Source organism: Methylobacterium sp. Leaf118 (assembly GCF_920984675.1).
Taxonomy (GTDB): Bacteria; Pseudomonadota; Alphaproteobacteria; order Rhizobiales; family Beijerinckiaceae; genus Methylobacterium.
On record NZ_CAKLBV010000013.1, the window covers coordinates 56,583 to 97,152 of the forward strand.

The window sequence follows — 40,570 nt, forward strand, 5'->3', positions numbered from 1 at the left end:
GCTCGGCGGCAAGGCGTTCGGCTCGGTCGCGATCGACGCGGAGACGATCCGGGCCGGCACCGCGGTGCCGGACATGCGCCTCGCCAAGACGGCGGCGGAAGCCAGCCTCGACGGCCTCGCCTTCTTCCGCGGCATCCCGGGCTCCGTCGGCGGGGCGCTGCGCATGAATGCGGGGGCGCATGGCGGTGAGACCACCGACGTGCTCACCGAGGCCCGCGGCATCGACCGCACGGGCGCGCTGCGCACCTTTACCCATGCCGAGATGGGGTTTCGCTATCGCCACTCCTCCGCGCCCGAGGACGTGATCTTCACGAGTGCGACCTTCCGGGGCCGGCCGGGCGACCGCGACATGATCGAGGCGGAGATGGAGCGGGTCACCGCCGCCCGCGAGGCCGCTCAGCCGATCCGCGAGCGCACCGGCGGCTCGACCTTCAAGAACCCGGAGGGCGGAAAGGCCTGGCAGCTCATCGACGCCGCCGGTTGCCGCGGATTGACCCGAGGCGGGGCCCAGGTCTCCGAGATGCACTGCAACTTCCTGATCAACCGCGGCGGCGCCACGGCGGCCGACATCGAGGGGCTCGGCGAGGAGGTCCGCCGCCGGGTTCGTGACCATGCGGGCGTCGACCTGCACTGGGAGATCAAGCGGATCGGCATCGCGGCGTCGTCCGCCTGACCGATCCCGCGCTGGAGACCGGAGGAAGGACCATCGATGGCCACGACCGATCCCTCCGCCCTCGCGGCCGAACTCGGACGGCTCGTTGACGCGGTCGCCGCGGATGCCGACGTGGCGCGCACGGGCGGCGACAGCCTGCGCCTGCGGGCCCGGCTCGACCGCGCGTGGGATGGGGCGAAGCCCGGCGCCCCCCTCGATCCGGAGACCTCCGCGGCCCTGCGGCAGCGTCGCGAGGCCGTGCATGACCGCCTCACCGCGCGCTTCGTCGTCCTGAGGGACCGGATCCCGGAGCCGGAGCCCCTCGTTCTCATCGATCCCGACGGCCCGACCCTCGCCTCGTTCTTCACGGCGCCTGCGGCGGCGGACGGGACGGCCGAGGCGGAAGCGGCGATCCAAGCGGCCGAAACCCGCCTCGGGGTGACGCTGCCCGCAACGCTGAAGGACCTCTACCGGCGCCGGAACGACGGGGCGACGAACTTCGTCCTCGCCACGGAGTCCGCGGACGCACCCCTCCGGTTCGAGGGGGACGATGCCGTGCGCGCGGCCGACGCGCTCTGGCAGACGGTGCTGCCGGGCTTCGGCCTCGTCGCCCAGGAGCGGCTGGAGACCCTCGGCGCGATCCGTGACGGGATCGACTTCGGCGGCGACGAAGACAAATCCTGGCGCGCGGTCTTGCCCGGGATCGACCGCCTGATCCCGATCAGCGCTCACGGCTCCGACCTCTTTCTCTGCCTGAACGATGTCGCTCCGTCCGCCGGGCCGTCGGTGGTGCTGTTCGACGCGACGGCGACGGATGGCGGCCCCGGCCGCATCACCTTCCGCTGCCCCGATTTCGCGTGCTTCTGCGCGGGGCTTCGGCGGCCCGGCATCACCGTCGAGGACGGCGTCGCCCTGCGCGGCAGCCGGCTCCTCGGCGACGAGGCCTGACTTCTCTTAATCCCGCACCATCGGGCGCCCGAGGCGCCTGCCCCCCCTGAAAGGCTCGAATCCGATGTCCAAGCATGTCGCCGTCCTGATGGGCGGATGGTCCTCCGAGCGGGAGATCTCGCTGCGCTCCGGCAATGCCTGCGCCCGGGCGCTGGAAGGGGAGGGGTACCGGGTCACCCCCGTCGATGTGGGGTCCGACATCGCCACCGTGCTGACGGCGCTGGCGCCCGACGTGGCGCTGAACGCGCTGCACGGTCCAGCCGGCGAGGACGGGACGATCCAGGGCCTGCTCGAAATCCTGAAGATTCCCTACACCCATTCCGGCGTGCTGGCCTCGGCGCTGGCCATGCACAAGGAGCGTGCCAAAACGGTCATGCGGGCGGCGGGGGTCTCGGTGCCGGACGGCCGCGTCGTTAACCGACATGATGCAGCGAAGTCACACCCGTTAACCACGCCCTATGTCGTGAAGCCCATCGCCGAGGGCTCCTCCATGGGGGTCATCATCGTGCGCGATGGGCGCTCGCACCCGCCCCAGATCCTCGCCTCCGACGAATGGGTCTACGGGGAAGAAGTCCTTGCAGAGACTTACGTTGCCGGCCGCGAACTGACCTGCGCCGTGCTGGGCGATCGGGCGCTCGGGGTGACCGAGATCAAGCCCGTTTCAGGGGAGTGGTACGACTTCGACGCGAAGTACGCCGGAGGGGGGTCGATCCATGTGCTTCCGGCCGATCTTAAACCAAATCTTTACCAGCGTGTCCAAGAGTTGGCGTTAACGGCGCATCAAGCACTGGGATGCCGTGGCGTCAGCCGTGCCGACCTTCGTTACGACGACACGCCGGGGGGAACCGGCGCCCTCGTCGTCCTGGAGGTCAACACGCAGCCAGGGATGACCCAGACGAGCCTTGTGCCGGAGATCGCGGCCCACGCAGGCCTGAGTTTCGGTGAACTCGTCCGATGGATGGTGGAGGACGCTTCTCTCAACCGCTGAACGCTTCCGGCTCGGCCGGCGGCGGCGGGATCCTCGCGGGCCTTCGGCTCCCGCGGGTCCTGCGGCGGTTCTCGTCGGCCCGCCGTCTGCGGCCGGCGGTTCCGATTCAGGCGCGGGTTCCGCGTCTGGCCGGCACCGCCCTGGTCGCGGGGCTCGCCGGCAGCATCGCGCTCGCCGGGTTCGTGGCGAGCGGGCGCTACGACGCCTTCACCGCCGAGAACGGGCGGCCCCTCGACATCCTGGCCCGGCTCGCGGGCTTCGGCGTCGACCGGGTGACCATCTCGGGCATCTCGCGGATGTATGAACGCGAGGTCCTGGGAGCGGCCGGAATCGACTGGCGCTCCTCCGTGCCGTTCCTCGACGTCGAGGCGACCCGGGCGCGCCTGCTCGCCGAACCGCTGATCGCCAGCGTCTCGGTGCGCAAGCTCTATCCCAACGAGATCGTGATCACGCAGGTCGAGCGGGAGCCCGCCGCGCTGTGGCAGCGCAACGGGGAGATCCAGGTCATCGCCGCCGACGGCACCGTCATCGATGAGATGCGCGACGAGCGCTACGTCACCCTGCCTCTGGTCGTCGGCGAGGGCGCCAACGCTCGCCTGACCGAATACCTCGCGCTGATCGAAGCGGCCGGCCCCCTGGGCGCCCGCATCAAGGCCGGCACCTTCGTTTCCGGCCGGCGCTGGACGCTCAAGCTCGACGGCGTCGACGTGCGCCTGCCCGAGAGCGGCGCGGCCGAGGCTCTGGCCCGCCTGGTGCGGATCGAGCGCGAGAGCCGCATCCTCGAGAAGGACATCATCGCCGTGGACCTGCGCATGGCCGACCGCGTCGTGGTGCGCCTCACGGAGGAGGCCGCCGCCGCCCGCGCCGAGAGCCGCAAGAAGCCGAAGAAGGGGACGCCCACATGAGCGCCCCCCGTTCAGACTCCCTCGCCGTGTCCCTCCGTGCAGCTGCCGAGTAGCGTCCGATGCAGACCCCCCACTGCCTCACGCCGCGCCTGAAGCCGCTCTCCGCCCGCCGGAGCGCGACGCTCTCGGTGCTCGACATCGGCACCAGCAAGGTCGTGTGCCTCATCGCCGAGCTGCAGCCGGCCGAGCAGCTCTCCACCCTGCGCGGACGCACCCATCTCGCCCGCATCATCGGCATCGGCCACCAGCGCTCCCTGGGGCTGAAGGGCGGCGCCATCGTCGATCTCGAAGCCGCTGAGGGCGCGATCCGGCAGGCGGTCCACGCCGCCGAGCGGATGGCGAAGGCCGAGGTGCAGTCGGTCATCGTCAACATCTCCGGCGGGCGGGTCGCCTCCCAGCATTTCGAGGCCCGCGTCGCCGTCCGCTCCGGCACCGTGACCGGCGCCGACGTGGAGCGCGTGCTCGAGACGGCGAGCGCCCACGGCGTCAGCCCGGGCCGGGCCGTGCTCCACGCCCTGCCGATCGGTTACGCGCTCGACGGCCAGGGTGCGGTGATCGACCCCTCCGGCATGATCGGCGAGGCCCTCGGCGTCGACCTTCACGTCGTCACCGCGGAGGCGGCGGCCGCCCGCAACCTCATGCTCGCGGTGGAGCATTGCCATCTTGGCGTCGATGCCGTGATCGCCACGCCCTACGCCGCGGGCCTCTCGGCCCTGGTCGACGACGAGGCGGAACTCGGCTGCGCCGTGGTCGACATGGGCGGCGGCACCACCAGCGTCGGCGTGTTCACCGGCGGCCACCTCGTCCATTGCGACGCGGTCGCGGTCGGCGGCCACCACGTCACCATGGACATCGCCCGCGGGCTCTCCACCCGGGTCTCCGTCGCCGAGCGGCTGAAGACGCTCTACGGCTCGGCCATCGCCACCCCCTCCGACGAGCGCGACATGATCGCCGTCCACGGCGTCGGCGAGGACGAGGGCGAGGCCCCCTCCCACGTGCCGCGCTCGCAGCTCGTGCGCATCGTCAAGCCGCGGGTCGAGGAGGTGCTCGAGCTCGTGCGCGACCGCCTCAACGGGGCGGGCTTCGGCGCCCAGGCCGGGCGCCGGGTGATCCTCACCGGTGGGGCGAGCCAGCTCGTCGGCCTGCCGGAGACGGCCCGCCGCATCCTCCAGGGTCAGGTCCGGATCGGGCGTCCGCTCGGCATCCGCGGCCTGCCGGACGCCGCCAAGGGCCCGGCCTTCTCGGCCGCGGTCGGCCTGCTGGTCTACCCGCAGGTCGCCCATGCGGAGCATTTCGAGCCACGGGGGCAGGGCGCCTTCGCCGGCACGGGAACGGACGGATACTTCTCGCGGGTCGGTCGCTGGATCCGCGAAAGCTTCTGAGAACAGCCGCGCCGCCGCAAGGCCAAGCGCGGGACAAGAAGAACAGGGCAGGCGTCCCCAGGGCGTCGCACAGGCAATCGTTCAAAAAGTCACGAAGGGCACGACCACATGGCCATCTCTCTTCAGGCTCCGGACATCCGGGAACTCAAGCCCCGCATCACCGTCTTCGGTGTCGGCGGCGCGGGCGGCAACGCCGTCAACAACATGATCGAGTCGGGCCTGCTGGGCTGCGAGTTCGTCGTGGCCAACACCGACGCCCAGGCGCTCACCTCCTCGAAGGCCGAGCGGGTGATCCAGATGGGCATCGGCGTGACCCAGGGCCTCGGCGCCGGCTCGCATCCGGAAGTCGGCTCGGCGGCGGCCGAGGAGGTGATCGACGAGATCCGCGATCAGCTCTCGGGCGCCCACATGGCCTTCATCACCGCCGGCATGGGCGGCGGCACCGGCACGGGCGCGGCTCCGGTCATCGCCCGGGCGGCGCGGGACATGGGCATCCTGACGGTCGGCGTCGTGACGAAGCCCTTCCAGTTCGAGGGCATGCGCCGGATGCGCACGGCCGAGGCCGGCATCCAGGAGCTTCAGGCGGCGGTCGACACCCTGATCGTGATCCCGAACCAGAACCTGTTCCGGGTCGCCAACGAGAAGACCACCTTCGCCGACGCCTTCGCGATGGCCGACCAGGTGCTCTATTCGGGCGTGGCCTGCATCACCGACCTCATGGTCAAGGAAGGCCTGATCAACCTCGACTTCGCCGACGTGCGCGCGATCATGCGCGGCATGGGCAAGGCGATGATGGGCACCGGCGAGGCCTCCGGTGAGAACCGCGCCAACCGCGCGGCCGAAGCCGCCATCGCCAACCCCCTCCTCGACGACGTGTCGATGAAGGGCGCGCGCGGCCTGTTGATCTCGATCACGGGCGGTTCCGACCTCACCCTCTACGAGCTCGACGAGGCCGCCACCCGCATCCGCGAGGAGGTCGATCAGGACGCCAACATCATCCTGGGCGCCACCTTCGACGAGAGCCTCGACGGCATCATCCGCGTGTCGGTGGTCGCCACCGGGATCGAGCCGGCGCTGATCTCGGCCGATTCCCCGAACAACCCGGAGATCGCCCAGACTGAGCAGCGTATCGCCGAGGTCGCCGAGCGTCTGCGGGCCGAGGCCCGTGCTCGCGCCTCCGCCGCGCTCTCGCCCGCGAGCCAGACCGCCGCGCCGCTCCACGTCCAGCGCCCGGCGCCCGAGCCGCAGCATGCCCCGGCGCCCGCGCCGCGGCCGGCCATGCCCGAGGCGGTCGCCCCCGAGCCCGTGCGGGCCGAGCCCCTGCGGGCCGAACCCGCCCCGATGATGCACCACCACGACGTGGTGCTGACTCAGGCGCCCGCCCGCGCCGCGGTGCCGGCCTATGAGCCGCCGGCCCCGCACCTCCCGGCGCCGGAAGTCGCCCCGCTCGCCGCCGGCCCCTACGTGCCGCCGCGCCCGCAGCTCGCCCGTCCGCCCCGGATGCCGCAGATCTCGGACCTGCCGCCCCACACCCAGGCGCAGATCCTCCGGAGCCGCGGCGACGAGGCGCCCGCCGAGCCCGCCCAGGACTCGAAGCGCATGACCCTGCTGCGCCGCCTCGCCACCGTCGGGTTCGGCGGTCGCCGGGACGAGGTCGAGGCCGCGCCGCTGCCGCCGGTTCGCGCCCAGGCCCCGGCGCCGACCATGCCGGCGCCCCGCGTCGAACACGCGGTCCGCGCGCCCGCCCCGCAAGCGCCGCAATACCGCCCGGCCCAGGGCAACCTCGACGCCCAGGGCCGCGCCCTGCCGCCGCGGATGATGGAAGACGACCAGCTCGAAATCCCCGCCTTCCTCCGCCGCCAGGCGAACTGATGACGGGCTGACGCTGCGCGTCAGCCGTCACTGGGGTATTTCGGCCACAGGCCCGGGACCGAAAGGTCCCGGGTTTTGCTGCTTGTTAACCCGTTGCTGATAAAAGGCGTTTCAGAAATCGTGGCGAAACCGTGGCTGTAACAGATCGTAAGAATCCGTGATTTGGCCGGTCTGTGCACCGCAGCTATACACACCTTCGGAACGACAGAAGGCGTGTCGGCCACTCGGCCGGTCGCGCTCGCAGAGGCTCCAAGCAGCGGACGGACTTCCACCAACGCGCCCCTGAAACGGGGCAGCGCGTGCAGGATCCTGGCCGAGGGCTAAGGTATGCGGACGAACCAACAAACAACGATCAAGACGTCCGTGACCCTCACGGGAATCGGCGTCCACTCCGGGAACCCGGCGGAGATCACTCTCCATCCCGCGCCCGCCAATCATGGCATCAGCTTCCTCCGGACCGGGACGCCCACCGGGAACGACCGGATCATCAGGGCCCACTACGCCTGCGTCTCCGCGACGGAACTCTGCACCGTCGTCGGCGACAACGAGACCGGCGCCGTCGCCACCATCGAGCACCTGATGTCCGCCCTCTACGGATTGGGCGTCGACAACGTGCTGGTCGAGATCGATGGGCCCGAGATGCCGATCCTCGACGGCAGCGCCCGCCCCTTCGTCCAGGCCATCGACGGCGTCGGCCTCAGCCCCTGCGGTGCCCCGCGCCGCTGGATCAAGGTCCTCCAGCCGGTCCGCATCGAGACCGGCCGCGCCTTCGCCGAACTCCGCCCGATCGACCGCGGCTTCCGCCTGGACGTGGAGATCGACTTCGAATCCCCGGTGATCGGCCGCTCGCGCAAGGCAATGGACCTGACGCCTGCCGCCTATCGCCGCGAGATCGCCGGCGCCCGCACCTTCGGCATGATGAAGGACGTGGAGCGCTACTGGAAGGCCGGCTTCGCCCTCGGCGCCTCCCTCGACAACACGGTCGCCGTCGGCGAGACCGCCGTCGTCAATCCGGAAGGCCTGCGCTACGCGGACGAGTTCGTCCGCCACAAGTTCCTCGACGCCGTCGGCGACCTCGCGCTCGCCGGCCTGCCGATCCAGGGCGCCTACCGCTCCTATTGCGGCGGCCACCGCATGAATGTCGGCATCCTCCAGGCCCTCTTCGCCGACCGCGCGAACTACGCCATCGTCGAGGGCACCGGCGCCCGCCGCGAGCCCGCCCGGACCGAGTTCGGCGCCGGCCTCGGCCTCGCGGCTTTCGCGGCCGAGCTGTAACCTTTCTGTAACTTCTCCGCCACACCGCTCCGCCGTCGCGCGTACCATCGCAGGACGATCGAAACCCTGCCGCTTTCGCGCCCGAATCGGCCTGCACGACGGACGCTGCGCGAAGGACGCGAGCCGCGACGAAAAAGCGGCCGGCCTGACAGGGATTTGACCGCGATGCCTCTGACCCTTCCGACCCGTGGCGCGATGGCGGCCGTGCTCCTGAGCCTCGGCCTCGGGCTCGGCGGCTGCGACGCCCTCGATCCGACCGGCCTGTTCTCCGAGAAGTACAAGCCCGAGGTAGTCGCCGACACGCCGGCGGACAAGCTCTACAGCCAGGGCTTGGCCAAGATGGAAGACCGGGACTACGACGCGGCGGCCAAGTCCTTCGACCAGCTCGACAAGCAGTACACCTACTCGGACTGGTCCCGTAAGGCGCTCCTGATGACCGCCTACGCGAATTACGAGGGCGCGAAGTACGACGACGCGATCACCGCCTCGAAGCGCTATCTCCAGCGCCATCCGGCCAGCAAGGACGCGGCCTACGCCCAGTACCTGATGGCGATGTCGCAGTACAAGCAGATCCCGGACGTGACCCGCGATCAGGAACGCTCGGAGCGGGCGCTCGTCGCGCTGCAGGAGCTCGTCCAAAAGTATCCGACCTCCGAATACGCCAACGACGCCAAGTCGAAGATCCAGATCACCCGCGATCAGCTGGCGGCCAAGGAGATGGAGGTCGGCCGCTTCTACCTGGAGAAGCGCTCCTTCCCGGCCGCGATCAACCGCTTCCGCGACGTGATCTCGCGGTATCAGACCACCCGCCACACCGAGGAGGCGCTGGAGCGCCTCGTCGAGGCCTACCTGGCGCTCGGCATCACCGCCGAGGCGCAGAACGCCGCCGCTGTGCTCGGCCACAACTTCCCGGACAGCCCCTGGTACAAGGACGCCTACGCGCTCCTGCGCACCGGTGGCCTGGAGCCGCGCGAGGAGAAGTCCTCCTGGCTGAGCAAGGCCTTCCGCGGTTTCACCGGACAGAAGACCGCCTCGGCGGAGTAACATCCTCCCGGACCATCGGGCCGGCCGCCGCCTTTTCGGGCGGGGCCGGCTTTGTCATGAGCGCGGCCTTTCCTCGGGCGCGGCCGTCCGGCCGGGGCCCGCGACCCGGCGGCCTTCACTTTCCGGGTGAAGTCCCGGCCGCTTGCGGCTAAACCGGCGCGCAATCCCGCCCATGGGCGCCGGCGCCGCTTCATGCTCGTCCAGCTCGCGATCCGCGACATCGTTCTGATCGACAAGCTCGAGCTGACCTTCTCGGCGGGGCTGACCGTCCTGACCGGCGAGACCGGCGCCGGCAAGTCGATCCTCCTCGACGCCTTCGCCCTGGCGCTGGGCGGGCGCGGCGATGGCGGGCTCGTGCGCCACGGCGAGGCCCAAGGCGGCGTCACCGCGGTGTTCGACGTGGCCGCCGACCATCCCGCCCGCGCCATCGCTGCCGCCGCCGAGATCGACACGGACGGCGATCTGATTCTGCGCCGCAGCCAATTCGCCGACGGGCGCACCCGGGCCTTCGTCAACGACCAGCCCATCGGCGTCCAGACCATGCGGGCGATCGGGGCCGCACTCGTCGAGATCCACGGGCAGCACGACGACCGGGCGCTCGCCGACTCCACCACCCACCGGGCGATTCTCGACGCGTTCGGCGGGCTGCAGGGGCCGCTGGCGGCAGTGGCCGCGGCGGCCAAGCGGGTCCGTTCCGCCCGCTCGGTCCTGTCCGAGCAGCGCGCCCGGGTCGAGGCAGCGCGCAAGGAGGCCGATTTCCTGCGCCACGCGGTGGAGGAACTCGCCACCCTCGATCCGCTGGCCGGCGAGGAGGCGACGCTGGCCGAGCGCCGCACGCTGATGCAGCAGGGCGAGAAGGTCGCCCGCGAGCTGAACGAGGCCCTCGACCTCGTCGGCGGCACGAGCTCGGTGGTGCCGCATCTCTCCGCCGCGGTGCGCCGCCTGGAGCGTCGGGCCGCGCAGGTGCCCTCGCTGGTGGAGCCGAGCATCGCGGCCCTCGACGCGGCGCTCACCGCCCTGGACGAGGCGCGCAGCGCCCTCGACGCGGCGGTGCTCGCTGCCGAGTTCGACCCGCGGGAACTGGAGCGGGTGGAGGAGCGGCTGTTCGCCCTGCGCGCGGCCTCGCGAAAATACTCCGTGCCGGCCGACGACCTCGCCGCCCTCCGGGCCCGCTACGAGGCGGATGTCGCCGCCCTCGATGCGGGCGAGCAGGCGCTCTCCGGTCTCGAGGCCGAGCAGGCCGCGGCCGAGGTCGCCTATGGCGCGGCGGCCAAAAAGCTCGGCGACGGGCGCCGCCGCGCCGCCAAAGCGCTCGACGCCGCGGTGCAGGCCGAGCTGCCGCCGTTGAAACTCGACGGCGCCCGCTTCATCACGCAGCTCAGCGTGGACGAGACTTCCCGCGACGCCGCCGGCACCGAGCGGGTGGAGTTCTGGGCCCAGACCAATCCGGGCACCCGCGCCGGCCCGATGATGAAGGTCGCCTCCGGCGGCGAGCTGTCCCGGTTCATGCTGGCGCTCAAGGTGGTGCTCGCCGGCAAGGGCTCGGCGCCGACGCTCATCTTCGACGAGATCGACACCGGCCTCGGCGGCGCCGTCGCCGACGCCATCGGGGCCCGGCTCGGACGGCTGGCCGCGCAGGTCCAGGTCGTGGCGGTGACGCACGCGCCCCAGGTCGCCGCCCGGGCGGGCACGCATTTCCGCATCGCCAAGGACAGCGTGCGGGGCGAGGCGGGGTCCGAGAAGAGGGCGGCCAAGGGTGCCGCGAAGGGGGAGGAGCGCGTCACCACCCGCGTGGTCGGTCTCGCCGCAGAGGCGCGCCGGGAGGAGATCGCCCGGATGCTCGCCGGCGCCACGATCACCGACGAGGCCCGTGCCGCCGCGGCGCGGCTGCTCCTCGGGGCGGAGGGCTGACGCGGGGCCGGGCGGGGTTCTCCTTCTCCCCCCAAGCGGGGCGAGGGGATGCGCACGCCACCCCATCGATCCGCCGGTCGCCGTCAAATCCTTCGCGGCATCCGGAACGGCAGCATCAGCCGCACCAGCGGATTGCGGAACCGGTCGAGCGACAGGCTCTCGTGCACCGGCCGCACCGCCTCGCCGTCCAGCGTCGAGGCCAGCAGCGAGCGGGCGTAGAACGGCGTGTCCTCGAAGGTCTTCACCACCTGCGCCTGGCCGTCGTTGCTGCGGGTCGTGCGGGGCATCCGCCACAGCCCGGTCGGCGGCAGGCTCGCCGCGAGCGGCGGGCGCATCTCCCGGTGGGTGCCGTCCGCGTCGAAGCGCAGCGTCAGGTTCTGGCCGGAGCCGTCGCGGCGGCGCACGTCGTAGAGGATCGCCGAGCCGCGCGTCAGCGAGGCCCGGCACCATGTCCAGTCCGAGAATGAATCCTCCAGCCGTCCGTCGCCGTCGTTGGTGTCGAGATAGCCGCTGCCGCGCCAGGCGAGGTCGGGATCGGCGAAGGTGGCCTCCACGTCGCAATGGGGCGCCATCGGCCACCAGCGATGCAGGCCGTGGCTGTCCAGGGTGAAGGGCTGGGCGGTCAGCGCCCGGGGCCGGACCCGCACGGTGCCGCGCAGGGCCCGGGGGACCGGCGCCGAGCGCTCGTCGAGGCGAATCGTCAGCACGCTGCCGTCCCAGTCGAGCGACGAGGGCCCAAGGGCGAGAGAGGTCGCGTCGCGGGAGAGGGCGCGGGCGTTCCGCTCGGTCATGGCGAAGCGCGCCCGGGGGCCGTAGAGCACGACGTTGACGGCGCAATGGTTGAACGGGTCCTGCCCGGCGTCCCAGACGTAATAGGGCGAGAACACGCTGCCGATGAAGGCGATGATGGTGAGCCCATGGGTGCCGTCCGCGCTCAGCGCGTCGACGTACCACCAGACGTAACCGCCCCGCGCCACGGCCGGGTCGAACCGAGGTCCGCGATCAGTGCCGCCGCCGCGAGCCGGCCGGATTGCGCCGCCATCGGCACCCCCGGCCCCGGATGGACGCTCCCTCCCGCGAGGTACAGCCCCGGCACCTTCGTCCGCGCCCCCGACCGCTTGAAGGTCGCCGTCCAGCCATGCGACGCCCGGCCGTAGAGGGCGCCCCCCGTCCCCGGGAACAGGCCCGCGAAGTCTCCCGGCGTCGTCACCGTGGCCGGACCCTCCGGGGCCAGGGTCAGTCCGCAGGCGGCGAGCCTGCGCGTCCAACTCGTCTCGCATGCGGCGATCTCCTGGGGCGTGAGGGGGCGCTCGCCGTCGGCCGGGGCGTTGACGAGGACGAGCAGACGCTCGGGGCCGTCCGGGGCGGTCGCGGCGTCGCCGCGATCCTGGGCGCAGACATAGACCGTCGGGTCCGTCGGCAGGCGGCGCGCGCGCAGGATCGCGTCGAATTCGGCCCGGTAGTCGGACGAGAAGAACACCGTGTGGTGCGCGAGGTCGAATCCGCTCGCCCGCGCCCGCAGGCAGACCGTCACCGCCGAGAGCGAGCGCTCCCGGGGCGGCACGAGATCGCCCGCCGGCGCGACCTCCGCCCCGAACAGGCCCGCGCCGAGGGCGGCGACGTCGGCGCTGGCGATCACCGCGTCGGCGGCGATCCGTTCGCCGCCCTCGAGCTCGACCCCGGCGACCCGGCCGCGCTCGACCACGATGCGGGCGACGGGAGCGCCGGTGCGCAGGCGCGCCCCGCACCGCTCGGCGAGGCCGGCAGTCGCCCGGGCGAGGCCGCTCAGGCCCCCCTCGACGGTCCAGACGCCGGCCTGCTCGACATGGGCCACCAGCATCAGCGTGGCTGGGGCCTCGAAGGGCGAGGCGCCGCAATAGGTGCTGTAGCGTCCGAACAGCTGGCGCAGCCGCCGATCCTGGAAATACTCGCCGAGCGCCGACCACAGGGTCGCGAAGGGCTGGATGCGCCACAGCCCGCCGATGCCCGACAGGCCGACGCGGCGGCCGAGATCGACCGGGCTCGGCCGGTCCGCGCGGATGAACGGCCCCTCCAGCGTGCGATAGACCTCGGCGGCGCGGGCGCAGAAGCGGCGGTAGCCGTCCGCCTCGCGGGCGCCGGCGAAGCGCCCGATCGCGTCCGCCGAGGCGCCGATGTCGGCGAAGAGGTCGAGCCGCTCGCGCGCGTTCCAGGCGTGACGGGCGAGCAGTGCGGTGGGCCGTGGCCGCACCGCCGCGTCGAGGCTTGTGCCGGCCTCGGCGAACAATTCGTCGAACACCCAGCGCATGGTGAAGACCGTCGGGCCCGCCTCCACCGGCACGCCGCCGACCGGGAGGCTGCGCATCTTGCCGCCGACCGTGTCGGCGCGCTCCAGCACGGTCACGTCGAGGCCGCGCGCGGCGAGTGACAGGGCCGCCGCGAGCCCGCCGATGCCGGCGCCGATCACGATGACGCGCTTGTCCCCCACGAAACCTCCCGGGCCCCACCGCAGCAGGCCCCACCGCAGCGGGCCGTGTGGCAGCGGGCCTTGTGGCAGGCCGATCGCCCGATGCGACCGCCCTCATAACCGTCTGGTCTCAGGCGCCGGCGCCTGCCCGCCGAAGACACCCGCGCCGCGCCGGGCCGGGCCCAACCCGGATTCGCGCGATTGCACCCGGCCATCGCCGATGGAGCGTTGATCCCGAAGGCGGAAAGTGTCAACATTGAATGACACATGAAAAAGACAACATGACTTGACGGAAGGAACGCGCCATGGATGTCGGCAGGCGGATCGAAACGGTTCTTGACGCCGCGGTCTCGCATGCGGAGGCGCCCGGCGCGCCGCCGATGCTCGCGGAGGCCATCCGCTACGCGGTGTTTCCCGGCGGTCACCGCATCCGCCCGCGGCTGTGCCTCGCGGTGGCGCTCGCCTGCGGCGACGACGACCCGGCCGCCGCCGACGCCGCGGCGGCGGCGATCGAGCTTCTGCACTGCGCGAGCCTCGTCCACGACGACCTGCCCTGCTTCGACGACGCGGAGACCCGCCGCCAGAAGCCCTCGGTCCACGCCGCCTTCGGCGTGCCGCTTGCCGTGCTGACGGGCGACGCGCTGATCGTGTCCGCCTTCGAGACCCTGGCCCGCGGCGCGGCGCGCTCGCCGCAGCGGCTCGCCGCCCTGGTCGGCCTCGTCGCCCGGGCCGCCGGCGCCCCCGCCGGGATCGTCGCCGGACAGGCCTGGGAATCCGAGCCCCATGTCGATCTGGTCGAGTACCAGCAGGCCAAGACCGGGGCGCTGTTCGCCGCCGCGACCGTGGCGGGCGCCGCCGCGGCCGGGGCCGCTCCGCTGCCCTGGCGCCTGCTCGGCGAATGTCTCGGCGAGGCCTACCAGGTCGCCGACGACCTGCGTGACGTGGCCTGCCGCCAGGAAGAGATCGGCAAGCCCGCCGGCCGCGACGCCACCCTCGGGCGGCCCAACGCCGCCGCCCTGCTCGGCATGGGGGGCGCCCTGGATCGCCTGGCCCGGCTCACCCGCGAGGCCGTGGAGGTGATACCGGACTGTCCCGGCGTGGACCGCATCCGGGCGGAGATCCAGGCGCAGACCCGTCTGTTCCTGCCCGCCTCCCTGCGCCTGGCCATGGCCTGAGGGCGCCCGTGCCCCTCGCGGTCACGGAGCCTCCACCGGCGGCCGGCCGCCCAGGCTGGCGCGAGCGCTGGCTCGCCTTCCGCAACGGCGCGGTGGCGAGCCCGGCCTTCCAGCGATGGGCGGCCGGATTCCCGTTCACCCGCTCCATCGCCCGGCGCAACACCCGGGCGCTGTTCGATCTCTGCGCCGGCTTCGTCTACGCCCAGGTCCTGTTCGCCTGCGTGCGCCTCGACCTGTTCCAGCTGCTCCGGGACAGGCCGCTCGCCCCCGAGGCCATCGCCTGCCGGCTCGATCTTCCCCCCGAGCGCGCCCGGACGCTGCTCAAGGCCGCCGCCTCCCTCGACCTGATCGCGCGCCTGCCGGACGGGCGTTTCGCGCTCGCCGATCTCGGTGCGGCGATGCTCGGCAATCCGTCCGTCGCGCTGATGGTCGAGCACCACGCCATGCTCTACGCCGACCTCGCCGACCCGGTCGCCCTGTTGAAGGGCGAGGGCGGCCGGACCCGGCTCTCGGCCTATTGGCCCTACGCGGAGGGCGATGCCGCGGAGGCGACCCAGCCCGACGCGGTCGCGGCCTATAGCGGGTTGATGGCCCGCTCGCAGGCGCTGATCGCGGCCGACGTGCTCGACGCCCTGCCGCTCGGCGACCGCACCCGCCTCATGGATCTGGGCGGAGGGGAGGGGGTGTTCCTCGGCGAGGCCGCCCGCCGCCATCCCGCCCTCGGCCTGCGCCTCCTCGACTTGCCGCCGGTCGCCGAACGGGCGCGGGCGCGACTCGAATCCGAGGGGCTCGGCGGCCGCGTCGAATGTCTCGGCGGCAGCTTCGTCGACGCGCCCCTTCCGCGAGGCGCGGACGCGATCTCGCTCGTGCGCGTCGTCCACGACCACGACGACGTGGTGGTCGCCGACCTGCTGCGGGCCGTCCACGCGGCCCTGCCGCCCGGCGGCCTCGTCGCCATCGCCGAGCCGATGGCCGGCACGCCCGGGGCCGAACCGGTCGGCGACGCGTATTTCGGCTTCTACCTCCTCGCCATGGGCTCCGGGCGCCCGCGCACCGCCGCCGAACTCTCGGCCCGGCTCGCCGCGGCCGGCTTCGCCGACATCCGCGAGCGGCCGACCCGCCGGCCGTTGCTGGCGCGCTTGATCACGGCAAAGCGTGCGCCCTGACGTAAACAACGCTTGACGAAGAAAAGTGTCTAGTTAGATTGACACTCGACGGCGCCGCAGACCGACGGAGTCGCATCAACAGGGCGGAGACAGGGACATGGAGGCTTTGGCCGTCGTCCTTGAACGACCGGAGCACTTGGCGCTCAGCCGCCTCGCGCTCACCCCTGCCACCGAGGGCGACGCGGTTGTCGCCGTGGCCTGGAGCGGCATCAGCACCGGCACCGAGCGTCTGCTGTGGACCGGCCGGATGCCCGCCTTCCCGGGCATGGGTTACCCCCTGGTCCCCGGTTATGAGTCCGTCGGCACCGTCATCGAGGCCGGCGCCGAGACCCGCCTCACCATCGGCCAGACCGTCTTCGTCCCCGGCGCCCGCTGTTTCGGCGACGTGCGCGGCCTGTTCGGGGGCGCCGCCTCCCACCTCGTCGTCCCGGCCGCCCGGCTCGTTCCGGTCGAGGCCGCCCTCGGCGACCAGGCCTGCCTGATCGCCCTGGCCGCGACCGCCTATCACGCCCTCTCCGGTGTCACGCCGGGGGCCCGCAGCCTCATCGTCGGCCATGGCGTGCTCGGCCGGCTGCTCGCCCGCCTCACGGTCCTGGCGGGGGGCGAGCCGGTGGTGTGGGAGCGCGAGCCCGTCCGGCGCGAGGGCGCCTTCGGCTACGCAGTGCTCCACCCCGACGCGGACGGGGCCCGCGACTACGCCACCATCACCGATGTCAGCGGCAGCGCCGACCTTCTCGACACCCTGATCGGCCGGCTCGCGCCCCGGGGCGAGATCGTGCTGGCGGGCTTCTACGAGGCGCCGCTCGCCTTCGCCTTCCCGCCCGCCTTCCTGCGCGAGGCCCGCATCCGGGTCTCGGCGGAGTGGCGGCCCGACGACCTCGCCGCGGTGAGTGCCCTGATCCAGGGCGGCGGCCTGTCGCTCGACGGGCTCATCACCCACCGCGTTCCCGCAAGCCAGGCCGAGGAGGCCTATCGCACCGCCTTCACCGACCCGGCCTGCCTCAAGATGATCCTCGATTGGAGGGCCTGCGCATGAACGTCCAGCTCAACAAGGCCGCTCTGAGCGCCGCCGCGCAACTCCGGGACGAGGCCGCGATCGAGCCCGATCCCGTCTCCACCGCCCCGGTGAAGAAGGAGACGCAGATCATCGCGATCTACGGCAAGGGCGGCATCGGCAAGTCGTTCACCCTGGCCAACCTCAGCTACATGATGGCCCAGCAGGGCAAGAAGGTCCTGCTGATCGGCTGCGATCCGAAGAGCGACACCACCTCGCTCCTGTTCGGCGGGCGCGCCTGCCCGACCATCATCGAGACCTCCACGCGCAAGAAGCTCGCTGGCGAGGCGGTCGCCATCGGCGATGTCTGCTTCAAGCGCGACGGCGTCTACGCGATGGAGCTCGGCGGGCCGGAGGTCGGGCGCGGCTGCGGGGGCCGGGGCATCATCCACGGCTTCGAGCTTCTGGAAAAGCTCGGCTTCCACGAATGGGGCTTCGACTTCGTCCTGCTCGACTTCCTCGGCGACGTGGTCTGCGGCGGCTTCGGCCTGCCGATCGCCCGCGACATGTGCCAGAAGGTCATCGTTGTCGGCTCGAATGATCTTCAATCGCTCTACGTTGCCAACAACGTCTGCTCGGCGGTCGAATACTTCCGCAAGATGGGCGGCAACGTCGGCGTCGGCGGCCTCGTCATCAACAAGGACGACGGGACCGGCGAGGCGCAGGCCTTCGCGGACGCCGCCGGCATCCCGGTCCTGGCCTCGATCCCGGCCAACGAGGACATCCGCCGCAAGAGCGCGAACTACGAGATCATCGGCAAGCCCGACGGGCGCTGGGGCTCGCTCTTCTCGGACCTCGCGAAGAACGTCGCCGAGGCCGCGCCGCACCGGCCGACCCCGCTCACGCAGGATGGCCTGCTCGGCCTGTTCTCCAGCGAAGCGACCGGCCGCGACGTGGTGCTGGAGCCTGCCACGATCGAGGACATGTGCGGCGTGACAAGTCTCGCCAAGCCGTCCCTCGAAGTCGTCTACGACGAGGTTTGAGGCATGGCTGTCTCCCTCGACATCGCCGACCTTCGCGCCCGCCGCCCGGCGGAACCCGTCAACCTCGAAGCCACCCAGGGCGACGGCCTCGGCTGTCATGCCGGCAAGGACGCGATGCGGGCGGCCGCCGAGGCCGCCGGCATGTCCGAGACCCTGGACCAGCTCAAGCGGGATTACCCGGCCGGTCCCCACGATCAGCCGCAGAGCATGTGCCCGGCCTTCGGCTCCCTGCGCGTCGGCCTGCGGATGCGGCGCACCGCGACGATCCTCTCGGGTTCGGCCTGCTGCGTCTACGGGCTGACCTTCACCTCGCATTTCTACGGAGCGCGCCGCAGCGTCGGCTACGTGCCGTTCAATTCCGAGACGCTGGTCACCGGCAAGCTGTTCGAGGACATCCGCGACGCGGTCCACGCCTCGGCCAAGCCTGAGGATTACGACGCCGTCGTCGTCATCAACCTCTGCGTGCCCACCGCCTCGGGCGTGCCTTTGCGCCTCCTGCCGAAGGAGATCGACGGGGTGCGGATCATCGGCATCGACGTGCCGGGCTTCGGCGTCCCGACCCATGCCGAGGCCAAGGACGTCCTGGCCGGGGCGATGCTCAAGTTCGCCCGGGGCGAGGCCGAGAACGGCCCGGTCCAGGCGCCCCGCGGCGGTCGCTCGGAGCGGCCGAGTGTCGCCCTGCTCGGCGAGATGTTTCCGGCCGATCCGGTGGTGATCGGCGGCCTGCTCGAACCCCTCGGTCTCAGTGCCGGCCCCGTCGTGCCGACGCGGGAGTGGCGCGAACTCTACGGCGCGCTCGACGCCGCGGCGGTGGCGGCGATCCACCCGTTCTACACGGCGAGCATCCGCGAATTCGAGGCGGCCGGCCGGCCGGTCGTCGGCTCCGCCCCCGTAGGCCATGACGGCACGGCCGACTGGCTCGCGGCCATCGGCCATGCCTGCGACGTCGCCCCGGCCACGATCGCGGCGGCCCAGAACCGGCTTCTTCCCGCGATCCGCGGCGCGCTTTCAGGCCAGCCCATCAAGGGCCGCATCACGCTCTCGGGCTACGAGGGCTCCGAGCTTCTGGTCGCCCGCCTCCTCGTCGAGAGCGGCGCCGAGGTGCCCTATGTCGGCACCGCCTGCCCGCGCACGCCCTGGTCCGAGCCGGATCGGGCCTGGCTGGAGGAGCGCGGCGTCACGATCCGCTACCGCGCCTCGCTGGAAGACGATCTCGCGGCGTTCCACGAGTTCCGGCCGGACCTCGCCATCGGCACGACCCCGGTGGTGCAGCACGCCAAGGAGCGCGGCACGCCGGCCCTCTACTTCACCAACCTGATCTCGGCCCGCCCGCTCATGGGGGCGGCGGGGGCCGGCTCGCTGGCCCGGGTGATCAACGCCGCGCTCGCCAACAAGCCGCGCTTCGACGCCATGCGCGATTTCTTCGAGGGTGTCGGCACCGGCCATGCCGCGGGCATCTGGCAGGAGATTCCCACGATCAAGGCCGCGCCGAAGGCGGCGGCCCCTCTGAAGCCGATCGGGGAGATGGCCTGATGCTCGTCCTCGATCACGACCGCGCCGGCGGCTACTGGGGCGCCGTCTACGTCTTCACGGCGATCAAGGGTCTGCAGGTCGTCATCGACGGTCCCGTGGGCTGCGAGAACCTCCCCGTGACCTCGGTGCTGCACTACACCGACGCGCTGCCGCCGCACGAATTGCCGATCGTCGTCACCGGGCTCGCCGAGGAGGAACTCGGCCGCCACGGAACGGAAGGCGCGATGAAGCGGGCCCATGCCACGCTCGATCCGGGCCAGCCGAGCGTCGTCGTCACGGGCTCCATCGCCGAGATGATCGGCGGCGGCGTCACCCCCGAGGGCACCGGCCTCCAGCGCTTCCTGCCCCGCACCATCGACGAGGACCAGTGGCAGGCGGCCGACCGGGCCATGTCCTGGCTCTGGCAGGAATACGGCGCCAAGCGCTTCGCCAAGAAGGGCATCCCGGCCCGACCCGAGCGCAAGCCCGGCGAGAAGCCGCGGGTCAACATCCTCGGTCCGGCCTACGGCACCTTCAACATGGCCTCGGACCTGGCCGAGATCCGCCGCCTCGTCGAGGGCATCGGCGCGGAGGTGAACCTCACCTTCCCGCTTGGCTCGCACCTCGCCGACGTGCCGAAGCTCGTCAACGCCGACGCCAATATCTGCCTCTACCGGGAGTTCGGACGGCTGCTCTGCGAGAGCCTGGAGCGGCCCTATCTCCAGGCGCCGATCGGCCTGCTCTCGACCACGAAGTTCCTGCGCTCGCTCGGCGCGATCCTGGGCCTCGATCCGGAGCCGTTCATCGAGCGCGAGCGCCACACCACGATCAAGCCGGTCTGGGACCTGTGGCGCTCGGTGACCCAGGACTTTTTTGGGACTGCGAGCTTCGGCATCGTCGCGACCGAGACCTATGCCCGCGGCGTGCGGCACTTCCTCGAGGACGAGATGGGGCTGCCCTGCCACTTCGCCTTCAGCCGCACCGCCGGCACCAAGCCCGACAACGCCGCCGTGCGCGACGCCATCAAGGCGAACCCGCCGCTCGTGCTGTTCGGCTCGTTCAACGAGCGGATGTACCTCGCCGAGGCCGGCTGGCGGGCGGTCTACGTCCCGGCCTCCTTCCCGGGTGCGATCATCCGGCGGCACACCGGCACGCCCTTCATGGGCTACGCCGGCGCGACCTACCTCGTTCAGGAAGTCTGCAACGCCCTGTTCGACATGCTCTTCCACATCCTGCCGCTCGCCCGCGACATGGATGCGGTCGAGGCCACGCCCGCGCGCAGCCATCGCGAGCTGCCCTGGGACGAGGCCGCCCGGGCCCGACTCGACAGCCTGGTCGAGGCCCATCCGGTGCTGACCCGCATTTCGGCGGCCAAGCGCCTGCGCGACGCCGCCGAGCGCGCCGCCCGCCGCGCCGCCACCGACCGGGTCACGCCTGACCACGTCGAGCGCGCGCGCTGCGACCTCCTGGCCGGAGCCGCCGCATGAGCGCGACGGCGACCCATTCCCTTCATCGTCCCGCCCCGGAAGGCGCTGGACCCACTGCGGAGAGACACGTCATGCGCAGAACCGTGCCCTCGATGCCGACCTCGCGCCTGCACAGCGAGGCGATCCAGTTCCGGATCATCCTGGCGGCGACCTACCCGTTCTTCCTGGCCGCCGCCCTGGTGCAGCGTCTCGTGCCCGGCCACACCGCCCCCCGGCGCGGCCTGCCCGCCGTGCGCCGCTCGGTCTTCGGCGAGGCCCGGGCCATGGCGGTGTCGGCCATCCCCTTTGCCTTCATGGGCTAGAGCCGCCTTCGGCCCGCTCGCTTCGGGCCGGCGACTCCTGCTCCTTGTCCTGACGCGCCTTCGTCCGACGAACCGTCCGACCGGAATGCGCCTCAGCGGTCGCCTCGCGCGACAAAGAACTTCCGTGCGGTGTCACGGGGGACCCTGCGCCGCGATGTCATCGAGTCGCGGCGACACCCGCCCGCCCCGTCAAGGGGTGCGGCCTAACCAGCGGAGGTTCATTCGATGGCCAATGGTGTCACCGAGAGACCGAGCAGCCTGTCCGGGCTGACGGAACCTGAAGCCAAGGAATTTCACGCGATCTTCCTGACGAGCTTCATCATCTTCACGGCAATTGCCGTGGTCGCCCACATCCTGGTCTGGCTGTGGCGTCCCTGGCTCCCGGGGCCCAAGGGCTACGCCCTGCTCGACGGCGTGACCCACGCCGCCGGCAGCCTCGTTTCGATGATCGGCTGAGGAGGCGAGCATGCATAAAGTCTGGCTTCTATTCGATCCGCGCAGAACGCTGGTCGCACTCTTCACCTTCCTGTTTATCCTGGCGCTGCTGATCCACTTCATCTTGCTCAGCACCGACCGGTTCAACTGGCTGGAAGGCCCGAAGGACGCGAAGGCGGCTGCCGCCTACAGCCTCGTCCTCCCGACGATGCCGGGCTGACCGGCCCACCCACGCCGCGGACGGGCACCCCGAGTTCCCGCCCGCGGCCTTCTCCCGCTCCGACCATTCCGGGAGGTCTCCGCCATGGCGATGCTGAGCTTCGAGCGAAAATACCGGGTCCGCGGCGGCACTTTGCTCGGCGGCGACCTGTTCGACTTCTGGGTGGGGCCGTTCTACGTCGGCTTCTTCGGGGTCACGACGTTGTTCTTCTCGGTGCTCGGCACCGCGTTGATCATCTACGGGGCCGCGATCGGCCCAACCTGGAACATCTGGCAGATCAATATCGCGCCACCCGACCTCAAATACGGGCTGGCGCTGGCTCCCCTGAAGGAGGGGGGGCTCTGGCAGATCATCACCTTCTGCGCGGTCGGCGCGTTCTCGTCCTGGGCCCTGCGCGAGGTCGAGATCTGCCGGAAGCTGGGCATCGGCTACCACGTGCCGTTCGCCTTTTCGGTGGCGATCTTCGCCTATGTCACCCTGGTGGTGGTGCGCCCGTTGCTGATGGGCGCCTGGGGCTACGGCTTCCCCTACGGGATCCTGAGCCACCTCGATTGGGTCTCGAACACCGGTTACCAATACCTGCACTTCCACTACAATCCGGCACACATGCTGGCGGTGTCGTTCTTCTTCACGACGACGTTTGCGCTGGCGCTGCACGGCTCCCTGATCCTCTCCTCGACCAATCCGGCCAAGGGCGAGACGGTCAAGACGCCGGAGCACGAGGACACCTACTTCCGCGATACGATCGGTTACTCGATCGGCACGCTCGGCATCCACCGGCTGGGCCTGTTCCTGGCGCTCTCTGCGGGCTTCTGGAGCGCGGTCTGCATCGTCATCTCCGGCCCGTTCTGGACACAGGGATGGCCCGAATGGTGGGGCTGGTGGCTCAACCTGCCCGTGTGGCGCTGAAGCGATCCCAACGGCCGGCGCCCGCGCCGGCCGGACCAACCGAACGCATGATCGACGGGCGCGAGGGTCTCCTCGGGCGACCGTAGGTCCAGGGAGGGAGAATCCGTGGCCTACTACCAGAACATTTTTACCGCGGTGCAGGTGCGCCCGCGCGAGCCGGAGCACGGCATTCCGGTCTCGGTCGATAACCGCGTCGGCCGGCCCTTCAACAGCTACCTGTTCGGACTGTTGGGCAATTCGCAGGTGGGGCCGATCTATGGCGGCTATCTCGGGGCCCTGTCCCTGACCTGCGGCCTGATCGCCTTCGAGATCATCGGCCTCAACATGCTGGCCTCGGTGAACTGGGACCCGGTGCAGTTCGTGCGCCAGCTGCCCTGGCTCGCACTGGAACCGCCGCTGCCCAAATACGGTCTCAAGGTGCTGCCGCCGCTGGCCGAGGGCGGATGGTGGCTGATCGCCGGCTTCTTCCTCACCGCCTCGATCCTGCTGTGGTGGGTGCGCATGTACCGCCGCGCCCGGGCGCTGGGACTCGGCTCGCACACCGCCTGGGCCTTCGCCGCGGCGATCTGGCTCTACCTCGTGCTCGGTTTCATCCGGCCCCTGATGATGGGCTCCTGGAGCGAGGCGGTGCCGTTCGGCATCTTCCCGCACCTCGATTGGACCGCCGCCTTCTCGCTGCGCTACGGCAACCTGTTCTACAACCCGTTCCACATGCTCTCGATCGCGTTCCTGTACGGATCGACGCTGCTCTTCGCCATGCACGGCGCCACCATCCTGGCGACCAGTCGCTACGGCTCGGAGCGTGAGATCGACCAGATCGTCGATCGCGGCACGGCGACGGAACGCGCCGCCCTGTTCTGGCGCTGGACCATGGGCTTCAACGCCACCATGGAATCGGTCCACCGCTGGGCGTGGTGGTTCGCGGTGCTCACCACGATCACCGGCGGCATCGGCATCCTCCTCACCGGCACGGTCGTCGACAACTGGTATCTCTGGGCGGTCAAGCACGGTGTTGCGCCGGCCTATCCCCAGGTTTACGGGCCGATCACCGATCCGCTCAGCGCACCGGGAGGGACGCCATGAAGACATTGCTCCTTGTTGCGGGCGCGGTCGTCGCCGCCTTCCTCACCATCGCCCAGTTCGGCACCGCCGGCTGGACCCGGCCCCCGATCGTCGCCCAGCAGCACGGCTTCCGCGGCACGGGCATGGACCAGATCCAGACCAAGGCGGGCGCGGCGGCCCTCAAGGCCGCCAACGTCGCCCCGGATCCGGCCGAGCCGGTCGAGCAGGGCACCGAGAAGGCCGGTGCCGTCTACCAGAACGTCCAGGTCCTCAAGGACGTGAGCGTCGAGGAATTCAACCGCCTGATGACCTCGATGACGGAGTGGGTCAGCCCGGAGCAGGGCTGCACCTACTGTCACAACACCGAGAACATGGCCGACGACAGCCTCTATCAGAAGAAGGTTGCCCGGCGGATGATCCAGATGGTGCAGCACATCAACACCACCTGGAAGGAGAAGCATGTCGGCGAGGCGGGCGTGACCTGCTACACCTGCCACCGCGGACAGCCCGTGCCCAAGCACGTCTGGTTCCAGAACCCGGGCCCGAACTACAAGTCCGGCTTCACGCCCCGCAACAACGGGCAGAACATGGCCTCCCCCTCGGTCGGCCTCGCCTCGCTCCCCTACGACACCCTGACCGAATACTTCGGCAAGAAGGATGCCGACGAGAACCTGATCCGCGTCAACGCCACGACCGCCCTGCCCGAGAGCAAGGGCAAACCGATCCAGGCGGCGGAGAAGACCTACGGCCTCATGATGCACATGTCGTCGGCGCTCGGCGTCAACTGCACCTACTGCCACAACACCCGGGCGATCTCGAACTGGCAGCAGAGCACGCCGCAGCGCACGCTTGCCTGGCACGCGATCCGGATGGTGCGGGACCTCAACGGCGACTACATCGAGCCGCTGACGCCGACCTTCCCGGCCAACCGCCTCGGACCGACCGGCGACGCGCCGAAGCTGAACTGCGCCACCTGCCACAACGGCCAGAACAAGCCCCTCGCCGGCGCCCATGTGGTCGAGACCTATCCCGAGCTGACGAAAGTCACCGAGGCAGCCTCGACCCCGGCCCCGACGCCCGCTCCGGCGCAGAATCCGGCTCCGACGCCCCCGCCGGCCCCGGCACCGCAATAGACGGGGCCGCCGCGCCCCTCACCGAGAGCGACGACACCACGAGACGCGCCGGCCCGAACCCTCGGGCCGGCGCTTCGCGTTGGACCGGGGCCCGGATGGGGCGGGGCCGGGATGGGGCGTGGTCGCGATGGGCGTGGCTTGGCCGGGCGCGACCGTGATCCGGATCACAGACCGGGCGCCCTCGCCACGGCATGGTTCTGACACCGGACGGCGCAATGACACCGTCCGTCGTGGTGGGGCCAAGTTCGAGATCAAGTCGGAGGCCAAGGTTCCTGCCGAGCTTTCGGTCAAGCCTGGGCCCAAGCTTCCGGCCAAGCCGCGACATCGTCGCTCGAATGTATTGGATGGATGTGGCCGGGCGTTTGACTTGCGTAGGGGCTGCGTCCAGGCGGACATTGGTGAAGCGCCGTGATCAAGGGAGCCGTTTTTCCTTTTCATCGCGGCGTGTGGTCTGAAAAAGACGCCGAACAATGATCTGTCATCGCTCCCTATGGTCTGTGTAGGGGCGCCGATGGGATCCGGCTTCACGGATTGGTTCTGTAGAACGGCGAATCGGCGCTTAATTTTGGACGCATTTGGCGATATGAACGCGGATCGGCCGGTGACCCCGAAAGGAGCCCGGCCGTATCGGCGCCGGAAGTCGGGGGCAGGGCGGTGAGCAACGGGCGCGAGAAGAACGAGATCGCCGCCGCCTTGGTGCGGTGCAAGACGGCCTTCCTGGGGGTCGCCGTGATGAGCGGCCTCGTCAACATCCTCTACCTCACCGGCTCGTTCTACATGCTCGAGGTCTACGACCGCGTGATCCCGAGCCGTTCGGTGCCGACGCTCGTCGGCCTGAGCATCCTCGCCCTCGTGCTTTATGCTTTCCAGGGCGTGCTGGAGGCGATCCGTTCGCGCATCCTGGCGCGGGTCGGCGCCGCCCTCGACGAATCCCTGAGCGGGCGCGTGTTCGACATCGTGGTCCGCGCCCCCCTCAAGGGCGCCGTGCCCGGGGACGGTCTGCTGCCCCTGCGCGACCTCGACCAGGTGCGCTCGTTCCTGTCCGGCAGTGGCCCCTCGGCCTTCTTCGACCTGCCGTGGATGCCGATCTACATCGGCATCTGTTTCCTGTTTCATCCCTATATCGGCGCCGCCGCCATCGTCGGCACCGCGATCCTGGCCGGGCTCACCTTCCTGACCGACCGGGCCACCAAGGCGCCGACCCAGGCCGCCACCGGTCACGGCCTGCGGCGGAACGGGCTGGCCGAAGCCGGACGGCGCAACGCCGAGGTGCTCGCCGCCATGGGCATGCAGGAGCGGCTCGCCGCCCGCTGGGCCGTGGCCAACCGCGACTACATGGACGCCCACCAGAGCGTCGCCGACGTGGGCGGCGGCTTCGGCGCAGGCTCCAAGGTGTTCCGCATGGCGCTGCAATCGGGCGTTCTGGCGCTCGGGGCCTGGCTCGTGATCCACAACGAGGCGACGGCGGGCATCATCATCGCGGGCTCGATCCTGGTCTCCCGCGCGCTGGCCCCGGCCGAACTCGCCATCGGCAACTGGAAGGGGTTCGTCGCCGCCCGCCAGAGCTGGCGGCGGCTGAACGAGCTGTTCGTGAAGCTGCCTGCCGGCATGCAGCCCCATGCCCTGCCGGCCCCGACCCAGGCCGTCATGGTGGAGGGCGTCAGCATCGCCCCGCCGGGGACGCCGCGCCTCGTCGTCCAGGATGTGAGCTTCGTCCTCAAGGCCGGCCAGGGCGTCGGCGTGATCGGCCCCTCGGCCTCGGGCAAGTCCTCGCTCGTGCGCGCCATGGTCGGCGTGTGGCCGCCGGTGCGGGGCAAGATCCGCATCGACGGGGCGGCCCTCGACCAGTGGTCGAGCGTCGATCTCGGCCAGCATATCGGCTTCCTGCCGCAGGAGGTGGAGCTGTTCGCCGGCACCGTGGCCGAGAACATCGCCCGTTTCGAGCCTAATGCCCCGTCGGACTTCGTCATCGCCGCTGCCCGGGCGGCCGGCGTGCATGATCTGGTCCTGCGCCTGCCCGAGGGCTACGACAGCCGCATCGGCGAGGGCGGGGCCGGCCTCTCCGCCGGGCAGCGCCAGCGCATCGGGCTGGCCCGGGCGCTGTACCGCGACCCCTTCCTCGTGGTGCTCGACGAGCCCAACGCCAACCTCGACAGCGAGGGCGAGAACGCCCTGACCCAGGCGATCCTCGGCGTGCGCCAGCGCGGCGGCATCTGCGTCGTCGTCGCCCACCGGCCGAGCGCGCTCGCCGCGGTCGATCTGATCCTGATGATGGCCGACGGACGCGCCCAGGCCTTCGGTCCGAAGGACGAGGTCCTGAAGCGCGTCCTGCGGCCGGCCCCGGCGCCGGTTCCCGCGCCGACGGATCCACGGCAGGTCTCGGCCAAGGGCGCCGGCCTGCAGGAGAGCGCCTGATGTCCACCAGCCTCGCACCCCTGGCCGGGCTCAGCCCGGCCCTGCCGCGGCCGACCGCGCACGGCTCGATCCGGCGGCACCTCGCGGTCACCGTCGGCCTCGCCGTCGCGCTCGTCTTCGGCATCGGCGGCTGGGCCACCTTCACCGACGTCTCGGCGGCGGTGATCGCCCCGGGTCAGCTCGTGGCCGAGACCGACATCAAGAAGGTGCAGCACCCCACCGGCGGCGTCGTCGGCCAGCTCCTCGTGCGCGAGGGGCAGAAGGTGCATGCCGGCGACGTGCTGATCCGTCTCGACGAAACCCAGACCCGGGCCAATCTCGACATCGTCCTGAAGGCGATGGACGAACTCGCCGCCCGCCGGGCCCGCAACGAGGCCGAGCGCGACGGCCACAAGACCATCGCCTTCCCCGACGAGCTGGTCTCCCGCATCGAGACCGACCCGAGCGTCGGTCGTCTCATCGACGGCGAGGCGCGCCTGTTCGCCTCTCGCGTCGCCGGGCGCGAGGGCCAGAAGGCCCAGCTGCGCGAGCGGGTGCTGCAATTGCGCCAGGAGATTTCCGGGCTGACCGAGCAATCGGCGGCCAAGGAGCGCGAGATCCTGCTGATCGGCCACGAGCTCAAGGGCGTGCGCGAGCTCTACTCCAAGAACCTCGTGCCGCTCTCCCGGGTCACGGCCCTGGAGCGCGACGCCGCGCGGCTGGAGGGCGAGCGCGGCCAGCTCATCGCCTCGACGGCCTCGGCCCGCGGCAAGATCGCCGAAACCGAGCTGCAGATCTTCCAGATCGACCAGGAGATGCGCACGGAGGTCGGCAAGGACCTGGCCGAGATCCGCGGCCGGTGGTCGGAGCTGCGGGAGAAGCGCGTCGCGGCCGAGGACCAGCTCAAGCGCATCGAGATGCGCGCGCCCCAGGACGGCTTCGTGCATCAGATGACCGTGCACACGATCGGCGGCCTCGTGACGCCGTCCGAGCCCGCGATGCTGATCGTTCCGGCCGCCGACCAGCTCCTCGTCGAGGTGCGGGTTCAGCCCCAGGACATCGACAATGTCCGCGTCGGCCAGAAGGCGAACCTGCGGTTCGCCGCCTTCAACATGCGCACCACGCCCGAGATCGACGGACAGGTCGTCCGCGTCTCGGCGGACGTGAGCATGGACCCGAAGACCGGAATGAGCTTCTACACCGCCCGCATCCGCATCGCCGACGACGAGAAGAACCACCTGAAGGGCTTGCGCCTCGTGCCCGGCATGCCGGTCGAGTCCTACACCCAGATCGGCGAACGCTCGGTGCTGTCGTATCTGGTGAAGCCGCTGTCCGACCAGTTGGCGAGGGCGTGGCGCGAGCGTTGAGAACGCCTTGCCTGTGAAGGCGGTTGTCTGATATGGCGACCGCCTTCCCGCGATGTCACGAACCGTCATCGCCGGAGCGCCGTCCGCGGCGCTCCGTTCCGAGAAACACTTTCTGACAACAGGCGGCCGGTCTCGACCCGCGCCGACGTGAGACCGATGAAGATTCGCAACTCCCTCAAGTCGCTGCGCGGCCGTCACCGCGACAACCAGCTCGTGCGCCGCAAGGGCCGGGTCTACGTCATCAACAAGACCCAGAAGCGCTTCAAGGCCCGCCAGGGCTGAGCCGGCGCGCCGCACGATCCCGGCGATCGTGCCGCATTCCGGGCGCGTTGACGCCTGACCTGGCCGGGTGGATGCTCGGCCCATGTCGTTCCGCCCGCGCCTGATCCTGACCGCCGCCGTCCTCGCCCTCGCGGGGATGGCTGTCGGCGCCGCGTCGGCCGCGCCCGAGCGATCCGAGACGCCGGAGAAGGAGCGCAAGGCGCATCCGCCCGTCAGTCTCGACGACCTGTTCAAGCGCCTCAAGGACGCCGACGACGAGACCGAGGCCAAGGCCGTCGCCAGTCTCATCGAGCGCCGCCTCGGCCGCTCCGGCAGCGCCACCGTCGATCTCCTCACCGACCGCGCCCGCCAGGCTATGGCCGGCAACGAGCTTCCCCTCGCCGTCGAGCTGATGGACCGTGCCATCACGCTCGAGCCCGCCTGGGCCGAGGGCTGGAGCCGGCGGGCCACCCTGTTCTGGCGCCTGTCCGACTCGGTGAGTGCGATCGCCGACCTGCAGCGGGCCCTGGTGCTGGAGCCGCGCCATTTCGAGGCCTGGGCGGCCCTGGGCAAGCTCTACCTGGCCGGGGACGACAAGGGCCGGGCCATGGACGCCTTCCGCCGCGCCGAGGCGCTCTATCCGCGCTGGGACGTCCTGAAGAAGGCGATCGACCGTCTGAAGCCCGACGTCGACGGCCGCGACCTCTGATCGTGCCCTGACCTTGCCCGATCTCCTGCGCGTGTCGGCGCTCGCCCTCGCGGTCGTCCTCGGCCTGATCGTCCTGGCCCTCGGCTGTGCCGCGGTCGCGACGCGGCTGATCGCGGCGCGCGTCGAGGCGCGCTACCCGCCCGCCACCGCCCGGGTCGCCGTCGAGGGCGGGCATCTCGCCTATCTCGAGGACGGGCCGCGGGAGGGGGCGAAGGACGGAGCGAAGGGCACCGTCGTCCTGCTGCACGGGGCCTCCGCCAACGCCTACGATCCCATGGAGGGGGTCGGTCGCAGCCTGGCCCGGGCGGGATTCCGTGTCGTCGCCTTCGACCGGCCGGGCTATGGCGGCAGCGACCGGCTCGCCGGGGCGGAGGCCGCCACCCCGGCCTTCCAGGGGCGGGTTCTCGCGGCGGCGATCGATCGGCTCGCCCTCGGGCCCGTGATCCTGCTCGGCCATTCCTGGTCCGGGGCGCTGGCGCTCCGCATGGCCCTCGATCGACCGGAGCAGGTCGCCGGGCTCGTCCTCGTGGCCCCCGTCGCCCAGCCGTTCCCGCCCCAGGGATTGCCGTGGTGGGCCACCATCGCGCTCCACCCGCCGGTGACGTGGCTGCTCACGCGGACGATCGCGGTGCCGCTCGGCCTCGCCTCCATGCCGGGCGTCGCGCGGGGCGTGTTCCGGCCGGAGGCGCCGGTGGAGGATTATGTCGCGAAGGCCCGGGCTCCGCTGATCCTGCGGCCCGCGGCGGCCCTCGCCAACATCCAGGACCTTGCCGGATTGCCGGCGGCGCTCGCCGAGCAGGCGCCGCGCTACGGCACGCTGCGCGTGCCGAGCGTGGTCGTGTCGGGGGAGGGCGATCCGGTCGTCGTCACCGCGCGACAGGCCGAGCCCCTGAGCCGGGCCGTGCCGGGTGCCCGCCTCGTCGTGCTGCCGGGCGCCGGCCACATGATCACCTACACCGCCCCGGACGCCCTGGTGAGGGAGACGGAGGCGCTGCTCGGCCGGCGGACGGCGCCCGCCGAGTGAGGGGCGTCAGGCCCGCTCGGCGTGCTCGCGGGTCACGAAGGCGATCCGGACCATGTTGGTGGCGCCGGGAATGCCGAAGGGCACGCCCGCCACGATGATGATCCGGTCGCCGATCTCGGCGAAGCGCTCGCGCACCGCGAACTTCGCCGCCCGGAACGCCATGTCGTCGATGTCGCTCGCGTCCTTCGTGACGATCGGGTGCGTGCCCCAGACCATGGTGAGCCGGCGCGCGGTCTCGCGCTTGGGCGTCAGCGCGATCACACTAGCATTCGGACGGGCGCGGGCGAGGCGCTGCACCGTCGAGCCCGAATGGGTCCAGGCCATGATGGCGCCGAGGCTCAGGGCATCGACGATCTGGTGGGCGGCGGCCGCGATGGCGTCGGCGGCGGTCGCCTCGGGGTTCGAGCGCTGCGCCATCAGGATCGACCAGTACAGCGCGTCCCGCTCCACCTGCTCGGCGATGCGGCTCATCGTGGTGATCGCCTCGACCGGGAAGGCCCCGGCCGCGCTCTCGGCGGAGAGCATCACGGCGTCGGCGCCCTCGTAGACCGCGGTGGCGACGTCCGAGACCTCGGCGCGGGTCGGCACCGGCGAGGTGATCATCGATTCGAGCATCTGGGTCGCGACCACCACCGGTTTGCCGAGCCGGCGGGCGCTGCGGGTGAGGCGCTTCTGCACGCCGGGCACCTGCTCCAGCGGCATCTCCACCCCGAGATCGCCGCGGGCGACCATGATGCCGTCGGAGATCTCGATGATCTCGTCGAGGCGGGTGAGCGCCTGCGGCTTCTCGATCTTGGCCATCACCAGGGCGCGGCCGGCGGCGACCTTCTTGACCTCGGCCACGTCCTCGGGCCGCTGCACGAAGGAGACCGCGATCCAGTCGGCCCCCGCCGCGAGCCCGGCCTCGAGATCGGCGCGGTCCTTCTCGGTCATGGCCGGCACCGGGATCACCGTATGGGGCAGCGACACGCCCTTGCGGTTCGAGATGCGGCCGCCGACCTCGACGCGAGTCACGGCGCGGCCCTCGCTCACCTCGGTGACGGCGAGGCGCAGCTTGCCGTCGTCGATGAGGACGGCGTGGCCCGGCTCCAGCGCCGAGAGAATTTCCGGATGGGGCAGGAAGACGCGGTTCGTGTCGCCCGGGGTCGGGTCGGAATCGAGCACGAAGGTCTGGCCGTTCTCCAGTTCGGCGGCCGTGTCCACGAAGGTGCCGAGCCGCAGCTTCGGTCCCTGGAGATCGACGAGGATGCCGATGGGGCGCTTGGCCTCGCGCTCGATCGTGCGGATCACCTCGATCCGCTCGGGCAGCTTGGCGCGGTCCAGGTGGCTCATGTTGATGCGGAAGACATCCGCGCCCGCCTGGAACAGCTTCGCGATCATTTCCGGCGTGTCGGAAGCCGGGCCCAGGGTTGCGACGATCTTGGTGCGGCGTGCGCGCTTCACATCCAGCCTCCATCACCCGCTGGACCCGCCGATCGCGGGAGCGCGAGCGCGGGAACGGTCCGGCGATTGAGGGGCGACGGGAAGCGCCCGGGGGCCGGACAGGAGCGTTGGGGCCAGAAGCATCCCTGCGCCCCGAAGGTCAAGGTCGTCGGGCCGAGCGGCCGTCGATCCCCGGCGGGACGGACGGAACCATGCGCCCCCGACCGCACGATAATGCCCGCTGCCCTCGTCGCCGGAGCGAAGACATCCAGAAATCCTGCACGGCGAGCGTCGTCGCGACGGCGTGTTGCCCTGAAACCATAGGCAGCTTGGCCATTGTGCTGATACGGTCACGTCAGGTTTAAGCACCCGTTTTCGAAGGCGAACCCCGTGATCAGAGCATTCCTCCTGGGCAGCGCCGCGGCGCTCGTGACCACCGCCGCCGTCGCGGCCGATCTGCCCCGCCGCGCCGAGGCGCCCCCGGTCTTCGCGCCGATCCCCGTCTTCACCTGGACGGGCTTCTACGCCGGCCTCCACACCGGCTACGCCTTCACCGACAACCCGAACATCCGCACCGTCGGCAACCAGGGTCCTACAATTGGAAACTGCACAGCAGGATTTCGGGCGTGTTCTGGTTCTGGTTTGAAAAGCGAGGTTGACGGCTTCTCGAAGATCGGCGGCGGCTTCGGCTACAACCTCCAGGTCACCCCCGGCTCCGGTTTCGTCGTCGGCGCGGCCTTCGACATGACCTGGACGGACCTCGAGAAGAACGCCGGCTTCATCGGCGCTCCGAATCCCGTGATCGTCGGCGGTGTGCCGACGGCGCTGCCCGCCTCGCCGAACGGCAGCCTCTACACGCAGAACCTCGACTATCTCGGCACCCTCAACGGTAAGATCGGCTACGCCTTCGATCGGTTCCTGGTCTACGGGACCGGCGGTCTCGCCTTCGGTCAGGTGACCTACGGCGCCAGCTTCTACGGCACCGTCACGCAGGGCCTGCCGCTCCAGTTCGTCGGCGGCTACGACAAGCAGTTCGAGACCGGCTACAACTTCGGTGGCGGCGTCGAGTACGCGATCCCGACCGAGTCGTTCCTGAGCTACTTCGCCTTCGGTCGCCTGCTCGGCATCAAGTCCGACGTGACCCTCAAGGCCGAGTACATCCGCTACGATCTCGGCGGCCGCAACGTCGTCGTGCAGGGTGTCCTGCCGGCCAACTCCGCCCTGAGCTACACCTCGAGCTACAAGACCGAGGGCAGCCTGATCCGCGCCGGCTTCAACTACAAGTTCAGCACGAACTAAGCCGACGCAAACGTCCGGTGAGAGCGAGCGGGCGTCCTTCGGGGCGCCCGTTTCGTTTGTCGGGTGGAGCGCGCCGGATCGACCGCATCCCTCGCCCTGGCTCGCACGCCCCCCGGCGGGGACGCGCGGTGGGGTATCGTCGGCCGCCGGGTCAGCCCTTCTTCTTTTTCTTGTCCTTCTTTCTCTCCGGATCCTTCTTGCGGTCCGGGTCCTTCTTCGCGTCCGAATTCTTTTTCGTGTCCGAACCCGACTTGCCCGAACCCGGCCTGTCCGATGCCGTTTCAGCTGGCGCGTCATGGTCCTTCCCGTCCCAGACCGCGGCGAAGGGCCGGCGGCTGAGCGCCCGCTCGGCCGGCGCCGCGGGGCCGGCACCGAGCGGCGTCTCGGGCGGCGCGGATTCGCCCCGGCGCACCGGCGCCTCGCCCGCCGCCAGGGCGGTGAGGCGGCGCCGATGCCAGCCGGGCGTAGCCTCCTTCAGGGTCGGATGATGCGGGTCGAGGCGGGTCACCACCGCCTTCACCTCGGCATCGCTCATGCCGTCGGCGATGAGCGCGAAGGCCTCGGGTCCCAGCACCTCGCGGACGACCCGCAGGGCCGGCACCCGCAGGGTCCGGGCCTTCAATTGCTTCACCACCAGCGCGCGGGCGGCCTTGGGCACCTCGGTGCGGATGTCGGGAAACGCCTCGGGCGCGGAGGCGAGCGCCTGGAGCACGGCGTAGCCGTCGACATCAAGGGCCATGGAGGATGTCCTTCACTTCCGCGACGAGGGGGATGAGCACGGTGGGGACGTGCGCGCCGTATTTGGAGGAGAAGGTCGGGGGCGCGCCGTTCACGGGCACCAGGGCGTCGGCGAGCGCCGCCGCCTGGGGGATGCGGGTCCGGAGCAGGCGGAAGCCCGCATCCGGCGCGGCGGCCTCGGCGACGAGGCGGGCAAGCGTCTGCTGGTGCTGCCGCACCTGGCTCTGGAACCGGGTGACGAGCACATAGGGTGCGCTCTTCGGGGCGATGTGGCTGCTCTGCCGGCTCGTGCGCCGCCAGATCGTCTCGACGAAGGCGTTGAGGCCGTAGGTCGAGAGGAAATCCGGGATCGAGGTGACGAGGACGAGGTCGGCGGCGCGCACCGCCACCTCGGTCATCGGCGAGATGCCCGGCGCGCAGTCGAAGAAGACGTAATCGTAGTCCTGCGCCAGGGGCGCGAAATCGTCGTGGAAGATCGTCCACAGCCGGGCCTCGATGGCGTGCATCGAGAATTTCCGTTCGGTCAGCTCGTAGAGGATCTCCCGCTCGACCAACCGCAGATGCGGGCCCGACGGCAGCAGGGACAGGGCGAGCGGCCGGTTCTTGTGCATCGTCAGGCTCACGCCCGGCTGGATGCGGGCGCGCAGGTCCGGCTTGTGCCGGGTGATCAGCTTGAGGGCGAGATAGGCCTCGAGCGTCCGGCCCCGGCCGATCATCTCCGCGAGCAGATCGTCGCCCGCGAGGCAGACCGAGACGGAGGACTGCGGATCGAGATCGACGACGAGCACCCGCGCCCCGTCGGCGGCCAGCGCCTCGGCCAGCATGACGACCGTCGTCGTCTTGCCGACGCCGCCCTTCATGTTGGCGACCGCGATCAGCTTGCCGCTCACGGAAATCCTCTCCCTCCGGCGTATCGCCCGAGCCGACCGCATCGGCCCGTTCCGCGACACGCATATGTCGGGCGTGGGCTCTCTCCGCCCAGTTAAGGCGCCGCAACTCGTGATCGAAGGGGGGCCCAGGACGGTCTCGCTTGGAGCCGCGGCCTGCCTGTCCCAATCGCGTGAAGGGCGGAACAAGCCCGGGAGGCTCGACTTGTGGGAGCGGGCCGCCCCTCCCGCGGACGCCTCGCCCGACGGAGACCTCGCCCCTTGATCCTTCCGACGACCACCGCCTTCTACGCCGCGATCCTGGGCCTGATCTATGTCGGCCTGTCCGGCTGGGTCATGGGCGGGCGGCTCACCGGCAACGTGCTGTTCGGCGATGGCGGGCAGGATGCGCTTCAGCGGCGCATCCGCTCGCATGCCAATTTCATCGAGTACGTGCCCTTCGCCCTGGGCTTGATCGCCCTCTACGAGGCGGGCGGCGGATCGCAGGGCTGGGTCCGGAGCCTGCTGATCATCCTGGTGATCGCCCGCATCCTCCACCCCATCGGCATGCTCGCCGGGCCCAACACCCCCCGCCAGTTCGCCTGCCGGGGCGGCGGCATCCTGGCGACCCTCGCGGTCATGGCGGGTGCGGCCGTGCTTCTCCTGCTGCAGACCCGCTGAGACGCCTGACGCCGCTCCGGAGCGGGTCGACGCCCCGGACCGCTTGCGCCGTGACGCACGGAGAGGGATGAGGAGCCGGGGTTACGCCCCGGGGGTGGGGCGCGTCGGTCGCATCTCTGTCACGCTTGCCTGCCAGAGGGCAGGCGGGGACGCCGGATCGGCGCGAAGGGGAGCGGCCGCGGCTCTTGAGAACGCACCGCAAGCCCGGCCGAAGCGGCCTCGCCTCCGTCCTCGCCCTCATCCTGGGCGCCGATCCGGCTTGGGCCCAGGACGGCCTCCTGCCCCTCACCGGCGCGGGCGGCGATCCGCAGACCGCGGTGGCACAGTCCCGCACCTCGGATCAGGTCTCGGTCACGAACAAGGGCTCGATCGAATCCTCGCTTGGTCCCTATGGCGATCCGTTCGGCCTGCGCGCCGTCCTGGCGCAGCGCGGCCTCACCTACGTGCTCACCTATATCGGTGAGGGCCTCGCCGCCCCGTCCGGCGGCCTCCGGCAGGGCGCGACCTACGGAGGGCGCCTCGACACCGCGCTCGACATCGACCTCGACCGGTTCATGGGCTGGAGCGGGGCGCGCGTCCACACCGACTTCTTCCAGATCCACGGCCACGGCCTGTCCCGGGCCTATGTCAACAACCTGACGACGGTGAGCGGCATCGAGGCCCTGCCGGCGACGCGGCTGTTCGAATTGTGGGTCGAGCAGAGCTTTCTCGGTGACCGGCTCTCGATCAAGGTCGGGCAGGTCTCGGCCGATACCGAGTTCGCCATCGCGCAGACCGGCGTCGTGTTTCTCAATGCCGGGTTCGGCTGGCCGAATGTCGGCGCCGTCGTGCTGCCGAGCGGCGGGCCGATCTATCCCCTGGCGACCCCGGCTGTCCGGGTGAAGGTCGTGCCCACCGATGCGCTCTCGTTCCAGGTCGGGCTGTTCAACGGCGACCCGGCCGGCACGCCCCCACCCGGCGACGAGACGGACCCGCAGCGGCGCAACCGCCGCGGCACCGATTTCCGCGTGAACGACCCCGCCTTGCTGATCGGCGAGGTCGCCTACGCCTACCCGTCGTTCCCGGGCACGCAGGGCCTGCCCGGCACGGCGACGCTCGGCGGCTGGCACCATTTCGGCCCGTTCGACAGTCCGAGGCTCGACCGCGTCGGCGGGCGCCTGCTGGCGGAGCCGGAATCGAGCGGAATCTCCCGGCGTTTCCGCGGCAATGCCGGGCTCTACGCCATCCTCGATCAGACCCTCTACAGCGAGCCCGACGCCCCGGGGGAGGGCGCCTCGGCCTTCCTGCGACTCTCCGCGGTGCCGGGAGACCGCAACCTGATCGACCTCTACGTGGATGCCGGCATCGCCTATCAGGGTCTGCTGCCGGGGCGGCCCAACGACACGATCGGCCTCGGCGTGATCCATTCGCGCATCGCCCCCGCCGCCCGCGCCTTCGACCGGGACGGCCTGATCTTCGGTACCGGGGGGGGACCGATCCGCAGCAGCGAGACGGTGATCGAGGCGACCTACCAAGCCGAGATCGTGCCGGGTTTCACCCTGCAGCCGGACCTTCAATACGTGATGCGCCCCGGCGGCGGCCTGCCCGATGCCGGGGGACGGCGCATCCGCAACGCCACGGTGGTGGGCCTGCGCGCGACCATCAATTACTGAGCGTCGCGGGAAGACTCCCCCGCGACGGGCCGGCGCCCCGCGCGCATCGCGACGGAAAATCCGGCCTCACCGGTCCCGCGTCGGCCGGATCCCCAGCCGGCGGATCAGGGCGAAGACCGCGAGCGCCGAGGCGCCTGCGAGCAGCATCGCCAGGATCGAGCCGTCCTCGTAATCCGCGAAGGGCAGGCCCTTGGTGTTCATGCCGAACAGCCCGGTCACCAGCGTCGGCGGCAGGAACAGGGCGGTGAGGATCGACAGGGCGTGGAGCTGACGGTTCGAGGCCCGGGCGAGCTGGGAGGCCAGCTCGTCCTGCAGCAGGCGGCTGCGCTCCGCGAGCGCCAGCATGTCGCGGTCGAGGCCGTCGAGGCGCTGGCTCAGCCGGGCCGCGGCGGCGAGGACCGCGTCCGGCAATCCCTCGTCCTCCGCCGCCTCCAGCCGGTGGAACACCGAGCGCAGCCCGGAGAGCTGCCGATGCAGCCGCACCGCCTCCCGGCGGATCGACCCGAGCCGACGGCTCTCGTCGTGGACGGGCTCGTCGAGGATGTGATCCTCGATCTCGTCCAGCTCGTCGGCGCGGTGCGCGACCATGCGCGCCATCTCCGCCGTCACGTGGCCGACGAGATGCTCCAGCAGGAAGGCGGGCGCCACGAAACGCTGTCCGGCGGTCACGGCATCGTGGGTGAGGTCCGGGCCGCGCAGGGGGTGACGCCGCCCGGTCACGAGGGTGTCGCGGCCCATCACGAAGTGGAGACGGCCCGAGGCGGCCGCCCCGTGCCGTGGCCGGTCCCCGTCCGCCGCCCGGGCGAGATCGGCCACGACCCCGCCGACCTCGGCCTCCGCCACGGCGACACGCTGATGCGCATCGGCCGACAGGGCCTCCGCTGCGAGGTCGGCGCTGCCGAGCCGGCCCTCGGCGACGAGGATGGGCAGGCGCGCATCGTTCAGGTTGAAGTGGAGCCAGACGAAGCCCGCCTTCCGGGTGTCCGGCGTCGGCACCGGCTCGCCCGGGGCGAGGGGAAGGCCGCGCCCGTCACCGTCGAACCGCATCGCCCAGAGCAGCCCCGGCAGGGATGGCTCGTCGCAGAGCAGCATGGGAAGGGGCCGGCGGGCCTCCGCTGTCCCGTCCCCGGCGGAGGGGTTGGCGCGGAGGGGGTCGGGAGAGCGGATCGTCGAGTCTGCCTGCACGCCTGCCGACTCAGCAGGACCGCACGACAGTCTGATGACGGTGGAATGCGCGCCGGGGCGGCGCCGGAGCGCTTAGAAGTCGGTGGCGAGCCCCTTCACCTCCCAGTCCGCGTAGCGCACGGGCTCCAGGCCGCCGCGGCCGAGCTGTTCCTTCCGTTCGGCGATCTGCGCGGCGCGGGCGTCGATGGCGGCGCGGCGCTCGGCGGCCTCCGCCAGGGCGCGTTGCGCCGCGGGGGAGAGAACCTTGGCCGGGGGCTCATCCACGGCCTCGGGGATCGCGTCGTCGCTCATGCCTGTCCTCTCCCGGCTTGCATCACCGGCTCTCAGATGGGAGTGCGTCGGGTCCGGGGCGAGACCCCTGTGCTCGTCGACGCTACAGAACGGCCCGAAGCTTGGCATCTCAACCCCCCCGCCGCCCCCCGCCCCCGATCGATCCCGCCGTGCCGGGCCTTGCCGCGCGCCGGGTCGCGCAGAAGGCGGTGGCGCATCTGCTCGGCCCGGCCCGGGGGCTAGCGCTGGAGGATGCCCTGGCCCAGGCCGGGCGCGGGGCGGGGCTCGAGCCGGGCGACGCCGCGCTCGCCCGCGCCATCGCCACCGCGAGCTTCCGCCGTCTCGGCTTCCTGCGGACGGCGCTCGCCGCGCGCCTGCGCGACGGATTGCCGGAGGACCGGCCGGATCTCCTCGCCCTCCTGATCACGGGGGCGGCTCAGATCCTCGACCTCGCGGTGGCCGATCATGCCGCGGTCGACCTCGCCGTGCGCCTCGCCAAGGCCGATCCGCAGCTCCAGCACCTGGCGCCCCTCGTCAACGCGGTCCTGCGCCGGGTCGCCCGCGAGCGCGACGCGATCCGGGCCGGGGAGGACGACCCCCTCGCCGACAACACGCCGGACTGGCTCGCCCGCCGCTGGGTCGCCGCCTATGGCGCGGAGGCCGCCCGGGGGATCGCCGCCGCCCATCTGGAGGGCGCGGCCCTCGACGTGACCGTGCGCGGCGAGCCGGACGCCTGGGCCGCACGCCTCGGCGGGCGCCGCCTCGGCCTCGGCTCCCTGCGCCTCGACGGGCGCGAAGCCGTGGCCGGGCTGCCGGGCTACGACGAGGGCGCGTGGTGGGTGCAGGACGCCGCCGCGGCGTTGCCGGTCGGGCTGCTGGCGCCGAAGGCCGGCGAGCGGATCGTCGATCTCTGCGCCGCGCCGGGCGGCAAGACCGCGCAGATCACCGCCGCGGGGGCCGCCGTCACCGCGGTCGACCGTTCGAGCACCCGCCTCGAACGTCTTCAGGGCAATCTCGCGCGTCTCTCCCTGAGCGCCGAGGTGATCGCCGCCGATGCCCTCGACCTGCCGGACGGGGCGCCCTTCGACGCGGTGCTCCTCGACGCGCCCTGCTCGGCCACCGGCACGATCCGCCGCCACCCGGACGTCGCCTGGATCAAGACCGAGGCCGACGTGATCCGGCTCGCCGGCCTTCAGCGGCGCCTCCTCGACAAGGCCGCCCGCCTGACCCGGCCCGGCGGTCGCCTCGTCTACTGCACCTGTTCCCTCGAGCCGGAGGAGGGGAGCGCGCAGATCGCCGCCTTCCTCACCCGCAACGAAGCCTTCGCCCGTGTGCCGCTCACCCCCGAGGATGTCGCCGGCCATGCCGAGCTGATCGATCCGAACGGCGACCTGCGCACCCTGCCGTGCCATCTCGGTGGCGGCGCCGGCCGGGGCGGCGGCCTCGACGGCTTCTTCGCGAGCCTGTTGCGGCGGCGCGACTGACGACCCTCCGGGGCGGCCCGGTCCGCGCGGCGGTCGTCTGCCGGAGCCGCCCGTCTCCCGGGATCGGGGCCGCCCCGGATTAGGGAAAGATTAACCATAACGACCCGCAATGGCGGCGCAGGCCGCTGCTGCGGGCGATTCGCGTTCTCGGGTCCCGTCGCGGCGGTGCAAGGATGCACCAGCGGGGCGGGACGGCGGGTGAGCGAGACGGCCGACGATATCCTGACGAAACCCCTCGGGGTCGCGACCAAGGCCGGCGGTGGGCGCCCCCGCCTGCGCCTCTCCGCGCCGATGGCGGCGGGCGGCGCCGGCGCCGTTCTCGTGCTCCTGGCCGGTGCCGTCGCCCTGACCGGCGAT

The 40,570-nt window shown here is 71.3% G+C and carries 37 protein-coding genes (1 of these 37 running past the window's edge); 30 read left to right on the top strand and 7 right to left on the bottom strand.

Going from position 1 to position 40,570, the window contains the following annotated elements; all coding sequences use genetic code 11:
* The 9 genes from murB to recN all read left to right on the top strand — a co-directional run.
* On the top strand, positions 1–673 hold the 3' portion of the coding sequence (gene murB, locus LW587_RS08005) for a UDP-N-acetylmuramate dehydrogenase (RefSeq protein WP_232629060.1). It extends 260 nt beyond the left edge of the window; 673 of the gene's 933 nt are visible here — the last part of the coding sequence; its start codon lies off the left edge, out of view; its stop codon occupies positions 671–673.
* A gap of 36 nt (positions 674–709) precedes the next feature.
* Positions 710–1,600 (top strand): SMI1/KNR4 family protein, encoded by an 891-nt coding sequence (locus LW587_RS08010; protein ID WP_232629061.1) that lies wholly within the window; start codon positions 710–712, stop codon positions 1,598–1,600.
* A 64-nt stretch (positions 1,601–1,664) separates the two neighbouring features.
* The gene (locus LW587_RS08015; RefSeq protein ID WP_232629062.1) at positions 1,665–2,588 is read left to right on the top strand and encodes a D-alanine--D-alanine ligase; all 924 of its coding nucleotides are present in this window, start codon (positions 1,665–1,667) and stop codon (positions 2,586–2,588) included.
* On the top strand, positions 2,555–3,493 hold the full coding sequence (locus LW587_RS08020) for a cell division protein FtsQ/DivIB (RefSeq protein WP_232629063.1): 939 nt from the start codon (positions 2,555–2,557) through the stop codon (positions 3,491–3,493). The genes LW587_RS08015 and LW587_RS08020 overlap by 34 nt, the downstream gene beginning before the upstream one ends.
* A gap of 59 nt (positions 3,494–3,552) precedes the next feature.
* On the top strand, positions 3,553–4,875 hold the full coding sequence (gene ftsA, locus LW587_RS08025; protein WP_232629064.1) for a cell division protein FtsA: 1,323 nt from the start codon (positions 3,553–3,555) through the stop codon (positions 4,873–4,875).
* 108 nt (positions 4,876–4,983) lie between these two features.
* Entirely contained in the window at positions 4,984–6,747 is a 1,764-nt protein-coding gene (ftsZ, locus tag LW587_RS08030; RefSeq protein WP_232629065.1) for a cell division protein FtsZ, read from the top strand.
* 327 nt (positions 6,748–7,074) lie between these two features.
* Positions 7,075–8,022: a UDP-3-O-acyl-N-acetylglucosamine deacetylase gene (gene lpxC, locus LW587_RS08035; protein WP_232629066.1), complete on the top strand. Its 948-nt coding sequence runs from the start codon at positions 7,075–7,077 to the stop codon at positions 8,020–8,022.
* Between the two features lie 165 nt (positions 8,023–8,187).
* Positions 8,188–9,066 (top strand): outer membrane protein assembly factor BamD, encoded by an 879-nt coding sequence (locus LW587_RS08040; RefSeq protein ID WP_232629067.1) that lies wholly within the window; start codon positions 8,188–8,190, stop codon positions 9,064–9,066.
* Positions 9,067–9,258: 192 nt separating this feature from the next.
* The gene (recN, locus tag LW587_RS08045; protein ID WP_232629068.1) at positions 9,259–10,977 is read left to right on the top strand and encodes a DNA repair protein RecN; all 1,719 of its coding nucleotides are present in this window, start codon (positions 9,259–9,261) and stop codon (positions 10,975–10,977) included.
* 83 nt (positions 10,978–11,060) lie between these two features.
* Here the strand turns inward: recN and LW587_RS08050 are convergent, their stop codons facing one another.
* On the bottom strand, positions 11,061–11,954 hold the full coding sequence (locus LW587_RS08050; protein WP_232629069.1) for a carotenoid 1,2-hydratase: 894 nt from the start codon (positions 11,952–11,954) through the stop codon (positions 11,061–11,063).
* Complete coding sequence (gene crtD, locus LW587_RS08055; RefSeq protein WP_232629070.1) at positions 11,912–13,444, bottom strand: 1-hydroxycarotenoid 3,4-desaturase CrtD; 1,533 nt, start codon at positions 13,442–13,444, stop codon at positions 11,912–11,914. Before crtD ends, LW587_RS08050 begins: the two co-directional genes overlap by 43 nt.
* A 284-nt stretch (positions 13,445–13,728) precedes the next feature.
* Between crtD and LW587_RS08060 the strand changes: the two genes are divergently transcribed.
* The 17 genes from LW587_RS08060 to LW587_RS08140 all read left to right on the top strand — a co-directional run bounded on the left by LW587_RS08060 (position 13,729) and on the right by LW587_RS08140 (position 30,616).
* The gene (locus LW587_RS08060; RefSeq protein ID WP_232629071.1) at positions 13,729–14,598 is read left to right on the top strand and encodes a polyprenyl synthetase family protein; all 870 of its coding nucleotides are present in this window, start codon (positions 13,729–13,731) and stop codon (positions 14,596–14,598) included.
* Positions 14,599–14,606: 8 nt separating this feature from the next.
* The gene (locus LW587_RS08065) at positions 14,607–15,764 is read left to right on the top strand and encodes an acetylserotonin O-methyltransferase (RefSeq protein WP_232629072.1); all 1,158 of its coding nucleotides are present in this window, start codon (positions 14,607–14,609) and stop codon (positions 15,762–15,764) included.
* Positions 15,765–15,861: 97 nt separating this feature from the next.
* Positions 15,862–16,800 (top strand): chlorophyll synthesis pathway protein BchC, encoded by a 939-nt coding sequence (gene bchC, locus LW587_RS08070; protein WP_232629073.1) that lies wholly within the window; start codon positions 15,862–15,864, stop codon positions 16,798–16,800.
* On the top strand, positions 16,797–17,801 hold the full coding sequence (locus LW587_RS08075) for a chlorophyllide a reductase iron protein subunit X (protein ID WP_232629074.1): 1,005 nt from the start codon (positions 16,797–16,799) through the stop codon (positions 17,799–17,801). Before bchC ends, LW587_RS08075 begins: the two co-directional genes overlap by 4 nt.
* A gap of 3 nt (positions 17,802–17,804) precedes the next feature.
* The gene (gene bchY, locus LW587_RS08080; RefSeq protein ID WP_232629075.1) at positions 17,805–19,334 is read left to right on the top strand and encodes a chlorophyllide a reductase subunit Y; all 1,530 of its coding nucleotides are present in this window, start codon (positions 17,805–17,807) and stop codon (positions 19,332–19,334) included.
* A complete protein-coding gene (gene bchZ / locus LW587_RS08085) occupies positions 19,334–20,800 on the top strand; it encodes a chlorophyllide a reductase subunit Z (protein WP_232629076.1) in 1,467 nt (488 codons plus the stop codon). Before bchY ends, bchZ begins: the two co-directional genes overlap by 1 nt.
* Before the next feature lie 71 nt (positions 20,801–20,871).
* The gene (locus tag LW587_RS08090; RefSeq protein WP_442919102.1) at positions 20,872–21,102 is read left to right on the top strand and encodes a hypothetical protein; all 231 of its coding nucleotides are present in this window, start codon (positions 20,872–20,874) and stop codon (positions 21,100–21,102) included.
* A gap of 225 nt (positions 21,103–21,327) precedes the next feature.
* Entirely contained in the window at positions 21,328–21,558 is a 231-nt protein-coding gene (gene pufB, locus LW587_RS08095; protein WP_232629077.1) for a light-harvesting antenna LH1, beta subunit, read from the top strand.
* 10 nt (positions 21,559–21,568) lie between these two features.
* Positions 21,569–21,757: a light-harvesting antenna LH1, alpha subunit gene (gene pufA, locus LW587_RS08100; protein ID WP_232629078.1), complete on the top strand. Its 189-nt coding sequence runs from the start codon at positions 21,569–21,571 to the stop codon at positions 21,755–21,757.
* A gap of 84 nt (positions 21,758–21,841) precedes the next feature.
* Positions 21,842–22,666 carry a photosynthetic reaction center subunit L gene (gene pufL, locus LW587_RS08105; RefSeq protein WP_232629079.1) on the top strand — a complete coding sequence of 275 codons (825 nt, stop codon included), beginning with the start codon at positions 21,842–21,844 and terminating at the stop codon, positions 22,664–22,666.
* 105 nt (positions 22,667–22,771) lie between these two features.
* The gene (pufM, locus tag LW587_RS08110; RefSeq protein WP_232629080.1) at positions 22,772–23,749 is read left to right on the top strand and encodes a photosynthetic reaction center subunit M; all 978 of its coding nucleotides are present in this window, start codon (positions 22,772–22,774) and stop codon (positions 23,747–23,749) included.
* Positions 23,746–24,861 carry a photosynthetic reaction center cytochrome PufC gene (pufC, locus tag LW587_RS08115; RefSeq protein ID WP_232629081.1) on the top strand — a complete coding sequence of 372 codons (1,116 nt, stop codon included), beginning with the start codon at positions 23,746–23,748 and terminating at the stop codon, positions 24,859–24,861. Before pufM ends, pufC begins: the two co-directional genes overlap by 4 nt.
* 654 nt (positions 24,862–25,515) lie before the next feature.
* Positions 25,516–27,276, top strand: coding sequence for a type I secretion system permease/ATPase (locus LW587_RS08120; protein ID WP_269780308.1), 1,761 nt, complete (start codon positions 25,516–25,518; stop codon positions 27,274–27,276).
* Positions 27,276–28,622: an HlyD family type I secretion periplasmic adaptor subunit gene (locus tag LW587_RS08125; RefSeq protein ID WP_232629082.1), complete on the top strand. Its 1,347-nt coding sequence runs from the start codon at positions 27,276–27,278 to the stop codon at positions 28,620–28,622. Before LW587_RS08120 ends, LW587_RS08125 begins: the two co-directional genes overlap by 1 nt.
* A gap of 156 nt (positions 28,623–28,778) precedes the next feature.
* Positions 28,779–28,904, top strand: coding sequence for a type B 50S ribosomal protein L36 (gene ykgO, locus LW587_RS08130; RefSeq protein ID WP_003601867.1), 126 nt, complete (start codon positions 28,779–28,781; stop codon positions 28,902–28,904).
* 82 nt (positions 28,905–28,986) lie between these two features.
* Entirely contained in the window at positions 28,987–29,592 is a 606-nt protein-coding gene (locus LW587_RS08135; RefSeq protein WP_232629083.1) for a hypothetical protein, read from the top strand.
* Positions 29,593–29,599: 7 nt separating this feature from the next.
* Positions 29,600–30,616 (top strand): alpha/beta fold hydrolase, encoded by a 1,017-nt coding sequence (locus LW587_RS08140; protein WP_332839825.1) that lies wholly within the window; start codon positions 29,600–29,602, stop codon positions 30,614–30,616.
* A gap of 6 nt (positions 30,617–30,622) precedes the next feature.
* Here LW587_RS08140 and pyk read toward each other — a convergent pair whose 3' ends face one another.
* Positions 30,623–32,059, bottom strand: coding sequence for a pyruvate kinase (gene pyk / locus LW587_RS08145; RefSeq protein ID WP_232629085.1), 1,437 nt, complete (start codon positions 32,057–32,059; stop codon positions 30,623–30,625).
* A gap of 369 nt (positions 32,060–32,428) precedes the next feature.
* Here pyk and LW587_RS08150 point away from each other — a divergent pair, with 369 nt between their 5' ends.
* On the top strand, positions 32,429–33,337 hold the full coding sequence (locus tag LW587_RS08150) for an outer membrane protein (protein WP_232629086.1): 909 nt from the start codon (positions 32,429–32,431) through the stop codon (positions 33,335–33,337).
* A 151-nt stretch (positions 33,338–33,488) separates the two neighbouring features.
* Here LW587_RS08150 and LW587_RS08155 read toward each other — a convergent pair whose 3' ends face one another.
* Together LW587_RS08155 and LW587_RS08160 are read right to left on the bottom strand one after the other, a co-directional pair.
* Entirely contained in the window at positions 33,489–34,076 is a 588-nt protein-coding gene (locus LW587_RS08155) for a hypothetical protein (protein ID WP_232629087.1), read from the bottom strand.
* Positions 34,066–34,965 carry a ParA family protein gene (locus LW587_RS08160; RefSeq protein ID WP_232629088.1) on the bottom strand — a complete coding sequence of 300 codons (900 nt, stop codon included), beginning with the start codon at positions 34,963–34,965 and terminating at the stop codon, positions 34,066–34,068. Before LW587_RS08160 ends, LW587_RS08155 begins: the two co-directional genes overlap by 11 nt.
* A gap of 258 nt (positions 34,966–35,223) precedes the next feature.
* On the opposite strand from LW587_RS08160, the gene LW587_RS08165 reads away from it, so the two are divergent.
* Positions 35,224–35,622 carry an MAPEG family protein gene (locus tag LW587_RS08165; RefSeq protein ID WP_232629089.1) on the top strand — a complete coding sequence of 133 codons (399 nt, stop codon included), beginning with the start codon at positions 35,224–35,226 and terminating at the stop codon, positions 35,620–35,622.
* 185 nt (positions 35,623–35,807) lie between these two features.
* Positions 35,808–37,274: a carbohydrate porin gene (locus tag LW587_RS08170; protein WP_442919103.1), complete on the top strand. Its 1,467-nt coding sequence runs from the start codon at positions 35,808–35,810 to the stop codon at positions 37,272–37,274.
* Positions 37,275–37,340: 66 nt separating this feature from the next.
* Here the strand turns inward: LW587_RS08170 and LW587_RS08175 are convergent, their stop codons facing one another.
* Together LW587_RS08175 and LW587_RS08180 are read right to left on the bottom strand one after the other, a co-directional pair.
* Entirely contained in the window at positions 37,341–38,366 is a 1,026-nt protein-coding gene (locus tag LW587_RS08175) for a transporter (RefSeq protein WP_232629090.1), read from the bottom strand.
* Between the two features lie 165 nt (positions 38,367–38,531).
* Positions 38,532–38,750 (bottom strand): DUF1674 domain-containing protein, encoded by a 219-nt coding sequence (locus tag LW587_RS08180; protein WP_232629091.1) that lies wholly within the window; start codon positions 38,748–38,750, stop codon positions 38,532–38,534.
* A 101-nt stretch (positions 38,751–38,851) separates the two neighbouring features.
* Here LW587_RS08180 and LW587_RS08185 point away from each other — a divergent pair, with 101 nt between their 5' ends.
* Complete coding sequence (locus LW587_RS08185; protein ID WP_232629092.1) at positions 38,852–40,213, top strand: RsmB/NOP family class I SAM-dependent RNA methyltransferase; 1,362 nt, start codon at positions 38,852–38,854, stop codon at positions 40,211–40,213.
* Positions 40,214–40,570 lie beyond the last annotated feature (357 nt).

Excerpts from the sequence above, each read along its gene's own strand:
- LW587_RS08175 (WP_232629090.1), bottom strand. The coding sequence starts at position 38,366 with ATGCTGCTCTGCGACGAGCCATCCCTGCCGGGGCTGCTCTGGGCGATG.
- pufB (WP_232629077.1), top strand. The coding sequence starts at position 21,328 with ATGGCCAATGGTGTCACCGAGAGACCGAGCAGCCTGTCCGGGCTGACG.
- LW587_RS08040 (WP_232629067.1), top strand. The coding sequence starts at position 8,188 with ATGCCTCTGACCCTTCCGACCCGTGGCGCGATGGCGGCCGTGCTCCTG.
- LW587_RS08060 (WP_232629071.1), top strand. The coding sequence starts at position 13,729 with ATGGATGTCGGCAGGCGGATCGAAACGGTTCTTGACGCCGCGGTCTCG.
- LW587_RS08020 (WP_232629063.1), top strand. The coding sequence starts at position 2,555 with ATGGATGGTGGAGGACGCTTCTCTCAACCGCTGAACGCTTCCGGCTCG.
- LW587_RS08180 (WP_232629091.1), bottom strand. The coding sequence starts at position 38,750 with ATGAGCGACGACGCGATCCCCGAGGCCGTGGATGAGCCCCCGGCCAAG.
- bchC (WP_232629073.1), top strand. The coding sequence starts at position 15,862 with ATGGAGGCTTTGGCCGTCGTCCTTGAACGACCGGAGCACTTGGCGCTC.
- pufA (WP_232629078.1), top strand. The coding sequence starts at position 21,569 with ATGCATAAAGTCTGGCTTCTATTCGATCCGCGCAGAACGCTGGTCGCA.
- LW587_RS08090 (WP_442919102.1), top strand. The coding sequence starts at position 20,872 with ATGCGCAGAACCGTGCCCTCGATGCCGACCTCGCGCCTGCACAGCGAG.
- pufC (WP_232629081.1), top strand. The coding sequence starts at position 23,746 with ATGAAGACATTGCTCCTTGTTGCGGGCGCGGTCGTCGCCGCCTTCCTC.
- recN (WP_232629068.1), top strand. The coding sequence starts at position 9,259 with ATGCTCGTCCAGCTCGCGATCCGCGACATCGTTCTGATCGACAAGCTC.
- pufL (WP_232629079.1), top strand. The coding sequence starts at position 21,842 with ATGGCGATGCTGAGCTTCGAGCGAAAATACCGGGTCCGCGGCGGCACT.
- LW587_RS08075 (WP_232629074.1), top strand. The coding sequence starts at position 16,797 with ATGAACGTCCAGCTCAACAAGGCCGCTCTGAGCGCCGCCGCGCAACTC.
- LW587_RS08155 (WP_232629087.1), bottom strand. The coding sequence starts at position 34,076 with ATGGCCCTTGATGTCGACGGCTACGCCGTGCTCCAGGCGCTCGCCTCC.
- ftsZ (WP_232629065.1), top strand. The coding sequence starts at position 4,984 with ATGGCCATCTCTCTTCAGGCTCCGGACATCCGGGAACTCAAGCCCCGC.
- bchZ (WP_232629076.1), top strand. The coding sequence starts at position 19,334 with ATGCTCGTCCTCGATCACGACCGCGCCGGCGGCTACTGGGGCGCCGTC.
- LW587_RS08125 (WP_232629082.1), top strand. The coding sequence starts at position 27,276 with ATGTCCACCAGCCTCGCACCCCTGGCCGGGCTCAGCCCGGCCCTGCCG.
- ykgO (WP_003601867.1), top strand. The coding sequence starts at position 28,779 with ATGAAGATTCGCAACTCCCTCAAGTCGCTGCGCGGCCGTCACCGCGAC.
- ftsA (WP_232629064.1), top strand. The coding sequence starts at position 3,553 with ATGCAGACCCCCCACTGCCTCACGCCGCGCCTGAAGCCGCTCTCCGCC.
- LW587_RS08015 (WP_232629062.1), top strand. The coding sequence starts at position 1,665 with ATGTCCAAGCATGTCGCCGTCCTGATGGGCGGATGGTCCTCCGAGCGG.
- lpxC (WP_232629066.1), top strand. The coding sequence starts at position 7,075 with ATGCGGACGAACCAACAAACAACGATCAAGACGTCCGTGACCCTCACG.
- bchY (WP_232629075.1), top strand. The coding sequence starts at position 17,805 with ATGGCTGTCTCCCTCGACATCGCCGACCTTCGCGCCCGCCGCCCGGCG.
- LW587_RS08135 (WP_232629083.1), top strand. The coding sequence starts at position 28,987 with ATGTCGTTCCGCCCGCGCCTGATCCTGACCGCCGCCGTCCTCGCCCTC.
- LW587_RS08010 (WP_232629061.1), top strand. The coding sequence starts at position 710 with ATGGCCACGACCGATCCCTCCGCCCTCGCGGCCGAACTCGGACGGCTC.